Source organism: Vibrio sp. 03_296, from assembly GCF_002265885.1.
Window position 1 is genome coordinate 1 of the sequence record NZ_NPKW01000131.1, and the last position, 54,604, is coordinate 54,604.

At 46.8% G+C, this 54,604-nt stretch carries 36 protein-coding genes and 1 pseudogene; 24 read left to right on the forward strand and 13 right to left on the reverse strand.

The window, feature by feature from the left end:
* Positions 1 to 239: pseudogene (locus tag CIK04_RS35595) on the forward strand (hypothetical protein); the annotation flags it as partial.
* A 303-nt stretch (positions 240 to 542) separates the two neighbouring features.
* Here CIK04_RS35595 and CIK04_RS16545 read toward each other — a convergent pair.
* Together CIK04_RS16545 and CIK04_RS16550 are read right to left on the reverse strand one after the other, a co-directional pair.
* Positions 543 to 1,100: a NapC/NirT family cytochrome c gene (locus tag CIK04_RS16545; RefSeq protein WP_097352601.1), complete on the reverse strand. Its 558-nt coding sequence runs from the start codon at positions 1,098 to 1,100 to the stop codon at positions 543 to 545.
* Positions 1,101 to 1,126: 26 nt separating this feature from the next.
* Positions 1,127 to 1,750 (reverse strand): c-type cytochrome, encoded by a 624-nt coding sequence (locus CIK04_RS16550; protein WP_045590266.1) that lies wholly within the window; start codon positions 1,748 to 1,750, stop codon positions 1,127 to 1,129.
* 696 nt (positions 1,751 to 2,446) lie between these two features.
* Between CIK04_RS16550 and CIK04_RS16555 the strand changes: the two genes are divergently transcribed.
* From CIK04_RS16555 to CIK04_RS16565, 3 genes are read left to right on the forward strand one after another with little or no spacing between them, the layout of a single operon-like run.
* Positions 2,447 to 4,651 (forward strand): OmcA/MtrC family decaheme c-type cytochrome, encoded by a 2,205-nt coding sequence (locus tag CIK04_RS16555; RefSeq protein ID WP_176463356.1) that lies wholly within the window; start codon positions 2,447 to 2,449, stop codon positions 4,649 to 4,651.
* Between the two features lie 53 nt (positions 4,652 to 4,704).
* Positions 4,705 to 5,676, forward strand: coding sequence for a DmsE family decaheme c-type cytochrome (locus CIK04_RS16560; protein WP_039545281.1), 972 nt, complete (start codon positions 4,705 to 4,707; stop codon positions 5,674 to 5,676).
* 10 nt (positions 5,677 to 5,686) lie between these two features.
* Positions 5,687 to 7,669 carry an MtrB/PioB family decaheme-associated outer membrane protein gene (locus tag CIK04_RS16565; protein ID WP_097352603.1) on the forward strand — a complete coding sequence of 661 codons (1,983 nt, stop codon included), beginning with the start codon at positions 5,687 to 5,689 and terminating at the stop codon, positions 7,667 to 7,669.
* A 121-nt stretch (positions 7,670 to 7,790) separates the two neighbouring features.
* Here CIK04_RS16565 and dbpA read toward each other — a convergent pair whose 3' ends face one another.
* On the reverse strand, positions 7,791 to 9,170 hold the full coding sequence (gene dbpA, locus CIK04_RS16570) for an ATP-dependent RNA helicase DbpA (RefSeq protein ID WP_097352604.1): 1,380 nt from the start codon (positions 9,168 to 9,170) through the stop codon (positions 7,791 to 7,793).
* A gap of 273 nt (positions 9,171 to 9,443) precedes the next feature.
* Between dbpA and CIK04_RS16575 the strand changes: the two genes are divergently transcribed.
* The 4 genes from CIK04_RS16575 to CIK04_RS16590 all read left to right on the forward strand — a co-directional run bounded on the left by CIK04_RS16575 (position 9,444) and on the right by CIK04_RS16590 (position 16,875).
* Positions 9,444 to 13,046, forward strand: a complete 3,603-nt coding sequence (locus tag CIK04_RS16575; RefSeq protein ID WP_232708651.1) for a transporter substrate-binding domain-containing protein — start codon at positions 9,444 to 9,446, stop codon at positions 13,044 to 13,046.
* A gap of 3 nt (positions 13,047 to 13,049) precedes the next feature.
* Entirely contained in the window at positions 13,050 to 14,816 is a 1,767-nt protein-coding gene (locus CIK04_RS16580) for an EAL domain-containing protein (RefSeq protein WP_086468021.1), read from the forward strand.
* A gap of 22 nt (positions 14,817 to 14,838) precedes the next feature.
* Entirely contained in the window at positions 14,839 to 16,485 is a 1,647-nt protein-coding gene (locus CIK04_RS16585) for a response regulator (RefSeq protein ID WP_176463358.1), read from the forward strand.
* Between the two features lie 156 nt (positions 16,486 to 16,641).
* Positions 16,642 to 16,875: a hypothetical protein gene (locus tag CIK04_RS16590; protein WP_017422602.1), complete on the forward strand. Its 234-nt coding sequence runs from the start codon at positions 16,642 to 16,644 to the stop codon at positions 16,873 to 16,875.
* Between the two features lie 106 nt (positions 16,876 to 16,981).
* Here the strand turns inward: CIK04_RS16590 and CIK04_RS16595 are convergent, their stop codons facing one another.
* On the reverse strand, positions 16,982 to 18,874 hold the full coding sequence (locus CIK04_RS16595) for a bifunctional diguanylate cyclase/phosphodiesterase (RefSeq protein WP_176463357.1): 1,893 nt from the start codon (positions 18,872 to 18,874) through the stop codon (positions 16,982 to 16,984).
* Positions 18,875 to 19,711: 837 nt separating this feature from the next.
* Here CIK04_RS16595 and CIK04_RS16600 point away from each other — a divergent pair.
* A complete protein-coding gene (locus CIK04_RS16600) occupies positions 19,712 to 23,200 on the forward strand; it encodes an Ig-like domain-containing protein (RefSeq protein WP_097352608.1) in 3,489 nt (1,162 codons plus the stop codon).
* Positions 23,201 to 23,288: 88 nt separating this feature from the next.
* Here CIK04_RS16600 and CIK04_RS16605 read toward each other — a convergent pair whose 3' ends face one another.
* Positions 23,289 to 24,116, reverse strand: a complete 828-nt coding sequence (locus CIK04_RS16605) for a phosphate ABC transporter substrate-binding protein (protein ID WP_039538181.1) — start codon at positions 24,114 to 24,116, stop codon at positions 23,289 to 23,291.
* A 217-nt stretch (positions 24,117 to 24,333) separates the two neighbouring features.
* Between CIK04_RS16605 and CIK04_RS16610 the strand changes: the two genes are divergently transcribed.
* Complete coding sequence (locus CIK04_RS16610; RefSeq protein ID WP_017790823.1) at positions 24,334 to 24,690, forward strand: DUF3024 domain-containing protein; 357 nt, start codon at positions 24,334 to 24,336, stop codon at positions 24,688 to 24,690.
* Positions 24,691 to 24,745: 55 nt separating this feature from the next.
* On the opposite strand, the gene CIK04_RS16615 is transcribed toward CIK04_RS16610, so the two are convergent.
* Complete coding sequence (locus CIK04_RS16615) at positions 24,746 to 25,558, reverse strand: AraC family transcriptional regulator (RefSeq protein ID WP_026050868.1); 813 nt, start codon at positions 25,556 to 25,558, stop codon at positions 24,746 to 24,748.
* 129 nt (positions 25,559 to 25,687) lie between these two features.
* Complete coding sequence (gene rnb, locus CIK04_RS16620) at positions 25,688 to 27,682, reverse strand: exoribonuclease II (RefSeq protein ID WP_097352609.1); 1,995 nt, start codon at positions 27,680 to 27,682, stop codon at positions 25,688 to 25,690.
* 377 nt (positions 27,683 to 28,059) lie between these two features.
* On the opposite strand from rnb, the gene CIK04_RS16625 reads away from it, so the two are divergent.
* A complete protein-coding gene (locus CIK04_RS16625; protein WP_097352610.1) occupies positions 28,060 to 29,997 on the forward strand; it encodes a DEAD/DEAH box helicase in 1,938 nt (645 codons plus the stop codon).
* 341 nt (positions 29,998 to 30,338) lie between these two features.
* Positions 30,339 to 31,532 (forward strand): acetate/propionate family kinase, encoded by a 1,194-nt coding sequence (locus CIK04_RS16630; protein ID WP_017790825.1) that lies wholly within the window; start codon positions 30,339 to 30,341, stop codon positions 31,530 to 31,532.
* Positions 31,533 to 31,679: 147 nt separating this feature from the next.
* Here CIK04_RS16630 and CIK04_RS16635 read toward each other — a convergent pair whose 3' ends face one another.
* Positions 31,680 to 33,245, reverse strand: a complete 1,566-nt coding sequence (locus CIK04_RS16635; RefSeq protein ID WP_086468026.1) for an arylsulfatase — start codon at positions 33,243 to 33,245, stop codon at positions 31,680 to 31,682.
* A 271-nt stretch (positions 33,246 to 33,516) separates the two neighbouring features.
* The gene (locus tag CIK04_RS16640; RefSeq protein ID WP_039545265.1) at positions 33,517 to 34,386 is read right to left on the reverse strand and encodes a LysR family transcriptional regulator; all 870 of its coding nucleotides are present in this window, start codon (positions 34,384 to 34,386) and stop codon (positions 33,517 to 33,519) included.
* A gap of 123 nt (positions 34,387 to 34,509) precedes the next feature.
* Here CIK04_RS16640 and CIK04_RS16645 point away from each other — a divergent pair, with 123 nt between their 5' ends.
* From CIK04_RS16645 to CIK04_RS16685, 9 genes are all read left to right on the forward strand, one after another.
* Complete coding sequence (locus CIK04_RS16645) at positions 34,510 to 36,027, forward strand: arylsulfatase (protein WP_039538172.1); 1,518 nt, start codon at positions 34,510 to 34,512, stop codon at positions 36,025 to 36,027.
* Positions 36,028 to 36,123: 96 nt separating this feature from the next.
* On the forward strand, positions 36,124 to 37,428 hold the full coding sequence (locus CIK04_RS16650; RefSeq protein WP_097352611.1) for an anaerobic sulfatase maturase: 1,305 nt from the start codon (positions 36,124 to 36,126) through the stop codon (positions 37,426 to 37,428).
* A 105-nt stretch (positions 37,429 to 37,533) separates the two neighbouring features.
* Complete coding sequence (locus CIK04_RS16655; RefSeq protein WP_097352612.1) at positions 37,534 to 38,523, forward strand: MoxR family ATPase; 990 nt, start codon at positions 37,534 to 37,536, stop codon at positions 38,521 to 38,523.
* A gap of 12 nt (positions 38,524 to 38,535) precedes the next feature.
* Positions 38,536 to 39,498, forward strand: a complete 963-nt coding sequence (locus CIK04_RS16660; RefSeq protein ID WP_017422940.1) for a DUF58 domain-containing protein — start codon at positions 38,536 to 38,538, stop codon at positions 39,496 to 39,498.
* Positions 39,499 to 40,050, forward strand: a complete 552-nt coding sequence (locus CIK04_RS16665; RefSeq protein WP_097352613.1) for a DUF4381 domain-containing protein — start codon at positions 39,499 to 39,501, stop codon at positions 40,048 to 40,050.
* On the forward strand, positions 40,043 to 41,131 hold the full coding sequence (locus CIK04_RS16670) for a VWA domain-containing protein (RefSeq protein WP_097352614.1): 1,089 nt from the start codon (positions 40,043 to 40,045) through the stop codon (positions 41,129 to 41,131). The genes CIK04_RS16665 and CIK04_RS16670 overlap by 8 nt, the downstream gene beginning before the upstream one ends.
* Entirely contained in the window at positions 41,124 to 42,863 is a 1,740-nt protein-coding gene (locus CIK04_RS16675; RefSeq protein ID WP_232708652.1) for a VWA domain-containing protein, read from the forward strand. Before CIK04_RS16670 ends, CIK04_RS16675 begins: the two co-directional genes overlap by 8 nt.
* Positions 42,860 to 44,191, forward strand: a complete 1,332-nt coding sequence (locus CIK04_RS16680; RefSeq protein ID WP_097352616.1) for a BatD family protein — start codon at positions 42,860 to 42,862, stop codon at positions 44,189 to 44,191. Before CIK04_RS16675 ends, CIK04_RS16680 begins: the two co-directional genes overlap by 4 nt.
* A gap of 272 nt (positions 44,192 to 44,463) precedes the next feature.
* The gene (locus CIK04_RS16685; protein ID WP_128824633.1) at positions 44,464 to 45,369 is read left to right on the forward strand and encodes a LysR family transcriptional regulator; all 906 of its coding nucleotides are present in this window, start codon (positions 44,464 to 44,466) and stop codon (positions 45,367 to 45,369) included.
* Positions 45,370 to 45,448: 79 nt separating this feature from the next.
* On the opposite strand, the gene CIK04_RS16690 is transcribed toward CIK04_RS16685, so the two are convergent.
* Together CIK04_RS16690 and CIK04_RS16695 are read right to left on the reverse strand one after the other, a co-directional pair.
* Positions 45,449 to 47,149, reverse strand: a complete 1,701-nt coding sequence (locus CIK04_RS16690) for an alkaline phosphatase family protein (RefSeq protein WP_097352617.1) — start codon at positions 47,147 to 47,149, stop codon at positions 45,449 to 45,451.
* Between the two features lie 24 nt (positions 47,150 to 47,173).
* A complete protein-coding gene (locus tag CIK04_RS16695) occupies positions 47,174 to 47,959 on the reverse strand; it encodes an SUMF1/EgtB/PvdO family nonheme iron enzyme (protein WP_097352618.1) in 786 nt (261 codons plus the stop codon).
* A gap of 165 nt (positions 47,960 to 48,124) precedes the next feature.
* Between CIK04_RS16695 and CIK04_RS16700 the strand changes: the two genes are divergently transcribed.
* Positions 48,125 to 49,447, forward strand: coding sequence for an anaerobic sulfatase maturase (locus CIK04_RS16700; protein WP_097352619.1), 1,323 nt, complete (start codon positions 48,125 to 48,127; stop codon positions 49,445 to 49,447).
* 20 nt (positions 49,448 to 49,467) lie between these two features.
* On the forward strand, positions 49,468 to 50,538 hold the full coding sequence (locus CIK04_RS16705; protein ID WP_097352620.1) for a tetratricopeptide repeat protein: 1,071 nt from the start codon (positions 49,468 to 49,470) through the stop codon (positions 50,536 to 50,538).
* Here CIK04_RS16705 and CIK04_RS16710 read toward each other — a convergent pair.
* Positions 50,535 to 52,163, reverse strand: coding sequence for a VRR-NUC domain-containing protein (locus CIK04_RS16710; RefSeq protein ID WP_097352621.1), 1,629 nt, complete (start codon positions 52,161 to 52,163; stop codon positions 50,535 to 50,537). The genes CIK04_RS16705 and CIK04_RS16710 overlap by 4 nt on opposite strands.
* A 67-nt stretch (positions 52,164 to 52,230) precedes the next feature.
* Entirely contained in the window at positions 52,231 to 53,463 is a 1,233-nt protein-coding gene (locus CIK04_RS16715) for an OFA family MFS transporter (RefSeq protein ID WP_038940198.1), read from the reverse strand.
* Between the two features lie 575 nt (positions 53,464 to 54,038).
* On the opposite strand from CIK04_RS16715, the gene CIK04_RS16720 reads away from it, so the two are divergent.
* Positions 54,039 to 54,395 (forward strand): hypothetical protein, encoded by a 357-nt coding sequence (locus CIK04_RS16720; protein ID WP_011081148.1) that lies wholly within the window; start codon positions 54,039 to 54,041, stop codon positions 54,393 to 54,395.
* Positions 54,396 to 54,604 lie beyond the last annotated feature (209 nt).

Below are 54,604 nucleotides of genomic sequence, written 5' to 3' on the forward strand. Positions count from 1 at the left end.
AACGCAGATACAGCATAGCGACATGGTTACAACGACAAGGTGTAACAGAGCGAAATGCGTGGAAGCTGGCGATGTCAGATAAAGGGTGGTGGCACTTAGCCCTCTCGCCCCAGGTGAATCACGCAATGCCAATCAAATGGTTCGAGGAGAGGGGACTGTACTCATTGAGAGATGGGTATGAGTCACTAAAGATATATTCGGAACCGCCGTATGCGACCCACGCTTGTACGGTGGTGTGAGAGGATGGAGGCCGTGAGGCCTCCTCCTACTCGATTATCAATATGGTTATTTTTAAATACAGTTATTTTTCAAAATAGGGGACTTAGCATAGGCAAATGAGCGTGACCTTATGCTATTTACTTGGTAAGCATAGCCACTTATCCCCTTCCTACTAGAAGCTGCAACGGTGTTGGCTGCATTCGTTTACTGATCGCCAGCCCGGCCCAATCACATAGCGTATCTATGCGCATGGGGACTCACTCATTTGCCGCCCACCTTCAACGCCAAGTTGTTTGGGTATAGCGATTGCACTATCGGCGTGTTTATTCAGATTGTTGTGGCAGTTTGTGCGCGATTCCCGCATGACAGTCGATACACGATTTCTCTCTTTCCTCCATGGTTTGATGCCGACGAGCGACCGTTCGATCTTGCGCAGTGAAATCCATCAACTCAACACGATGGCAATAGCGGCACTGCTGTGATTTGTTTGCCACAAATTCGTTGGTGACTTTTTCAAACAGTCTAGGTCGATGCTCAGTCTCAAAGTTGTCCAGAGTGATGTCGCCCGACAACTTGTGAAAGATATCCGCAGTCGCCATGATTTTTAACTTGAGCTTAGGCAGCAATTCGCGAGGGACATGGCAATCACTGCACGTTGCCGCAATCAGCCCTTTGGCATTCTTGAAATGAACGGACTCTTGGTATTCTTCAACAATTGTATCCATCTCAATATGGCAGCCAAAACAGAACGCATTGCTGTTGGTGAACGTCATACCCCAATGAAAGCCGGTCATGGCTATGGCACCAATAACAACAGCCAAAACGCCTCCAAGTGGAACGCCTAACCACCATTTGCTGCGAGGTTTATCCCATAAGCTCATAAGACGACTCCCTGATATAAACGTATTTATTGGAAGCTTGCATAATATTCAACAAGTGCTTGTCGCTCTTCTTGAGATAAGGCTTTAATCGCTTTATCCATTTTCTTGTCTGCTGAGCGTTTGCCTTGATGAAATTGCGTTAAGGTGGTTAACAAATAGCCTTTTTGTTGGCCTGCTAAAATGGAAGCTTCATCAAGAGGATCGCTTCCTCCATCGGCATGACAACTTTCGCAACTTTTTAGATGAATGGCTTTACCTTGGTTTACCAGTGTTTGATCAAAAGGTTGTTTTGCGCGAACAAACTCCATGTCAGCGTAGTAGGCTGCCAGTTGTTCAATTTCGTCTTCTGTTAAAGAACGAACGATGGTTGCCATGTCTCCGGATTGACTGATATCTCCCGACACGTGTTGGACGGTTTTGGCGGGGCGTCCTTCTAAGTAGCGTAGCATTTGGTCGCTGAGATTGAACTCAGGAATGCCCGCAATGGTGGGTATATCAGTGTGCCCACTCACACCATTTGCTCCATGGCATGCATCGCATTGTTTCTCGCTAACGAGGGCTTGCGTGCTAGCGAAAGCCGAACCAAATGAAGCGATAAACAGAGCAATGGTACAGAAGATGTTGTTTAAAGTAGATTTTTTATCAAGCATAGCGTGACGTTCCTATAATTAAATAGTGCAGTGATACTTTCTAAAGTTAGTTGGCTTTCTAATTTGATAGTAATACATTATTTAAAATTTGCTCGATCTCTTTGATATTTTTATTTGTTGTGCTACGGAATTTAACTCGTTATTCATTTGGGTTAGTGATTGAGCCATTTATGCATGGGTGAGGTATTTGGTGTTTAGCTTGGTTTAACCTCGTTAATATTTAATTTATGACGATGGAATAGATGATCTAAATCAATTAGATGTCGCTTTTTCTTAATTCTATTTCTATGGGAATAGAAAAGATGTATGGGTTAAATGAGTCTTTATATCATTTACCAACCGCCTGTTTTTTCTTATATCATTGATTTTGCTGTCTTTTAAATTTGTAGTTTAATTCCCTAATATTTCAAATTCAAATGCATGCTCTATGTCTCAAAGTGAAAAGATATTATTCAGGACATGTTAAACGTCTTGTTTGATAGTGGAAAAGTAATTGATAAATATAACAATGCCAATTAGTTTGTTCTAGATAATATAATTAATGGTAAGTTTATTTTCACTGTTTATTTTCTTTTAATGAGCTTATCACGACAGGTTGTCTTGGCGAGAAATCTGGTAAAAATCCACTACAATTACGTAAAGTATAAAGCGATAACTCCAACATACAGAAGATTAATAGGAATAAGGGATAATCCTATGATTATATTAAGAGCGATGTTGGCCTCTGTACTCAGTATTCTACTGATTGCTTGTGGACCAGAAAGTGGTAACGATCAAAATACGCCGCCACCCCAGCTTGGAAAAGACTTTACGGTCAGAGTGGAAACCCCTCAACTCGTGGTACCTGATGGGGCCAGTGAAACCAAGCTTGTGGTTGATTTTGAAGTCTTTGATGCATCAGGTCGCGCCTATGAGTTCGATGCAACGAAAGATTTTCGTATCGCGGTGCTTAAAGCAATGCCTCAAAGAAGCGGCGGTGGGCGAGATGGCAACACGTTTTGGAAGAGCTTCCACCATTCTAGTAATGACGCAACCAATCGAGCGAGCATGGAAAATGTTTGGACAGCGGGTGGTGAGTTGCTCAAAACAGAGAGCGGCTACACTTATACCTTTGCAATTGCAGATATTCTTAATGTTGCCGATCCTTACCCAACTGACTCGGTAAATAACGGAGGCATGATCGCGTGGGATGAAGACAAGTTGCATCGTATTGTGATGGCGTATGGTGACCAAGAGCTAGGATTTACCTATGTGTACCAGTGGATTCCTGGAACACCATCCGATCAAACGGTTTCTCGCAACGTCATTGAAGAAGAGACTTGTTCTAACTGCCACATGGGTGAACCACTGCATCATGGTCCTGGGTATCGCTCCATTGATAACAACATCGCGGTTTGTTCGTCCTGCCACAATGACAGTAATCCCGGTGCCGCCCCACGTCGTCGCCCACTGGCCGCCATCGTGCATCAGTATCACGGAAATGTGTATGCCCTTGGCTCAAGTTCAAGCGATCCGACAACCTACAAACAGCCAGTCGATAGCAATGGCGCGTTGGTTACGGAGATCAATGGATTGGTGATGGAAGGCAGTTCATTTCCACAAGACGCGCGTAACTGTACGACTTGCCACTCGCAGGATGTGACAAAAGCGTCAGATGCGAACAACTGGTTTGAACATCCTAGCCAAGTGGCTTGTGAGTCTTGTCATTTGTACAGAGACAGAGGTGCACACGACAATGAAGTCGGTTTTACCTGGGATAGAGAAACCTGCACAGGTTGCCATCGCCCTTATGAGCGAGATGAGAACGGTGACCCAATTATTGATATGGATGCCAGCCGAAGTGCTCGCACAGTGCATCTAGGCCGTTTGGATAAGTTAGCGGCAGCACGGGATACGTTGCTTGTCAGTATTAAGCAGGCTCGTTTTGTGGATTCCATGTTTGAAGTTGATGTCATTATTCAGAAAGATGGCGTTGGTATTAGCGCGCTTAGTGAAATCACGCCATTTATCAATGAACATGGTCATGTCAACTTGTTGCTCAATTGGGATAACGGTGAAGGCCCAATGCTGGCAAATAACGGTTTGGATCTCTCTACCTGTTCCGCACAAGGCAATGGCTTGTTCACTTGCCAGAAAGATTTCACTGGCGCGACGCTTTTGCCAACTGCAACGTCCACGTTGACCGTGAATGTGGCTGATATGCCGTTGTGTGCCAACCGAACAACAGGTGAGTTGGCGGATTGTTCGACATTCACTGGCATTGATAATTTGAAATACCCTTATGTGATTGCTGCTAAGAACGCAAAAGGAACGTTTGATGTGGGCGGTATCACAACGCCGCATACCTTGCCTGTTGGTGCAGAGGTAACGTCTTGCAACAATTGTCACAAAGAGCTCACCATTCACAAATTGGGCGCTCATCCACACGCAGCAACGGATTTTCAGCAGTGTAAAAATTGCCACAATTCAGAGCGCTCCGCGTACTACGCAGGCATGGCCGCGGATCTCAAATATCATGTTCACTCATTCCATGCCTTCGGCTCTGCGCATGTAGGTGAATCCGTCTTCCCTGGCGCAATTAACAACTGCGAAGCGTGTCATAGTGCTGGGCAATACAACTTACCAAGCCAGAAAAATACACGACCTTCGTTGGCCAGTGGAAAATACTTCAGCCCCGCATTAGTGGCGTGTGGTGCCTGTCATATTGAATCGCCTTTGGCTAATGCCGATCCCGATACGATTCCTGGTGATGCCGTGCTCGATCATATGATCAAAAACGGGGCCGTGTTTGCTGCGGATACCGCTGTGGAAGCAACGGGCAAAGAACAGTGCGCAACGTGTCACGCCATCGGTCAGGAGCAAGGCGTAGATAAAGTCCATAAAGTGTACGAATACCGTTAACTGAGTGCTTCGGGAGAGACTTCCGGAGCACGGTTGAGCAATAGGAAAATCTTATGAAAACAACGATTCAGTGGTGGTTCGTGACGATAGTGATGGCGCTTGGTCTCTCTTCAAATTTGAGTGCAGAAGAGCGCTCTACGCAGCCAGTGGTCGATTCTCGTGAAGCGATTGAAGCAATATTGGATCAGAAGTTTAGTGACGGAAAGTATTCACGACGTGGCCCTGATGGCTGTTTACGCTGCCATGATGACGATTCTGAGTTACCCGCAACGGGAATTTTCGACAATATCCATGGTAAGTCGGCCAATATTCATGGGCCAATGAGCGACAAACAGTGTGAAGCGTGCCATGGCCCAGCCAACAATCATGAACGTAACCCTCGTAAAGGTGAAATGCGTGAACCCATGATTACCTTTGGCCCCATGTCTCCAGTGCCGTCAGAAAAGCAAAACAGTGTGTGCTTGTCTTGTCATACTGACTCGAGTCGCTCTGCGTGGCACAGCAGCGAACATGCTTTTGAGGATCTCTCTTGTTCGAGTTGCCATAAGTTGCATGAGAAAGACGATCCTATGATGGTGGCCGAAAAACAAGTGGAAACCTGCACTAACTGCCATGCAAAAACAAAGTCTGATCTGCATAAACGCAGTAGCCATCCGATTCTCAACGGTTCTCTGGCGTGTTCGAGTTGTCATGATCCCCATCAAACCGTTAATGAATACAGCTTGAAGCAAACCACCACCAATGAAACCTGTTTGGATTGTCACTCAGAAAAACGTGGCCCATTCTTATGGGAACATGAGCCCGTTACAGAAGACTGTTCTAACTGCCACAATCCACACGGGTCGGTCAATCAGGCGTTATTGATTAAACGGCTTCCGCAACTTTGTCAGGATTGCCATAGCGTGCCGCACGCGAATGTTGAGATACCGGAAAATGATCTCAAGGTGAGGGGAGGCAGTTGCTTGAACTGCCACAATCAAGTGCACGGAACCAATCATCCGCGCGGCATGTCATTAAGAAACTAGGGAGGGTGTCATGAACGTATCGCCTTTGTGGGCCGCCATTGTTGCCGCTCTCGCAATTCCCGCTCTTGCTGATGACTACGCTTTACAACAGGCGAGTGAAGCAGACACCAGTCGCTGGAGTTGTAAACCCTGTGAAAGTGACGGCAAGTGGATTGGGGAAATCAGTTTTGGGTTGGGATACCAAAACAACGACGGCGCATCTCGGTTTAATAACTGGGTTCCACCAATTTGGAGTTCCAATGATCCCGGAAACGGCGTGGGTAGCAGCTTCAACACCGATCTATCGAGATACGACGATGATGGTTTTTACAGCAAGCTGAAAATTGAAGATCTAGGGCTAAAACGGTTTTTAATGCAACTCGATGTGGGCCAGTATGATGGCCTACGTTTCCAAGGGCGGTATCGAGAATCACCATACTATTGGAATAAGGCATTACTCAGCGCCTACAGTGGAGAAAATAACGTGCAGACGGCGGGTGAGTTAGCCACTTTTGAGAAAGGTGTGAAAAGAGAAACACTGAATCTCTCGCTTGCGCTCACGCCGCATTCCCCGTGGAAACCGCATGTCTCCGTTCAACATGAAAGAAAAAAAGGCACAGTGACGGCTTATACCTCCTCAATACTTGCCTATGGCAATGTACCGGGATATCTGCCGAAGGTGGTGGATTATGAAACACTGAATACTGCTGCGGGGATTAGTTACATTGAAGAGGCGTGGAATGCGGACATTTCTTATCAAGGCGCTTTCTTTCGTCAGAAATACAGTGCTCTTTACTACGGTGAGCAAACGAATCCGTATGCCAATCAACTGGCGTACGAGCCGGAAAACGATTTCCATCAATTGTCACTTTCTGGCAATTACCAGCTAGAAGCGCAAAGTCTTAACGGACGCCTGCTTTTGTCACGTGCTACCTCAGAGGGGGGCATGAACCCATTTCCTCAGTCGCCGGTCACAACGGATAGTTTCCACGGGCGAGTGGATACGATCCAGATCGATGCGAATTATCACAATCGTTTGAGTCGTTCTACCTCGCTGAAGTTAGGGGTAGATTATCGTGATCGCGATGATCGCTCCGATCGCCAAGTGGTGATTGGTCAGACACGTAAAGAATACGATAGGAATGCAATCAAGTTTGATGCGAAGCTGGGTCATCGTTATTCCCGCTCGTTACGCTTGAATGCGGGTTATGAGTATAGGGCAGACAAGCGCCAATACGCAGTGCGTGAAGAAACCAATGAGCATACCTTCTATCTAGGTAGCGTGTATCGCCCTGAAGCCGATTGGCGAATGGGCGGAAAACTCTCGTATCAAACTCGTGATGGTTCCAAATGGACACAAACCTCTTCTGATGCGCCTCATCTACGTCAATTTTACCTCGCAGATCGTGAGCGTTTGGAGTTGCGTGGCGATGCCAGTCACGATCTTGCCGATAACGCACAACTTACCGTTATTGCTTGGTTGGCTGATGAGCGCTATCCGCAACCGGATATCGGTCGCAGCGAAGGGCAGGATTACGGTTATGATCTCGGCGTCAGCTTTTATCTTGAAGACGACACCACGGGACATCTCTTTTTCAATCAACAATTTATTCGCTTTGAACAGCAGCATGCCAACAGCGCTGCGCCGGGTTGGAATCGTTACGAAACAGAGACAAAAGACAGTGTGACCACAGTGGGATTTGGTTTTAAACGGCAGAACTTGTTAGAAAGAAACCTCAGCTTGTCGCTGGACTATAGCTACAACCATGCTCGTGGACAAACCAACACCACAGGAGCAGGGTATCATTACCCAGATGTAGACTCGGTGGTGCATCGCCTCGAACTTATAGGCGATTATCGCGTGGCGGAAAACCAAAGTGTGATATTGAACTTGCGTTTTGAAGACTTCAATGAGGCGGATTATCTGTTCGATGCGGAAACGGCCAATATGGGGCGCGTTGAAGAAGATTATAATGGCTTCTTCGCGATGCTTTCATGGGAATTTCGTCACTAAATCGTAGTGAGTGACCTGTGGATTTTGCGCGTTGTCGAAGGAGGAAAGGTGGTTGAACTTAGGGGAGTTGAGTGTCGGTGAGTCAAGATCACCGACACTTGCTATGAACGGAAACGCGTTTTTAACCTTTCATAATTCGGGCTTTAAAGTTACGCCCTTTCATTTTGCCGTTTTGCAGCTGCTGTTCGGCGATTTTGGCCACAGAGTTATCGATAGCAACATAGGAGACCATAGGTAAGATATTGATTTTACCTATCAACTTACCGTCAATTCCGGCCTCTTTGGTTAGGCTGCCTAAAATATCACCAGCACGGACTTTTTGCTTTTTGCCACCCAAAATTTGAATCGTACGCATCGAAGGGTAGTAAGGTTTAGGGTTTTCCGGTTGAGGCAGTTTGGCCGGATGCACATCAATACCCATGTATTCTTCAATACGCTCTACTCGATACAACTCTTTCTCACTGAAAAAGCTGATCGCAATTCCTTTCGCGCCCGCGCGGCCAGTACGACCAATGCGGTGAACATGCACTTCAGGATCACGAGAAAGCTCAAAGTTAATCACGGCATCTAGGTTGTCCACGTCCAAGCCGCGAGCGGCAACGTCGGTAGCGACTAAAATGGAAATGCTTTTGTTGGCAAACATGGTTAACGCGCGTTCGCGTTCACGCTGTTCCATATCACCGTGCAGTTCGATGACGCTGAAGCGGCGATGGTTCAGCTCGTCGGTGACGTTTTGTACTTCTTTCTTGGTATTGCAAAAGACCACGGTAGATTCGGGTCTGTGCGTCAGCAGCAGAGCTTCCAAAGCGTTGTCGCGTTCTTCGGTGCTCTCGAGCTGATAGAAGCGTTGTTCGATGGTGCTCTTTTGGTGCGTAGACTCTACTTTCACCATTTCCGGATTCTGCATCACTTTGCTTGCGATGGATTCAATCTGCTCTGGGAAGGTCGCACTGAAAAGTAGCGTTTGGCGTTGAGTTGGTGCGGCATTAATGATGGCATCAATCGCATCTTGGAAGCCCATTTCCAACATTCTGTCGGCTTCATCGAGCACTAACGTATTTAGCTCTGTAAGATCAATACGGTCTTTGCTTAGGTGATCGAGGATGCGCCCCGGAGTGCCAACTAAGATGTGTGCACCATGTTCCAAAGAAAGAATTTGTGGCCCCATAGGCATACCACCACACAACGTGAGCACTTTAATGTTGTGAATGCCACGCGCCAAAGTACGAATTTCCGTTGCGACTTGATCTGCCAATTCTCGCGTAGGGCAAAGAACAAGCGATTGAACGCGAAAGCGCGAGACATTAAGGTTGTTCAGCAGACCCAAAGCGAAGGTGGCGGTTTTCCCTGACCCTGTTTTTCCTTGACCAATCACATCCTTTCCTGCGAGCACTAGTGGTAAGCTCTGAGCTTGAATTGGCGTCATCTCTGTGTAGCCCAATGTATCAAGAGTCGATAGCAGTTCAGGCTTGAGAGAAAGGGTGTTAAATGGTGCAGTCACAGGCGCAATCCTTAAGTGGAAAAGAGGTTGGGGCGGGTACTATACCGAGTTTAAAAAAAATGAACATAGAAAAGTCATTTTCGCCATCAAACTCTCACTCATCAGTGAATGTGTGATTGCGCATTAATGGTTGTGAGAATATTCCTACAAAAAGATATCTTGTTGATATCGTTATATAAATTAAAATTTATCATCACTGTTTAAATGTTGTGCGCTTGTCAATCAATCGCTACACTTCCCCACCTTATTGTCATTATCAGAGAGAGTTGTTGCTTGTTGTTACGAATCGCCGCGATCGCTTTGCTTAGTTTGCTCACATCATTGACCTCTGCGGCTAATTATCTGTCAGATGCAGACCGCGATTACCTTTCGGCCCATCCGGTGCTGAATGTCGGCATTCTAAACAATAGTTGGTTACCCTATTGGGGAGGGCTAGAGCTCGCGCCTCAAGGCATTCACCACGACTACGCAATGAGCTTTGCCAGAGAGCTAGGCATACAGATCCGCTATCAAGGCTACGACAGTATTCACGAGATGCTGCTCGGGTTAAAAAACAAAGAAGTGGATATGGTGATCGGCTTTGGCAAAACGCCGTCTCGCACGAATGATTTCCTGTTTTCATTGCCGCTGTACAAAAATGTGCGCGTGATTTGGTTGCGCGACAAAGCTCTTGAGCTTGAACCGCTCGAATCCCTCAAGTGGGTATGCGTAGAAAAAACCTCCTATTGTGAAGTGCTGGCCGAGCGTGGGTATCGCAACATTATCACCGCACGCAATTATCAGGCTGCCGCGCAAATGATCATGCAAGGGTTGGCCGATGCCACCATCAGTAACTATGTCTCGCTGAGTCACTTCTTGAGCGAAAAAGAGGTCAGCCAGGGCAAGGTGTTATTTGACAAGTCACTAGGTACCCAAATTAATCGTGTGTTGTTTAACAAAGAGCAGCGCAAACTGAAGTCCATCATCGACAAAGTGATTCTGGCAGAACAAAGAGGCTTAACGCGCAGTCGAATTCATTCAAAAGACATCTATTTTTTGAATGATCAAGCCAGCCTTCGCTTGCTTTTTGAGGAAGGGCGAGAGCAAGTGATTCGTTATACGATTGAAGAAGAAACCTTTCCACTTTCCTATCGCGATCGAGATGGAAAAGTGAAAGGCTATGTCCACGATATTCTGGATCGTATCAGCATGCGCAGCGTACTCGAATTTGAGTATGTGCCCGCGGAAGGGCGCGATGTGTTGCAAATGTTGGAAGATGGTGTTGTCGATCTTCTGCCTGCGCGTAACAACCAAGGCGTGGATCAACGCGACTTTCTGGTCACGGAACCCTATGCCAATATCACGTTTGATATGGTGGAAAGTACCGCTGACTATCAAGAGCGTAATCTGGCGATTCTCGATCGCACGGGCAACTACTACTCCTATCTGGATGTGAATCGAAACTATCGAAATGTGCGTGTGTTCCGTGAGTTAAAAGAACTCTTGCCGCAGTTGGAATCGGGAAAAGTGAGTCACGCGTTGATGAATCGGGATCTAATTCATCAACTGTTGATTGACGATCATAGCGATCATTTTAAGCCATTGGCGGACTCCCTAGAGACCGAATTCGTCGTTAAATTAGCGATGGTGGTTCGTAAAGACGATCCCATGTTTCATGACATGCTCAACAGTGCGCTGAAGACATTCTCCGCCAAGGAAATCGATTCTATCCAGTCTGCCTACCGCAAAGTGATGCTTCATTTTGGCTATGACAAGCAGCAGGTCATTATTTACTCGTTGATCGCTTTATGCCTAGCGTTGTTGATCGTTCTGCTGTTTTCTCTTTGGTCGACACGCTTGAAAGACTCATTGCGTCAGAGTGAAAAAGTGGTTGAGTTGTCCCAACATCAAATCAGTTGGTTAACCAAGTTGCTCGATACCATCCCTAGCATGATTTCCATTTCAGATTCAAAAGGGCGTTTGGTGCTTTCAAACCAAGCTTATCAAGCGAGTTTTCGTCAATGTCGAGAGAATGGCTGTATCGAGCTGGAGAGTGTCTGCTCGTTTCTTAATTTGTCTGAGCGAGAGCAAGCTGAATTTGAAGAGATCATTCAAGTGCCGGCCAGCGAATGTGGTATGGGGGAGCGTTTTTACCATGTGACGCGCAAAGCCATTATTCATGACCAAATGGAAATGACCCACTATCTCACGTTGTTTAGCGATATTTCAGATTTGAAGCAAACCGAGCTGGCGTTGCGAGAGTCCAACCGTGCGGCGTTGCAAGCCGTTGAAGCTCGCAACCAGTTTTTAGCGGTGGTGAGTCATGAATTAAGAACCCCGATTGCGGCCATGCTGGGGCTGATGGAGATTCTGTCTCATCGCCTTTCAAACAGTGAAAGTCAGCAACTGCTTGATAACGCCATCCGTTCGGCTGAGCGTCTGAGTTTGCATGTGAACGACATTCTCGATTTCTCAAAAATTGAGGCCAGCCAACTGCAGCTAGACATTCAAGAGTATCGAATTATCGAAGAGCTGGGCCCTGTCTTACGAAGTTTTGAAGCAAGCGCGCAGCTAAAGGGATTACAGTTTAACGTTGATTGGCAACCAACGGCGTACATTGACGCGCAGTACGATGCGTTGAGAGTGAATCAAATTGTCAGTAACTTGCTTTCTAATGCCGTGAAATTCACCGAAGTCGGGCAGATAAAGGTGGCGATTTCTTGCGATGAAAAAGCGCTATCTATTGAGATTGTAGACACTGGCTGCGGCATGACTGAGGCTCAACTCGAGTGTATATTCCAGCCGTTTGTTCAGGCGGATACCAGCATTACTCGCCGCTTTGGTGGCACTGGCCTTGGGATGTCTATCGTCAAAAGTTTGCTGGATTTGATGGGGGGGACCATTGCATTCCATAGCGAGTTTGAACAAGGAACCAAGGTGTCGGTCTGGATCCCGGTTAAAGGCTGCGCTTACACAAGTGACATTGAAGTGACGCACTACCTCGGCGCAAGTGACCTGGTTATGGCTTGGTTCGAAAAATGGAGTACGCGAAGAAATGTTGCGCATGGTGTGCCAAAGTTTGTCGATTGGTCATTATCGCCTATGGATAACCTCTATCCGGATTTATTACTCAAACAATGGCTTGCCCATGAGTCTAACAACGTTCGCCTTCCTAATGAGCAGGTAACTTGCCAGCTGCAGGGTAGGGTACTGATCGTTGATGATGAACCGATCAATCGCTTATTGATGCAGAAACAGCTAAAAGAAATCGGCATTACTAGCGTTGCGCTGGCCGATGGCGAACAGGCTTATCGTTATCTCCAACAGCACGCCGAGGGCATCGATTTGCTGATCACCGACTGCCATATGCCCATCATGGATGGTTTTGAATTAACGGCAAAAACACGTAGCGATATTCTCTCATTTGCGACTAAACCAATCGTCGGGTGCACCGCGGAGGATTCACGCATCGCAGCAGAAAAAGCCACGTCAGCCGGGATGGATAAGGTGATCTACAAGCCGTATTCGCTGGCACAACTGCAACGCGTACTCGCGCACTATCTGCCCGAGCAAGTTCAACAAGCGGACACCAACGCAAATTGGTTGAATGAATATCAAGAAGAAGAAAGAGAAGAGATGGCGAATGTCGTTATCGAGTCATTTAGTTTTGATATTGAACAGCTAGAACAAGAAGGTGCCGATGTCGCGGCCATTGCCCACCGTGTAAAAGGGGCGGCAGGAGCGTTACTATTGCATGAGTTGGCCGCGTTGGCGAAACGCGTTGAACAGCAAAAAGAACTCGAGCATGTTGAACGTAACAAACAGCAATTGATCTTATCCATGCAGACGGTTGTCGAGCAGGCGAACGCATGGTTAGCCAGTTCAAAGGGAGAGTAATCAATGAGAATACTGATTGTTGAGGATGAACGGATACAATCCACCAGTCTCAAATTAAAACTGGCGTCACTCAATTACTGTGACGTTCACGTGGCAGACAATGGTGAAGAAGCCTTAACGCTTTGTGCGAAGCAGCAATTTTCACTGATTTTCTGTGATATTCATATGCCAGAGATGGATGGTATTAGCCTGCTCACTCAACTCAGTGAACAACCCCATCGCCCGGCTATTGTCATTCTCAGCGCGGTCGAAGATGCGGTACTTGAGTTGACCAAAAACATGTGCAGTCTGGCGGGCTTTCCTTACGTGGATGTGCTGAAAAAGCCTTTTAGCATTGAGTCGCTTTATAACGTCATTAATCACTATGCGAGCTCAAAACAGCGCACGGTTGAGCCGAGTATTCAACACTTGCTTCGTTGTGAAGAGGTTGAGGTTGCGTTTGAGACCGATCAAATCTTCAACTATTACCAGCCGCAATACGATTTTGCCACGGGTGCCATGGTTGGAGTGGAAGCTCTGGTCAGACTGAAACATCCGGAACATGGGGTGTTAGCACCGGCCTCCTTTCTGTCTGTGATTGAGCAGTGCCAATGGATGGATAGGTTATTCTGGCGCGTGTTGGAAAAAGCGATTAGTGCGATTTCCAGCATGAGCGATGGTTTAAAGCTATCGGTCAACATCAGTCAAAGCAATCTGCAACAGCCTATATGTGACCGCGTGATGGCGTTATGCCAGCAGTACGACTTCGATCCCCATCGCTTGACGTTAGAGCTCACTGAAGATCAGGTTTACAACGGTAACACCGTTTCTCTGGCCAATCTTGCTCGGCTGCGTATGCATGGGGTCGGTTTATCCATTGATGATTTTGGCACTGGGTACGCATCGCTCAGCCAGCTTGGTAAGTTGCCATTTAACGAGCTCAAAATAGACAAAGGCTTTGTCTTTGATCTCGTGACGAACTACAAGCATCAGCAGTTGACCAAAATGTGTTTGATGTTAGCCCAATCGTTAGGGCTGCATTGTGTGGTGGAAGGTGTCGAGGACGAAGAATCTTGGCAATATCTGCGTACGCTTGGGGTCGATACGTGTCAAGGCTATTACTCTTCGCCACCACTGACGATTGCAGAGCTTTCTGAGCAATATGCCAAAAACCAGAGCCGTAGCCTGAGCCAAGAGAGCATCGAAGGCGGGATTTGCGCGTTGGTGATCGACGAGTGCTCGGTCAGCTCTTCCGCGCTCACGAAACAATTACAACGTGCCAGCAGTGTGGCGCAAGTATTGATCGCTCGTAATCTCGACCAGGCGGTGAAAACGTTAAGGGATTACCCTGTCAATTTGGTGGTGGTTGATATCAAGTTTATGTCTGATGCGACAAATTACACATTGTTGACCGATATTGATCAGCGCTTTAGTGGGCGGATGATTTTACTGACAGAACAATCGAATCCTGACATTGTTCTGTTACCCGAGCTCACCGCACGTAGTACCATTTTGTCCAAAGGCAGTGCTCTGTTCGATACCGTTCAAGAGATCTTAGCGCACAGTAAGCTTGAAAAAACGGATTTCTCAGCACAGCAAAATAAACTCGACCAACTGTCAGAAAGAGAGCTGGCGGTTGCGCAGATGCTGTTTAAAGGGCTTGGTAACAAGCAGATCGCAAATCACTTGGACATCAATCAAAAAACAGTCAGCACGTACAAAACACGAGTACAAACAAAATTAGGGATTAAGTCTGCCATGGAACTGGTGAGATTCTTTACTCTAGATTGATATGGTACTGATTAATAACACTATGGCAAAAAGACGTTTTTCACAGCTTAAAGTTTTGATCATCGATGATGCGCCTGTCGTCATCACTAGTTTACGAGGTATGTTGCTCAAATTGGGTTTTTCCGATAGCAATATTCAGTTCAGTAAAAGCCCAAAATCGGCAGTATTCAAAGCGAACCGAGAAAAGTTCGACATCTTTATTTGCGACTATAATTTCGGCAAAGGGATGAATGGTAAGCAAATTTTTGAAGAGTTGAAACATTACAAGTTGCTGGCAAATGATGCCGTTTTCATTCTCGTGACAGGAGAAAGCTCGGCCTTCATTGTTCATTCCATTTTAGAACTCAAACCAGATGAATACATTCTAAAACCGTTCAATATCGGTATATTGCAAACTCGGCTCGAAAACGCCGTGTTGCGCAAGCAAGCGCTGGTGGATCTTTACCAAGCCGAGGCGGAAGGCAATGCGGAAAAAGGCTTGGCGGTGTGTACAGAGTTGGAGCCCTTTCATCCCGAATACTATTTCATTATTCAGAAATTTCGTGGCGGTTTCCTCACTCGGCTGAAGCTGTACGAAGAAGCCAAAAAGGTTTATGAGCAGACGCTGGAAAAGAAAGAGCTCGATTGGGCGAAAGTAGGGCTTGCCAATGCGTTAAGGCACACAGGTAAAAAGTCGGAAGCCACAAAACTGGTGCATGAGTTGATTGCAGCAATGCCGAGTAACACCACAGTAAGGGTTGAAGCGGCCAGCTTAAGCTTGATGAACAGCGATGTACCTGACGCCATTGCACACCTTAAGATTGCCAGCTCAATTGTACCTGGTAACTCAGAACGAGAATTGGTGATCGCTAACTTGTGTTTGTCGGAAGGGGACACTCGCTCGGCTTTGCAACGATTTCGTCTCTATTCGGAAGTGAACAAAGAGACCTTTCGTAACAACCATTTCATGCGTATGAATCATATTCGAGCTTTACTCTATGCGCTGCATGATGCCGAGCCGCAAGAAAGGCTTCGTTGGCTGAAAGAGGCGAAAACCTTATTTAAACATGCTTACGAGTTTAGTTTTGATGAGGAGTTGGAAAGCCAGTTTCAACTGATTGCAGCACACATTGCCATGGCGGAAAAACAGTATCGAATTTCATTTGAGATACTCAACCAACTTTATCGTGTCAAACCGTTTAAGCATTTTTATGATCGATACCATTTCGCATGGCTGTTGAATGCGATGGGTTTTGACAGCGAGTTTTCACAATGCATTACCTGGTGTAAAGAGAGTTTACTCGACGATGAGCTAGAAACCATTTTAGCCAGTAAAACTGCGATGGCGAGAGCATTAGAAGCGCAAGGTCAACAGAAAGTCGAGTGGTTAGAAGGCAAGTACAAATCGCTGATTGAGCATAAACAAGACATCGAAAAACTGTTTCTCATATACGCGGAGATATTTGAGCGCAGCCCAACGTTAAGGACCGTTTGCATCAAAATTATCACTATGTTGTCTCGCTATTGGCCAAAAGAGAGGGAAATCAAACGTACTGCAGAGATTATGAAAGAATGTGATGTCACAATTCGTCAGCTCATGACAGAAGAAGAGCGTGAAAAGCTTGGTTACGAGTCGATTTACGCCAGAGCGCATGAGCTACATGAGCAGCAATATCAGGTCGTTTCTTAAGCGAATATCGCGTTGATGATTAGATATGAGAGCTTACTCATATCTTTATGGGATGAATTGAAGGTTAGTCATATCCATGAGTCATTGCTTATGGTATTTATGAGCTTCTGTTGAGCCCTGATGACAATTAGGGCTTTGCTGTTACAGGAGTTTTCTATGTCACACAAAATCGAATCACATGCTTGCCCACAATGCGGCACCGATACACCTCATGTCGTTATCTTGGTGCGAAAAACCAGTCCTTATAAAGATGACAAAAAGCGCGATTGGAAAGAGTTTTTCTCTGGCTTTGTAAAAGGCGCAGCTTTAGGCGCATTCGTCGCTTCGATGGACGAATTTGAACGTCATCTCGTCTGTGAACGATGCGGACATAAAATCATAGAAGAATAACGACTTACTTTTGCAAGCAACGCAAAAGCATTGCGACACTCAACTCAGTTTGAGCGGCTCAAGTACGAGTCGCTCAGCTTTTTCATGAGTGAGTTAAAAATAACGTTTAAAGTTGCAGAGGACTTGCTAATTGTTGAGAGAAGTCGTCAGCCGGAACCGCCTTGCCATACAAAAAGCCTTGAGCGTAATTGCATTCCTCGGTTCGAATGAAGTCTTCTTGGTATCGATCTTCTACTCCTTCCGCTATCACCATCATATTAAGTTTGTGCGCCATTGCGATGATGGCCCTTGTCAGTTCTCGATTGTGCTGGTTGTGTTCCAACTGGTTGATAAAACTGCGATCAATTTTTAGCGTATCGAAAGCGTATTTTTGCAGATAACTGAGTGAAGAGTAACCAGTACCAAAGTCGTCAAGAGAAATGCTGACGCCGAACTGACGCAACTGAGCGAGTACGCTTTGCGCATACTCTTCATCGTGCAGCAGAATACCTTCAGTCAGTTCCAGTTCAATGCATTTTGCTGGCAATTGGTAAAGGTCAATGATGTCTTGTAAGTGTTGCACAAAGTGTCGTTCACGGAACTGGATAGGTGAGATGTTAATCGCCACTTTAAACGAGTGAGGTGATGCGCGATGCCATTCTGCTGCCTGTTTCAATGCTTGATGTAAAACGAAGTAGCCGATTTCAATAATTTGGCCGTTACTTTCCGCTAAAGGAATAAATCTATCTGGAGAGACTTGCCCAAGCGTTGGATTATTCCATCTCAGTAGTGCTTCGGCACCGATGATTTTCCCTCCTTGTTTCAAGCAAATGATCGGCTGAAAATGCACTTCAAGTTCGTTGTTCTTCAGTGCTTCAGAGAGATGTGACTCCAGTTGTAGGCGCTCTTCTGCGGCTCTTTGTGCGGCAAAATTAAAATAAGAGATCTGCAAACCTTCGTTTTTACCTTCGCTCATTGCAGAGCACGCTCGCTGAATAAGGCTGAATGAGTCTGTTGCATCTATCGGGGCTAACGCGACCCCTAAATGGCATTGCAAATTAACTGTCATATCGTTGACGTTAAACGGTTGGGTGCACGCTTTGGTAATGCGCGCGATGACTTGTTCTTGTATCTCGGGTTTGCGCAGATGCTGCGCTGCTAAGACGAAATCCGAACCAACAATTCTTGCCAGTTTCCACTTTTTAGGCAGTTTGTGACAAATGCGTTGGCTCAGAGAGGATAAAATTTGATCACCGAACATGTAGCCATAGCTTGCGTTAACAAACTTAAAGTTTTTCAAACTGAAATAGATCAGAGTAATTTGTTCATCATCGTCTAAAGAGGCCATTTGCTCGGCGAGATCGTCCGCCAAGGTAATTCGATTGGGGAGTTTTGTGAGCGGGTCGTAATGAAGGTGAAAGTCCAAATGGCTTTCAGCTGCGGTTCGTTGCTCGATCTCTGTTAGCAATCGGCTACTCAGATCGGCGAGTGTTTTGGTTCTTTCTGCGACCTTTTGTTCCAGCTCTTGGTTGAGTTGCGCAAGCTCTTCTTTACGGTAAAGGGTTTCTAATTGTCCTTCAATGGCCGTTTGAAAGCGACCAAGTAATGACATCGCGTCTTCATCAAAGTATCGCTCTTGGCTATCAAGCATACAGATGGTGCCGAAAGGGGTGTTATCTGGCCAAAACACAGGCAGCCCGCAGTAACATATCATGCCCAGTTTGATGTCTGGATTATGATCCCATTCCGGATCGCTAAGCGCATTGGGAACATTCAACATGCGCCGCTCGCTAATCACGGTTTCACAATACAGGCCATGCCCAAGTGAATCTTTTGCATTTTGCGCGTAGGGGTTATTTTCGCTACGACTGCTGGAAAATACTTCGATATCGTTTTCGTGAATACGCATGATCAGAGTGGCAGGACATTGCGTCATTTTGGCAACCAAATCGACGATTTCTTGCCAGCTCTTGAGTACAGAATCCGGAACGATTAATTGAGAGGTATCTATGTCTGCCATGATGCTTATCCAATGTGTAAGAGTGTTGATATCCATTCAGCGGTGAGGCGCTTGGTTCGCATTATTGAGTATAGGTGATGCAAAAGCCATTGCTATCATGAATGTTAGCAGGGGTGATGGTCTCTTTTGGTTATAGAGAGTTAACCGTTCACAAGCACGGTTTGAATATCTATGGCACTCATTGCGTTAAATAGTGATTTTATTTTTGTCGTGAGCGGTGAGTGGACATCACGATTAAATAATATAAATTTCGTCACAACGGTATGTTCTATTAAAAATAGAATGGGATGAAATCTATACTATATTTATAAATTCCAAGCGTTATCTTGATTATTTACTTTTAGTTTTATTAATTATTGAATGCAAAGTTGATCGCAAAAATAATGTAATTGATAATTAAATCGTGTTTTTGTTCGAGATATATGGGTTCAATAATACTTTTTCACTGCTTATACATTTTGTTTCAATAAGGCTGATATTGAGTTGTTATATCCGATGCATTTAACAGAAACGTGTAATTAATCAATGTGTTTATTTCGTTTACTTACAATTCTGATATTTGTTAATGTTCAAATTGCCATTGTAACTTTTTGTTATTTGGTTTGTTTTTGGCTTTTCTTTAAATTTATAAGATAAGTGTTAGCTTGTTTTTTTAAACTATTTTGGTTTGGGGTGGTTTAATTTGATATTTGTTTTTATGAAAATTAAAATCCGCGGGCGTCAGTTTTTGATAGCAACTTTTATATTAATTCATCTGTAACTGATGTTTTTTTATATCTGTTTTTGGTTTTTAAACTGCTATCGATATTTAAATCTAATACATGTTAAGGAGAGTTCATGTATAAAAATGGCCTGATGGGTATTCCACTCATTTTGATGTTAACGGCTTGTGGTAGTGACAGTGGTGGCTCAGATGCCTCGACAGATTCACGAGAGTATAAAGGCTTAAAGTTTACGGGTATTGTCTATGATGGCCCGCTGTACGATGCGGAAGTTTCCATCTATGCAGGTGAGAAGCTTTTGGCACAAGCAAAGACCGATCAAGATGGTCGATACTTTGTTGAAGCAAAAGTGTATCTAGACGAGTACGAAAGCCTCAAATCTTTGCCAATCACTTATAAGGCGCAACGCAATGAAGTGATTCTTTATGAATATGCCGGACAAACACTAGAGCAGACTATCGACAGCGAAGGTGTTGACGCTCTGATCAGTAATTTCTCAACGGTTGAGTATGTATTGGCCGATGTCAACAAAGACAACTTTGTTTCTGCCAATGAATGGGCGGCGTACCAAACACTTGATCGCCGTTACGCCGAGCAAATGATTGTTCGCTACGGTGTCGGCTTAAAGTCGATTGTTGATTTTGATGGATCTCTCACAGGGTTCGACAATACCGTGACTTGGCTACGAAATGTGAGAAGTGACATTTCATGGGAGCAGTGGCATCGCCTTAACGACATTCCGTACAACAATGCGTGGAACGCTCTGTTTGCCGATACTTGGTTCGTCGAGCAAGAAGCGCACCGTTTCACTAATCTTCCTGGTTGGTCTTCAGAATATGATGCGGTTATTTCACCGGACCCTGCTCCTGCAAGTATCAAGTATGTGCTAGTGACTGGCCTGCCACAAATCGCGCATGTTGGGGATTTGATTAGTCCTTCAACATTTGCACTTTGGTCGGATGCATCGTCAACTGACATCAGCAAAGACGCGACTTTCACCGTTACGCCTGCTTCTGCGTTAGAAAAAGTCGGTGCTCGTTGGAAGGTCAAAGAGCCGGGTGTGATTACTTTTAAAGCCGAATACAAAGGCGTATCCACATCGAGCACATTTACCGCTGAAGGTGTAGGGCTGAGCAACATTGTGTTGAGCGGCGTCGATAAAAAAGTGAGCGTAGGCGATAAGCTTCTGCCGTTGGTTTCTGCAATCTGGACAGACAGTACAACAACTGAGGTGACTGGATTCGTCACTTGGTCAGCGTCGCCAGCAAACGCTATTACGTTTGTTGATGGCCATCTTCAAGTTGTGGGTACGGGTGATATCTCTCTCACTGCGACTTATCAAGGTGCGACGTCAACCATTGCTTTCAATGCTGAACCAGCTACATTATCTGGCTTGAGATTGGGCTTTGACAAACGCGAACAATATCTCCAAGAGCAGTTTAAAGTGGTCGCTGAAGGCGTGCATGAGAACGGTTACGTGGTGAACTTTAGCGAGAACGCTGAATGGGTATCGAGTAATCCTGCGATCCTTGAACCTGTGGGTTCGGGTGTCTTTGTCGCGAAAGGGGTTGGAAGTGCCACGGTAACGGCAACTTACGAAGGTTACAGCGCGTCTCAAGAGTTTAGTGTGGTTGCTAAACTTACAGGGATCAGCCTAAACCTACCGAATAGTAGTGTCTCTAAGAACCAATCTGTACAGCTAACGTTGAACGGTGAGTATAACGATGGTTCTGTATCTCAAATCGTTGAAGGTGTCGCATGGACGACAAGCGCACCAGATGTGCTCACTATTGATGAGCAAGGTCTCGCAACGGGTATTGTCGAAGGCACGTCTGTTGTTACGGCCACATACAAAGGCTTTACGTTAGAACAAACCGTAACGGTAACCCAAGCCATGATCGTGTTTTCTGTACCAGAGTTCGTCGACGGTAAGATGATTTTGAATGAGGGTAGTAAACTGCCTTATACCTTCAAATTTACGCGTTCAAATGGCGTTGTTCATGAGTTCTCTGCCACTTCAGGTGGGCTAGACTTTGAAAGTTATGGTTTTAGAGAGGAAGTCGATGCATCGGGTATTCAAGTTGCAAACTTAGATAAAGATGCAGACTTTATGCGTGGTGTACGAGCGGGTGAAACTAAGCTGGGTCTTGATTCTGTACCGGTTGAACTGCAAAATATTTTCGCTGAAATTGGCGCAATTACAGACGCGTACGACTACCCAACACGCATCGATCTCCCTGTCGCTGTGTTGGATAATCAAGATGTCTATCAGTGGCACAAAGTCGCGGGTAATCAAGCAAGTTTGCAGGGGCTAACGCTGGTTCAAGCTGTACAAAGTGGTGACACGCTATACCGCTTCTGGCAGGTGTCAGGATCTCAAAATGGTGCGTTGTTTGTTACTCAAGTAACGGCAAATGGTGAGAGTGATGCGGTTGAAGTGCTCTTGCCGACAACGGATTTCAAACTGCTCTCCAATCAAGTGATCTCAGCGTCGAATGGTTATGTGATGTTGGTTACCTCTAACCAACACGTAAGCGGTGTGATTCCTGAGCACAAAGCGTATCGTATGACGCTGGCGGATGGCACGCTTGCCGAAGTTGATACCAGCACCTTGTACAAAAAGCAATTTAATCTCAATGCAGATAGTTTCTACTTTGCGTCGAATGGTAACTTATTCCTAGTCAAAGAAGACGATACAACGCTCGTGTCTGAATTTGATTTCGCGAGCAATACGTGGAATGACAAGATTGCTTCACTCAATGGTGTGCCAGTGCAACTGCCGTCTCAGCAAGGGATGATCGCTGCACTAGATACGAATCAGATGGACTACGGCGCGTTTGCTCCACCAACATTGAACCTCTATGACATGGAAACGAAAACTGCGACATCACAGCAGTTTATGTACCCAGGTGATGCAGGTTACTTCTGTGCTGAGCCTAAATCGGTCAGTGTTGCACTAAGAGCAGAGCTTGCAGAATCTGGTGCGGGTTGTTTGATTGCTGCTCGCGGCAGTTATGACCTGATCGGCTACTGGGTTTGGAACTCAATTGCAGATCTTCCGTACCTGTTCCTGTTCGAAGAAGGCATGTCCCGTCGTGGTGGTGATAACTATGGCGTCGCCAGTGTTAAGTCAGATGCCAATGTCGTTTACAGTGCAGGGCGTCAGTCAGTCAATAGCACAGACATGTTCCATGTGGCAGAGATTGTTGATGTGGAAGTGGAAGGCGTGATCGAGAAACAGATTCGTCATGATCTCTTCAACAAAAAGGACAAACTGCTGGAAGGCTCTTATGCCAAGTTCCCGGTGATTGATGGCAATCAATACACAGTGTCTAATGCGGATGTACCAAACGAGCAGTTTGTTTTGTTCGGTCACGGCGCAGCAGTCAAAGGGGAGAAAGGCGACTGGTCTAGCGATAGTTTCATGTATCAATTGCCAGCGAAAGTTTCAACTACTGAAGCGAAAACGTATAACCTTGGTGACACGGTGATACTTGCTACTGAGGGCCAAGAGTCCGCTGAGTACTGGTTCTTGCAATTACGTAAGCCGATTGTAGACGAGACGCAACCTGAAACACCAGTAGAGCCAGATGTGACGCCTTAACATCTCTCTCAATAACCGCCATATTTGAGCGGAGAAATCAAAAGCCAGTCCTTTAACGGACTGGCTTTTTTATCGAATGCGAAATCACTTATTCTTTATGGCTGCTCACTGAGGTATAGCCATAATCGGTAATGATTTTCTGTCCTTGAGTTGACTTAATGAAAGCGATGAATGCTTTACTGTCTTTATCGACGGCGTCGACTTTATACAAAATCAAGAATGGACGTGACAGTAAGTATGAGTGGTTTTTGATGTTATCTGAGTTTGGTGCGACACCTTCAACGCTAATCGCTTTTACGGAGTTGTCAACCGAACCCATCGAGATAAAACCAATCGCATGTTGGTTATGATTTACGATGGTTTTCACCATGCTATTGCTGTTGACAACTAAGTTGCTTGGATTGATGTCCGAAACAAGACGATCATTAATAATGCGAGTCAGGCCCAGTAAGCTTTCAAAGCTATAGCGAGTGCCGGAGGAAGTCTCGCGAGTGACAACAGCGATGGGTTTGTCTTCACCACCCACTTGTTTCCAGTTGGTGATTTTGCCTTTGTAGATATTGTAGAGTTGCTCTTGAGTCAGATTAGAAAGGGTATTGGAACGGTTGATGACCACCGCTAGCCCGTCGTAAGCAATTAAATCCACATTCAAATCTTCACCTTTCTCGCTTTCTGTGAGGTAGCGGGAGCTCATCCCCAGCTCAACTACGCCTTTGTTAACCATCGTGATTCCTGCGGTCGAGCCAATACCTTGGACGGCGATAAAAGAATCTGTGTGAGACTTGTTAAACTCTTCGGCAAGCACGTCCATTACACGTGCAACAGAGGTCGAACCGGAAATATTCACTTCTTTAGCGTGGCTTAATGGGACGATAGAAAAGAGAGATAAAAGGACGGGTACCACAAAGCGAAACATAACTTACTCCAAAATAGGGTTATTTGAGAGTGGAATGATATTTCGTTCAGGTTACATTTTTGTGAAGGTCTAAACATTAAGTCACTCGCATGGCGATTACACTTTGTGTACTAAAATAAGTCTATAAAGCGGCAAACGGTGGCGTTGAGTAAGCCTGTGGCTTTTTGATAGGGCTTCGAAAGCAAACGTCAGCAAATCTAGCCGAATAGATGAAGGAATGACTATGTCAGTGACGCAAATTGCTATCAGTCGGCTTAATAAAGGTGCCCAAGCGCTGTGCACAAAAAGAAACGTTAACCTTCCCGTTGAGCTCGGAAAATGTCTCTATCAACCGATCGAGACTGGAGTGATTTTTTACAAAGCGGCGTATTTGTTGGATTCTCGTCACAGTGAATACACCTCACCGGTGGCCAAAATTCTCTTTGATGTATTTCACGGCGAATGGTTGTTCTTTCAAGCGAAGTTTGACGGTGACACCTTCTATTGGGAACCCTATTACCCGCTAATGAAATCCGATGATCTTGATTCGATTTTAGAGGAGATAGAACACGACCCATTGGCGTGTTTTTGGTAATGCGCAGTGAGTGAATCACTACGCATTACGCTTGCCTGATTTGGAAAGCTCGTCGCTAGGCTTTACCGTGTTGTTGTACTTTCGCGCGGAACTCTTTGGGTGTCATTTGCTGTACCGCTTTAAACGCGGTACTAAAATGGGCAGCACTTTTAAATCCAGACTCGTAAGCAATGGTGGTAATCGATTTATCCGTTACGCGAAGCTGAGTCGCTGCATGAGAGATTCGCTTAATCTTCAACAACTGTGAAAATGACATCTCTTCTGCCGCTAAGCGTCGTTTCAGGGTTGCGGTGGACATACCCATGTGCTTGGCGAGCGTCTCCAATGAGATCTCTTCTTCGATATTGCTTTCAATAAACTGAATGATTTTTTGCGTTTCACTAAATTGTGTTGCGCGAATAATCATATTGAGTAGCTCTGGCTGTTTTTCAACCATGAGCGCCATTAACGCCAAGGCTAAATGTTCTTGAGCTTGCGAGTTTTGTTTCCTCTCAACTTCTTCAATAAGCATATCTTTCAGCTGGTCGATTCGCTTATGTTGACCACTGAATTTGAAAAAGGTGTCAGTTTGTTGAGCTGGAATTTTAGATAAAGGGTAAACGTTACGGAACTTTTGAAGCAGCGTGATGCTAAACACCAAGGCTAACGCTGAAAATCCATTTTCTCCCGGTTGAGCTTGAGCTTCTTTTAATTGGCCGGAATTGTACAATGCAAATTCTCCTGCCGTCAGCTCACTCGTTGCTCCGGAATCTTGTGTTACGGTTAGGCTGCCTTGCTCCACGAAAAATAGGCCATTCTTTGTCACTGGATAACGTTCCTGTTTCCTCGGAGCAAAGTGGTTAAATCTGATAATTTCTATTGTTGGCATAAAGTAGCTTACCACTGAATGAATATAGTTATATTTAATAGAACTGTTCTTGCAGTGTTACCAATGAAAATCACGTTATTGTGAATTGGTGGTATAAAAAAAGCGTTCATTTGAACGCTTTTTAAGATGTTAATTCTGAGTTTCTTCTACCACGGGTAATTCAGCGAATACTTGGGTAGGTTTCGCAACCAGGCTTCTGTTCTCCTGGTTAACGTCAGCTAACACGACTTCAAGAACGTCTCCCAGTTTGTATACCACTTCTTTATCGATAGAAACAGTACCTAGGTCACCATTGCACTCAATTCTTTCTTTATTATCAATAATAAGAGAACCAGGGATGAATGCCGCAGCGCCATTTTCAAGTAAACGGATGCGCATACCAGCACGGTTAATATCGAAGATTTCACCGGTAAACAGCGTTTGATTTGCTGGAGCGTCTGCTAGAGTGCGTGCATACAACCAGTCTGCAACATTACGTTCTGCAATCTTGTGATGTTTGCGGTGTAAAGCAAGCTCTTCGCCGACACTATCATCCGGTTTTTGCACAGGCTCTTTGTTTAGAATTAGTGCCTTAAGCATACGATGGTTGATCATATCGCCATATTTACGAATTGGAGATGTCCAAGTTGCGTAGATATCAAGGCCCATCGCATAGTGCGGTAAAGGCTGGTTGCTCACTTCACTGTAGGTTTGGAATTTGCGAATTCGGTTATCAAGATAAGTCGTTTCTTGTTTGCTTAACCAGCGGCGTAGCGCAGCAAAACCTTCACGAGTGGCAATCGACTCAGCTGTGAACTCCAACGTACCGTCTGGGTTAACCAGTTCCACTACATCGGCAATCTTCTCTGACTTGAAGCCTGCATGGCAGTTAAATACGCCAGTACCGAAATGGGCTTGCAGTGTTTTACCCGCACAAATGTTGGCTGTGATCATCGACTCTTCGACCAAGCGGTTTGCACTGCGACGCATGTCTGCGTGAATCGCAACGACATCGTTATCTTCACTCAGTTCAAAACGGTAATCTGGGCGATCTGGGAACACGACAGCATTCTTCTCTCGCCATTCAGCACGAGCTTGCGAGAACTGGTATAGGTCACGCACGATGGCAGCAATTTCTTCGCTTGGTTGCCATTTTTCACAGCTGCCTGTTTCGAGCCAGTCGGAGACATTGTCATACGCCAAACGGGCGTGCGACTTGATGTTTGCCGCAAAGAACTGGATATCATCGCCAATCACGCCGTCTTTACTGACGGTGACTGTGCAGCAAAGGGCAGGGCGGATTTCACCTTCGATTAGCGAACACAGTTCATCAGCAAGGTCACGAGGCAGCATTGGGATGTTGCGTCCAGGAAGATAAATGGTAAAGCCACGCTCACGTGCAACCTTGTCCATTTTATCATCTGGTGTGATATAAGCAGTTGGATCGGCAATGGCAATCGTCAACTCAAAATCGCCAGCGTCGTTTTTCTTCGCGTAGAGTGCATCGTCCATGTCTTTTGTTGACTCACCATCGATGGTCACAAAAGGGATATGCGTCATGTCGATACGCTCAAGATCCGCATCATCTTTAATTTGCCAATCGTCGATACCGGCAGGCTCAGAGTTAGGCAGATCGTTTTCTGCCAGTGTTACCCACCATGGTGCGATCTTGTCATTGGCATCGGTAATTTTCTCGCTGATTTCAACAAAGAAACCGTTGTCATCTTTTAGTGGGTGACGGATCAAATGGCCAACAACCCAGTCGCCTTCAGCAAATTCTTGAGGGTTAAGACCTTTCTTCGTTTTGGCTTTGAGAGACATCTTCTTCAGTTGAGGATGATCAGGAACAACATTCAATTTTCCTTTGAACATTTTCACACGACCGATGAAGCGATTGAGCATCTGCTCGACAAGCTCTTGTGGCTCAGCCACTTCGCGTTCGTTTTCGGTGCGGATAATGGCGATCACCTTATCACCGTGCATACATTTCTTCATGTAGGCGGGTGGAATAAAGAAACTTGTCTTGCTATCGACTTCGAGAAAGCCAAAACCTTTTTCGGTTGCTTTAATCGTGCCTTCTTTCTTTGGCAGATTTTCCTGAATTTGTTGCTTAAGCTGGGCTAAAAGTGGGTTATCTTGAAACATCTTTACTAAACTTATGTTTGAAATTGGGCACACTATAATCATTGCGCCGCGTTATTGCTACCAAAACCCGGTTTAACCCCCCAGTCTCGATAAAAATTGTGCAAATAATATTCGTCTTGAAGCCTTGTTTTTCGGGGGCTGAGCGAGTAGCAAGCGTATGTGAAGAGAATTCAAAGAAATAATTGTGATGAAATTCAATTTTTTCTGGCTTTTTTTATGCTTTTAAGGAATAATCCGCCTCCCTTAAGTCGTCCCCAATGGCTTGTAGCGTTTTAGTACTGTGTTGCTTTGAATTAAAAAGCAGCATCTGAATGGACCAGTATCGAATGAGAAGAGCTTGTGGGACCCATTTTTACAATTAATACAGTAGGATCCCAATGCAAGATTCTGTAATTCAATTCAGCGATTTAGAGCTGAATGATGCTATCCTTTCCGCTCTTGATGGTATGGGCTTTGTTTCGCCAACACCGATTCAGGCAGCTGCGATTCCTCATCTTTTACAAGGTGTGGATGCGCTAGGTAAAGCACAAACGGGTACGGGCAAAACGGCAGCATTTTCTCTGCCTCTTCTCAACAAACTTGATCTCGCACAGCGTAAACCTCAAGCAATCGTACTGGCTCCAACTCGTGAGCTAGCGATCCAGGTTGCGGCTGAGATGAAAAACCTTGGTCAAAACATCCGTGGTTTGAAAGTACTAGAGATCTACGGTGGTGCATCTATCGTTGATCAAATGCGTGCTCTTAAGAATGGCACTCACGTTATCGTGGGTACTCCGGGCCGTGTTCAAGACCTTATCAACCGCGAGCGCCTAGACTTAGGTGAAGTGCATACTTTCGTTCTTGATGAAGCAGACGAAATGCTAAACATGGGTTTCGTTGACGATGTAACGGAAATCATGGAGCACGCTCCATCATCTGCACAACGCGTACTGTTCTCTGCAACTATGCCTCCAATGCTGAAAAACATTGTTGAGCGCTTCTTGCGTGATCCAGTCACTGTCGACGTTGCAGGTAAAAACCACACTGTAGATAAAGTTGCACAGCAGTTCTGGGTTGTTAAAGGCGTAGAAAAAGATGAAGCAATGTCTCGTCTTCTAGAAACAGAAGAGACAGATGCATCAATCGTGTTCGTACGTACTCGTCAAGACACTGAGCGTCTAGCGGATTGGCTATGTGCACGCGGCTTCAAAGCAGCAGCACTACACGGTGATATTCCTCAGTCTCTACGTGAGCGCACGGTTGATCACATCAAACAAGGTGTTATCGATATCCTTGTTGCAACAGACGTTGTTGCTCGTGGTCTAGACGTGCCACGTATCACTCACGTGTTTAACTACGACATCCCATTCGATGTTGAGTCATACATCCACCGTATCGGTCGTACTGGCCGTGCAGGACGTCAAGGTAAAGCGATCCTTCTTGTTCGCACAAACCAAATTCGCATGCTTCGCACTATCGAGCGTGTTACTAAGTCTTCTATGGAAGAGATCCAACTGCCACTTCGTGACAAAGTTGCAGCAGCGCGTCTAGATAAACTTGCCGCTGAGCTTCAAGCTGACATCGAGCATAAAGCGCTTGATAAGTTCGCAGAGCTGATCGAGAAACTAGAAGAGCGTCTAGAGATCGACTCAAGCGTTCTAGCGGCGATTCTATTGAAGCGTCAGCAAGGCAAACGTCCGCTATTCTACATTGGCGAAGACCCAATGATCGAAGCGATTGAGCGCGATAAGCAAAACCGTCGTGAGCGTCGTGAAAGTCGTGACAATGGCGGTCGTCGTGAAAGCTTTAACAGCAACCAAGATTGGGATACTTACCAACTTCAAGTTGGCCGTGAGCAAGGTGTTCAAGTGAAAGACATCGTAGGCGCACTGGCAAACGAACTTGGCTTAGGTAAAGGTTCAATTGGTGCAATCAAACTGGCTCAAGAGCACACGTTTGTTCAGCTACCAAAAGCGATGAGCACACAAGCTGCAAGCAAACTTCGTAAACTGCGTATTCGTCAGAAAGAAGTAGGTGCCGTTGTTTGTGATTTCAACGATTTCAACGAAAACCGTGGTCGTCGTGATGGTGCTCGCCGTGAAGGTGGTTTCCGCGAAGGCGGTCGTCGTGAAGGCGGCTACCGTGGCAATCGCGAAGGCAATCGCGAAGGCAATCGCGAAGGCGGTCGTGAAGGTGGCTACCGTGGTAACCGTGAAGGTGGTTTCCGTGGTAACCGTGACGGTGAGCGTCGTTTTGATCGCAACCGTGGTGGTGATCACCGTGGTAACCATCGTGGTGAGCGTGGCCACGGTCGTCCACGTCGCAACGAAGATTAATCCAATATGATTTAAAGAAAGCCGGGTGATAACCCGGTTTTTTTTCGCTCAAATTTTCAAAGATCTGCACCATTATGGGCTTAAGTGAATAACATTGTTGTAAGTTGAGGGCAACGAATGCTTATAACATATGATGTCACTTGCACTATGGTTATATAATTTTTCGCTTCAAATAAAATCAAAAATTGCGGTAGATCAACAAAAAAGTCGTGACCTAAACAATTGAACTAAAAGATAGTTGAAAGATTCAAAAATTATTGAATAATGGTTTCAACAATGAATGAACATCGCGCCTTGGCGTCGGTCCCTTATATTCCGCTCCACAACAGGAAATAAACTTAATGTCTAATTCGTTCGTATTGGTTATCAACTCGGGTAGCTCTTCTCTCAAGTTTGCAGTCATAAACTCTGTCACTGGTGAAGCCGTGTTGAGTGGCTTGGGTGAGTGTTTCGGTCTTGAAGATGCGCGCATGAGCTGGAAATACTCTGGCGAAAAAACTGAGATTGCCATTGAAGGTGAAGATAACCACCACAAAATCGCTATCGGCAAACTGGTTGGTTTGACTGAAGAATTAGGTTTGACGAAAGATATCGTTGCTGTAGGGCACCGAATTGTACACGGTGGTGAGAAATTCACGTCGACAGTACGTATTAATGAGGAAGTGACGGCAGAGATCGAGAAGCTTGCCGATCTTGCTCCTCTGCATAACCCTGCGGGTGCTATCGGTATTCGTGCGGCGATGGAAGCCTTTCCAGCACTTCCTCAGTTTGCTGTGTTTGATACCGCTTTCCACCAAACTATGCCAAAGCGTGCGTTTACAGGCGCTATCGCGAACGAGTTATACACGGATTTCGGCATTCGTCGCTACGGTTTCCATGGTACCAGCCACTACTTCGTAAGTCGCGAAGCAGCGAAAATGCTGAACAAGCCAATTGAAGAGTCTAGCTTCATCTCTGTACACCTTGGCAATGGTGCTTCAGTGTGTGCAATTAACAATGGTGAATCTGTCGATACCTCTATGGGCTTCACGCCGCTTTCTGGCCTTATGATGGGTACTCGTTGTGGTGACCTAGACCCTGGCATTATTGAATACCTGCTTAAGAAAGGTTGGTCTCAAGAGAAAGTGTTCAACTCGCTAAATAAAGCTTCTGGCTTCTTAGGTGTATCTGGCCTAACTAGCGACGCTCGTGGCATTTTAGAAGCGATGGAACAGGGCCACGAAGGCGCGACGCTAGCATTCCAAGTGTTCACCTACCGTGTCGCGAAATACATTGCGTCATACCTAGCTGCGTTAGATTCTTTTGACGGCATCATCTTCACTGGCGGCATTGGCGAAAACTCACTACCAATTCGTCGTGAGATCCTTAAGAATCTGAAACTTCTTGGTTTTGTTGAAGATGAAAAAGGCAACGAAGATGCTCGTTTCGGTAATGCAGGGGTGATTGCAACATCGGCATTGCTAAACGCAGTGGCGATGGTTATTCCAACCAACGAAGAATTCGTGATTGCTCAACAGTCAGTTGAATTGCTGTAATGACAGCTCTTTACTGCTGATTGATAGGCCCAGTTACTTGAGTGACTGGGCCTTTTTATTTAACACATTTTTTGTTCATACAACTGCCCATACAACAAAAAAAGCCGCTCACATTTGGAGCGGCTGATAGAAAGAGGGGAGATAAGGTTACTTGATTTTCTGCACTTCTTTTTGCAGTTGCTCAAGTTGCTTCATCTTTCCTTGCAAACCCAGTGATTGATAGCTGATGGACGCTGGGTTCATCATCTCACCTTGTTGCATTGGGTAATCAGGCAATGTTTTGAAGAAATCCCCAATAACGTCTTGAACGGGTACAAACAACCACATGTTGTCTGCCATCCAACGTAGATACATGCCCGATTCGTGTGGCGCTTTCTCAAATGGATCTGCACGCAAGTGGATGATTTGTGGCCAGTTTGGAGAGAAGCGAATCGCGTTTGAAATATCGCCTTCCATTACCGCAAAGTTTAGCTTCCAATCGTTCCAACGAATGGCGTTCAGTTCACCATTAGCCGTGAAGTAAAGAAGCGATTCGCGTGGGGCTTTCTTCTCTTTGCCTTCGAAATAAGGCTTAAAGTTATAGCCATCGATATGAACACGCCACTCTTTACCATTCGCTTTATAGCCTTTGGCGAGTTTCTCTTTCACATTCGGTACACCTGCGGCTGCCATTAAGGTTGGCAACCAGTCTTGGTGGGCCATCATGTCGTTGAATTTGCTTCCTGGTTTGATGACACCTGGCCAACGAACAAGTTGTGGAACACGCATGCCGCCTTCCCAAGTCGTCCCTTTTTCACCATAAAATGGTGTTGCGCCGCCATCAGGCCATGTCACGGTTTCTGCACCGTTGTCGGTTGAATAGATAACAATCGTGTTGTCAGCAACGCCCAGTTCGTCGAGTTTGTCGAGTAGGATACCCACTTGGTCATCGTGCTCCAACATGCCATCTGCGTAAATGCTCACGCCCGATTTACCTTGGTACTTTTCTTGAAGGCGCGTCCACACATGCATGCGCGTGGTATTGTGCCAAATGAAGAACGGTTTATCGGCTTTTACCGCTTTTTCCATAAAGGCGAGCGAGGACTCCAAGAACTCTTCGTCTGCGTGCTCCATACGTTTACGCGTCATTGGACCAGTGTCTTCAATTTTGCCGTCAGCATAAGATTTGATCACGCCACGAGGGCCGTAGTTTTTGCGGAACTCAGGATCTTTTGGATAGTAGTAAGTCTCTGGTTCTTCTTCTGCATTGAGGTGGTATAGATTGCCAAAGAACTCGTCAAACCCGTGATTGGTTGGCAGATGTTGGTCTTGATCGCCTAAATGGTTTTTGCCGAACTGCGCGGTCATGTAACCTTGCTCTTTCAACAAATCCGCAATAGTGGGTGCCCAATCAGGAATGCCGTGTTTTGAGCCAGGCATGCCGATGGTTAACAACCCTGTTCTAAACGGCTCTTGGCCAGTAATGAAAGAGGCACGGCCTGCGGTACAAGATTGTTGACCATAGTGATCGGTGAACAGTGCGCCTTCGTTGGCAATACGGTCAATGTTCGGTGTTTGATAGCCCATCATGCCTTGGTTATAGGCGCTGATGTTCCAGTAACCAACATCGTCGCCAAAAATGGCCAGAATATTTGGCTTGTCAGCCGCCGTTGCGGCACCAGAGGTTGCAAGAACACCAATACCGATCGCCAGTTTGCTTATTTGGTTTGCCATAGAAACTCCAATAAGGGGTAGAGGAAGCAGAAAAACCAGGTTTTCCTGCATTAAGATGGCTAATAAGCTAATGATGTGGCTGGAAATTGTCGCTTTATAGTCAATATAACCAATGGTTATGCGAAGCGCTTGACGCCTTCATCGATAAGGAGAGCGGTGGAATGCCGTGCCGCTCGCTATGATGAAAAATGAACGCTCAATCACGTTTTAACAACCGGGTTTTGTCCGTCGAAGTGAGCGTCGAAAGCGGCTGTGATTTCGACGCTCGTGTTTACAGTTCGATGGGATGGGCGTGTGCTTGTTCGAGTTGCGCTTTTATCTTCTCTCTCAACCTCTGGTGAGCTGGGTTGTTTAGCTCGCGCTTATGATAAATGAACTTATAGGGAATCAGGCTAATAGCAATTGGGCAATCGAGAATTTGCAGTTTCAGCGCCTGACTCCATTTTAAGGCAAACGAACGAGAGACCACGCCGAGGCAATCTCGTTGGGCGACATAGAGCGCCATACTCGACAGCGACGTCGTCACAATCTCGACAATCCGCTCTTCAATAGGTTCATTGGCTAGCTGCTCAAACCCTGTGGTGTTGTTCCATTTGCCGGAAAACAGACAATGGCTCTCTTGATAAAACTGGGCTTTGCTAAGCTGTCCTTGAATACGAGGGTGGCCCTGACGGCAAATGACGACAGCGGGTTCTTGGTAGGCGTTCTCGATCACAAAAGAGGAATCTTTGGTGATGACGGTATCGATGATGAGATCCATTTTCTGCTGGCGGATTTGTTCAAACAGCAGATATTTTTCCGGTGGAGATTCGTGGAACACGGTATTGGCTATGGGCGTTAGGCTATGCAAAAGAGTTTCAGAGCAACAGACTTGGAAAGCAGAACGCTCAGAAATGGCGTTGTCTACGATACTGATGGCTTGATGGAATTTAGGGATCAGTTGATAAGCCGAAGCGGTCGGCTCGATGCCGCGTCCTTTCTTAACGAACAACTGTTTATTGACCACCTTTTCTAAGCGCTTAATGGATGCGCTTACTGCCGGTTGAGTTAAGCCCAAATGATCGGCAGCTTTGGTGTAGGACTGATATTCCGCAACCACCAAAAAGGTCTGAATTAAGTTGAGGTCCATAGGATTACTCATAAATCAAATTTATGTTAAAGCGAATTTTAACTCTATTTATCCGCAAAATGACAATATTTATATTAATTAAATCTTTGTTTTGTCCTAGAACGTGTCAACAACCAGCGGAGTAATGGAGTTTTTATGCCCAACAGTAAGAAAAATCTCAGCAAGACATTCGTGTTGAATGCTTGTGCTCTCGCGGTCGGTACAGCCTCTGCCGCCGCCTATTCAGCCGAACAACCCAATATTTTGGTTATCTTTGGTGACGATGTGGGATATTGGAACCTAAGCGCATACAACGGTGGCATGCTTGCGTACAGCACGCCAAACATCGACAGCATTGCCAAAGAAGGCGCCAAATTCACCAACTTTTATGCACAGCAAAGTTCGACAGCAGGTCGTTCTGCGTTTATCACCGGTCAAATGCCTAAGCGAACTGGGCTATCTAAAGTGGGTTTACCAGGCGCGCCTCAAGGTATCTCAGAAAAAGATCCAACCATCGCCACTATGCTCAAACAACTTGGTTATGCGACAGGCCAGTTTGGTAAAAACCACTTAGGTGACCGCGATGAACATCTGCCAACCAATCACGGGTTTGATGAGTTCTTTGGCAACTTGTACCACTTGAATGCAGAAGAAGAACCTGAAAATGTCGACTACCCGAAAAATCCTGAGTTCAAGAAAAAATTTGGCCCGCGTGGTGTGATTCACTCCTATGCAGATGGAAAGATCGAAGACACAGGGCCACTGACGCGTAAGCGCATGGAAACGGTGGATGACGAATTCCTCGAAGCGACAGAACAGTTTATCGAGAAACAAGTGAAAGCGGATAAACCATTCTTTACTTGGTTTAATACCACACGTATGCACAACTTCACCCATGTACCAGAAGCGTATCAAGGCAAAACGGGGGCGGGGTTTTACGCAGATGGGGTGAAGCAGCATGATGATCAAATTGGCCACCTGCTGAATAAGATCAAAGAGCTGGGTGTCGATGACAACACCATCATCGTATACACCACAGATAACGGGCCGATGATCAACTTGTGGCCGGATGCGGGCATGACGCCATTTCGCAGTGAAAAAAATACCGGTTGGGAAGGTGGCTTCCGCGTTCCTGCGCTTATCAAATGGCCGGGCCAAATCAAAGCTGGAGAAACCTTCAATGGCATGATGTCGCTTGAAGACTTTTTCCCAACACTGCTGGCAGCCGCAGGCAACAGCAAGGTCAAGGACGAGCTGCTTAAAGGCAAAAAAGTCGACAATATCAGCTACAAGGTGCATTTGGATGGTTACAACCAATTGCCTTACCTCACGGGTAAAACAGACCAATCTGCACGCAATGAGTTCGTTTATTGGAGTGATGACGGGGATCTGCTGGCACTGCGCTATGGCAAATACAAATACCACTTCATGATCCAAGAGAATGAAACTGGTCTCGCAATTTGGCAGAAGCCTTTCACCAAACTGCGTGTACCTAAGATATTCGACTTGAGTATCGACCCGTTCGAACGTGGAGACACTGGTATGGGTTATGACACTTGGATGTATGAACGCTCATTCCTCATGATGCCAGCAATTGAGAAAGTTCAAGAAGTCATGGGAACATTCAAAGCGTACCCACCTCGCATGGCGCCGGGTTCGTTTGTACCGAAATAACCCTGTCTAAGCGATAGCCTCTTTGGAAAAGGAGAGGCTATCTCTTCTTAATTCATCGTCTTGCCCATACTGAGACAGCAGAAAAGAGAAATACTGATGCAAAAAGTCACTCCTCGTCATTCAACTGCGATGCCTATTGTGCCCATGAAAACTGCGGCAAAGCCCGAAGCAAATCAAAGTTATCAACGTCGTTTTCATGTGATGGCGAAACCCGGCGGTGCCAAATGCAATATTGATTGCCAGTATTGTTTCTATCTGCATAAAGAAGCGTTGCTGCATCAAAAGAAACAGCCTCAGATGAGTGAGGAGTTGCTTGAAACGTTTATCAAAAGTTACATAGCGAGCCAGGATGGCAATGAAATCGTGTTCTCGTGGCAAGGTGGAGAGCCGACACTGCTCGGCCTCGACTACTTTCGCAAAGTGGTTGAACTGCAGAAAAAATATCAGCCAGTTGGCGTTCGCATAGAAAATGACCTGCAAACGAATGGCATTTTGCTCAATGATGAGTGGTGTCAGTTTCTAGCCGAACACCAATTTCTTGTGGGCCTGTCGATCGATGGCCCGCGCGAAATTCATGACAAATATCGCCGAACACGAAGCGGAAAACCCACCTTTGATTTGGTAATGAAATCGGTTGAAACGCTCAAAAAATATGGGGTGAAATTTAACGCTTTGGTTGCAGTGAATCGCCATAATGCTCAGTATCCTCGTGAGGTATATCGTTTTCTTACCCAAGAGTTGGGCGCCACTTATCTCCAGTTTACACCCGTTGTCGAATCCAATGGTTTTCAAACCACAGCGCCGCAGTTTTGGAATGAACAGATGATCCCTGTCGTGGGTAGTGAACTGGCCAAGCCGGGGCATCCTATGTCTGTGGTCACGGATTGGTCCGTGGACCCGCAGCAGTGGGGAGCGTTTCTTATTGTAACCTTTGAAGAGTGGGTGAATAACGATTTAGGGCGTGTACTTGTTAATCTATTTGAAACCGCCGTTGCGCAGGTGATGGGATTGCCTTCGCAACTTTGCGTGACGTCAGAGTTCTGCGGCAAGGGCTTGGCGATAGAACACAATGGTGACGTGTTCAGTTGCGATCACTATGTGTATCCCGAATATCAACTGGCTAATATTCAGCAGCATGATTTGAGTGAGCTGGCCATGTCAACGCGTCAGTACACCTTTGGTATGGCGAAAAGAGAGTCGCTGCCGAGCTATTGCCTGCAATGCCCCTATCTTCAATATTGTTGGGGTGAATGTCCTAAGAATCGCTTGATCAAATCTCCAGACGGTGAAGTTGGACTGAACTATCTGTGTCCGGGCATCAAAGCGTTTTTTGATTATGCATTGCCAATGTTGGTTGGCATTACTCAAATCCTCAAAGCTCCTCATGACCGCCGTGAATAGCGGTTAGCAGCAAGGGGCATATAGACGTTATAACCTTTAGTTATTCAAATTGTTTTTATACTGATTTCAATCTCTTCCTTTCGTTTACAAAACTGGAAAACGCCGATGAATCACGCACAGAAAGCCATCAATCTACTCATTCAACAAACGGAAAAAAGCGTCATTGGCCAAAGGCATGTGGTTGAGGCGTTGGTGATTGGATTACTGACTAATGGCCATGTGTTGCTTGAAGGATTGCCTGGCACCGCCAAAACGCGATCGGTGAAATCGCTGGCGAAGCGGCTTAACACCAGCTTTGGCCGCATTCAATTTACGCCAGATTTACTGCCGTCCGATGTGACGGGCACAGAAGTGTACCAAGAGCGTGAGGGTAAGCCGCAGCTCCATTTTCAAGCGGGGCCGATTTTCAACAGCATTGTACTGGCCGATGAAGTGAATCGAGCACCAGCGAAAGTCCAAGCGGCGCTGCTGGAGGCGATGGCGGAAGGCACGATAACGGTCGGTGACAAAACGCACCAGCTGCCTGAGCTCTTTATGGTGCTTGCCACGCAAAACCCCGTTGAGCAAGAAGGGACGTATCCTCTCCCAGAAGCGCAAATGGATCGTTTCATGATGAAAGTCACGGTGGACTACCCAGAAGATGAGGCTGAACGAGAGATTATTCGTTTAGTGCGCAGCGAAGAGATGGGGGAGAGAAAAGTCAGTGGTGATGGTGATCAAGCGCTTCAGCCTATTGACCCCGACACAGTGTTAGAAGCCCGTCGACAATTGCCAACTATCGCGGTGTCTGACTTGGTCGAAAACTACATCGTGGCACTTGTGATGGCGACGCGTAAACCAGATCGCTATGCCGAAACTGCCTTATCAAAATGGATTGAAGTGGGGGCGAGCCCTCGAGCGTCAATCGCGCTGGATAAGTGCGCGCGTGCTTACGCTTGGCTGCAAGGACGTGACCACGTCACACCTGATGATGTGCGTGCAATGGTGCCATGTGTGCTAGGGCATCGTTTTTCACTTTCCTATGATGCGATTGCCGATGGTGTTGACCATCAAGCTGTAGTGCAAGCGCTGCTTGATTGTGTCGAAATCGGATAGGGGGGAACCAGTATGGTCAAGCCAACGATCGCCCCTCAGCCGCAAGGACTCGACCCTAGAGTCTACTGTGATTACGCAAGGCTTGTCCGTTTGCAAGCACAAGCCGACGGCTTTAGCTTACTGCCGCATCTTAGGGCTGGCAGCGTGCTCTCTGGGCGACACCGTTCCTTGTTTCGGGGACGAGGTTTAAACTTTGAAGAGTTGCGCCATTATCAGCTTGGTGACGACATCCGTAACCTCGACTGGAAAGTCACATTGCGTACCGGAAAGCCCCACGTGCGTCGTTATACGGAAGAAAAAGATCGCAATGTGTTGGTGTGCGTTGATCAGCGTAGCGGAATGTTCTTTGCCTCGACCGAGATAATGAAATCGGTGGTGGCAGCGGAAATTGCCGCGATGTGCGCTTGGCGAGCATTGAAAGATGGTGATCGTGTTGGCTTCGTCATCGCGTCGCATCAAGAGTTGTACTACAGCAAAGTGAAGCGCTCACAAAATGATTTGTTGGCGCAGCTAAAGCGTTTAGCGCAAACAAATCAGAGCCTAAACGTTGCATCCAAGGATTCCACCTCAGTCTCATTTGGTCATTGGCTTGAATTGATCAAACGCGTCAAACCAAGGCATTCGACTCTCATTTTTATCAGTGACTGGCGTGACTGTGAAACGCATCATCTTGACCATTTAAAGCAACTCCAGCAGCACAACGACATTCTTGTTGTGATGGTGGGGGATCCACTTGAACAATCTCTTCCACCAGAGCTTGCTCGCATTAACTGGGTGATTGGTGATGGACGCTATCAACTGAGTATGGATAGCAAAGCGAAAATCAACACGGCCAGTATCAGCTTGGCGGAAAAGTCACAACAGCAGCGCCAGTCGCTCGCACAACTCATGGCGATGAAAAACTTGCCCCACATCGAATTGGACACCAAAGGCGAGCACATTGCGCACTTCCAAAAATGGGTAGGAGGGCGATAGATGACGATTCAACATACACCGCCAAGTACCTATATTCTGCGTGAACTGCACGATGTGGCAGTGCCCGAAAGTGTCAGTTGGTTGCCACAAACGGTGGGTTGGAAAGTGTTGGCCATCATTGGGGGGCTGGTGCTGCTCTACATTGGTTATCGATACCTCCGTTTTTGTTGGGATAATCGATATCGCGCCGAAGCTTTGCAGGCAATCGCACAGTTAGATCCAAAAGATCCTGCCATGGCGAGCGAACTGTTTTCGATAGTAAAACAGGTATTGATCTACCACGACAGCGGCTACGCACGTCTGTTTGGCTATGCATTTTTGGCTGTGTTGAATCAGCTTATACCAACACAACCCCTCTTTGACGATGAGTTGGCAATACAGTGGGTGCAAAGCACCGTGAACCCCAACGTACCTTTGAGTGAATCAGCACGAGCAACACTGAAAGCGCGTGCGGCACTTTGGGTCAAATCGCATCAAGAGAAGGCGTCCAGTGTTGAAAAACGGAGTGTATTGTCTCCATGGCAATGGTTAAAAGGGCTGCGTCATGGTTGATTATCTATCGTCAATGTTGAGTCTTATTCATCTCGAGTTTGACTCTCCGTTGTGGTTTCTGGCGCTACCGCTGCCATTGGTGGTTTATTACTTTGTGCCGGCATACCGCACCAAACAAACCGCCATTAAGGTGCCATTCTTTCATCAACTGGTGGAAGCCATGGGGGAAACGCCCTCAGAAGGAGCCAGTCAGTTAACACCCAGCAGTTGGCAACGTGCTACGTTAGTGTTGTCTTGGTTACTGGTGGTCAGTGCGCTTGCCAAACCAACCATTTTGGGCGCACCGCAAATACGCGAAAGTTCGGGTCGCGATGTCATGGTGGTGGTCGATCTTTCTGGCTCAATGGCTGAGCAGGATTTTACCAGTGCGTCGGGTGCAAAAATTTCTCGTCTTGATGCCACCAAAGAGGTACTGGCGGATTTTGCTAAAACCAGACAGGGGGATCGCCTTGGTCTGATTTTGTTTGGGGACGCGGCTTTTGTACAAACGCCGTTCACCGCGGATCAAAAAGTATGGTTAGCGCTGCTCAATCAAACCGATGTTGCAATGGCGGGGCAGAGTACGCATTTGGGCGATGCCATTGGTTTGGCCATCAAGGTCTTTGAGCAAAGTGAACAAAGCCAAGCCGCGTCTTCAAAACCACGACAAAAAGTGGCGATCGTGCTCACTGATGGCAATGACACTGGAAGCTTTGTTGAACCCATAGACGCGGCCAAGGTGGCCAAAGCAAAAGGGGTTAGAATTCATGTGATTGCGATGGGCGATCCCAGCACGGTTGGGGAAACTGCACTCGACATGCAAACGATCGAACGCATTGCCAGTGAATCTGGCGGCAAAGCATTTCAAGCTTTGAACCGCGATGAGTTGGCCAGCGCATACGATGATATCGGTAAGCTCGAGCCTCAGTTGTACCAAAGCGTGACCTACCGCCCTAAGCAGAGTTTGCATCATGGATTAATGGGTACCGTGGTGAGCCTCTATCTTGTTGCGTTTAGTGTGGTGACGTTGAAGCGACGGATACGCAACACAAAGGTCAAAGCAACAACAGTGGAAAATGAACAGAGGAAACACCATGCTTGATACGTCTTCATTCGGCATGACAGTGACGCCGTTTTTCTCTCAGTTTCACTTCCTGCGACCGGAATGGTTATTGGCGTTTGTGCCGATGTTACTACTGTTATGGATGAGGTGGCGGGAGGAGAGTGCCGCGAGTTGGAAAGCCATTTTGCCAACGCATTTACGCCAAGTGTTAACGATAGGTGAGTACGGCTGGCGCAAGCAGCTGCCGCTCAAGTTATTGGTGGTCAATGTCACTTTAGCAATTATTATTTGCGCAGGCCCGACTTGGCAGCGGCAAGCCTCACCATTTGGTGAAGACAAAGCGACTATGTTGGTGATATTGGATAACAGCAACTCGATGCTACAAAATGATCTTCCTCCCAGTCGCTTAGCTCGCTCAAAACAGAAAATTCGTGATTTGTTAGTTGCAAGAAAAGGAGGCAGCACGGGGTTAGTGGTCTTTGCTGGCTCTGCACACGTCGCGATGCCTGTAACGCAAGACAGTAAAGTCTTTGACCCGTTTCTAGCGGCAATCACACCCGGGATTATGCCCATAGAAGGTAAGCTTGCGGAAAAAGCATTGCCTCTGATTGATCAACAACTGCAAGGGCAGGCTGGCTCAAGCGTATTGTTAGTGAGTGATGGGGTGAATCCGGCCACCATCGACGCGTACGAAGCGTATTTTGCAGAAAAACCGTATCAATTACTGATCTTGGCGGCGGGCAATTCAAATGTTGTTTCCGACACTCCAGTGGATTTAGGTTCATTGAACAAATTGGCCAACGCAACGGGGGGGCGTTTAGTGCAAACCAGTGTCGATAATCGTGATATCGAAACCCTCAACCGATACGTTGAACGGAATATGCAGCTAAATGGTGACTCGTCGATGCCGTGGCAAGATATGGGCTATCCGCTGTTGTTACCCATCGCCATCATTATGATGCTCTGGTTTCGCAAAGGCTGGTTAGTGCAATGGTGCTTGGTGGTCACGGTCTCTACGTCGCTGATCGCAACGCCCAATGCCATGGCAGAAACCGTTTCGCTGAGTGCGGAAAGAACTGCTCAGCCAAAAATGATGACGGTATGGGAGAAGACGGAGCAGTGGTGGTGGGATCTCTGGCTGACTCCTGACCAGCAAGGTCAACGATGGTGGAACCAAGGGCAATACTTGCAAGCCGCCAAACATTTCAACGACCCATTACGCAAAGGCACGGCCTATTACTACGCCGGAGAATACGCCTTAGCACACAGCGCATTTTTAACCATGCAAAACGATCCGTCAGATGAAGCCAAAGACCTCGGGCTTTACAACGCAGCAACCGCTCTGGCTCGCCAACGAGAATATTTGGCCGCGCGTAATTTGTTACGATCCCTTGCCGATAAAGAAACCTTGAGCAGCAAGTTAAGAGCCGACGTGGAACACAATCTTCGGGTCATTGGTGGTATTGTTGAAGAAATCAATCGCACCAGTGCAAGCCAAGCTGGCTCAACGGATGGCCCAGAAGAGTCAATCGAGTTGGGGGATAATCCTCAAACTGCTGAAGGTGTAGACGAACAAACCGTTGCCAAAATGATGCTTAAAGAAACGTTAAATGCAAACGAGATCTTGGGAAGTGACGCGTTAGCAGATAAATGGTTAAAACGTGTGGAGGCTGATCCCAAGTACTTTCTAGCGGCTAAGTTCCAAATTCAATTGCATCAAAGGGCGAAAACAAGTGACACAACGCTCGGGCAACAGGAGCACAAGCAATGATGATGTACGCCAAATTTGCGACTCCGTTTCCACATAAGTGGCTAATGGCGATGTTTCTCACCCTCTCTAACCTAGTGTTGAGTACGACAGCGTACGCGCAGGATATCGAGGATTTGCAACGCAGCAACAATGTTGAGCTGTTGGCTTGGGTTGGCCCGCCGCCAAAGGCGCAAGAGACGAAAACGCTTCCCGTGTTCAGCGTGAATGAGCAGGTGATTTTGACTATTGAAGTCGCGACACCACGCTGGTTCACCGCGGGCACTCGCATTGGGAACGTTGAAATCCCCAACGTCATCGCCAAGCAACGTAATCCGTTGGCAACCAACTATACCGAGCGTAAGGACGGCCATACGTGGTCGCGTCAGCGCTGGGAAATTACCCTTTATCCGCAGTTGTCGGGGCGCTTTGTCGTTCCCCCCATTGCGGTGAGCGTGCAAGTCTCTGCGTCCAATGGTGAAAACGTCTCGGGTACGCTCTACACTACGCCGATTTCGTTTGACGCTTCCATACCTTCGGGATTGATACAGCAACACTCTGTTTGGTTTAGTGCCAGTGACGTTGAGGTAGAGCAGCAATGGCAAACCTCCTCGGAGCCGTTGAAAGTCGGGGATGCCATAACCAGAACCATCACCATTCGCGCCAAAGATAGCCTTTCTGTGTTGCTCCCCAAACTTCTCAGCGACGAATCCACGTCTCGCTATCAAGCGTATCCTCAACCTAATCGTCTGGAGGATACCCAAATAAGGGGTGACTATCGTTCGAGTCGCACAGAAGAAACCGTGTATGTGATTCAACAAGGTGGGGATTTGAGCTTACCTGAGCGCCAATTTCAGTGGTGGAACAGTGATAGCCGGACGCTGGAGACGGTGGTGATTGAAGGCAACACTTTTCATGCGAAACATACGTTTCAGTCGTTTATCCGTGCCTACTCGAAGTGGCTTGTCGCGGGAGGGCTATTCCTGCTCACGTTGATGGCGGTGATCGTTATGGTGAAACGCCATTATCGTTCGCGACCATTACCGACGTGGTTGGTGTTTCGCCGTCTGCTTAAAGCCAAGCGTTGGCCAGCGGTTCGGGTGCTCTTGTACAAGCAGTTACGAGTCAATGATGGCGAATTGCAGATCGCTAAAGCTCATGATTCAAAACCTTGGCAACAGAGCACGGCGCTGTTTCATCAAGGTGTAGAAGACGTTTCTCTGATGAAGCAGCTTTGGCAAGGCGTACAAGCAAAGTCACGACGTTACTGGCGCATTTCTTTACCCAAGGCATTGCCTAAGTTGCACCGTGACCAGCAGGCGAAAAATAACCAGGCGAAAAAGGAAGGGTAGAAATCATAGTAACAGAATTGGAATCGTCGCTCTGCGTTAGCGCTTTTAACCACCGCTTTCCACTATGACTTTTAACCAGTGCTTTCATCCAACTTTTCAACAGCACAACCGCCGTATTGAGTGGACCCCAGCGGAGATGGGCTCAGTTTGGGTCAATGACGGGTTAAATCTCGCTAAAATGCGTTCTGTCACTAACTTTTACAGCACGCTCATCGTGCCATGGCGTTGGGTTGGGTAAAATTGGGCCATTCGTTTGTGTTCCCGGTTTTGCCATGAAAAATACCGATTTGAATCTCATCCCCATTTTTGTTGCGATTTTTGAAGAGCAGAATCTCTCGAAAGCCGCGGCTCGTTTGGATATTAGCCAGCCTGCCGTGAGCAAAGCGCTGGCACGTTTACGTGATATTTACGATGAGCCGTTGTTTCACCGCAGCCCGTCAGGCGTAGAGCCCACCAGTTTCGCTGTGGACATTTATCCCGCAATGCTGACAGCATTTAAAAACTTCACCTCGACCTTATCCGCATCCAGTGAATTTGAAGCCAAAGTGTCAAATCGGATTTTCTCGATTGCTTGTGTGTCGGTCACCAGTTATGAGTTGATGCCACAGCTTTTGAAGCAAATTCGTCAGCACGCGCCAAATATCTCCTTGGAAGTGCACCCCCTGTTTACGGAAGATTACGAAAGTGACTTGCGGTTGCAGCGTTATGATTTGATCATCGACATGGCGCCAAGAGGGTGGACGACCTTAAAAGTGGAACCTATTTTTTCCGAACGATTAATGGTGGTCTGCTGCGCGGATCATCCACGTATTGCTGACGCGTGTTCCGTTGCGCAGTTTTTGGCAGAAGAGCATGTGGTGGTTTCACGCTGGCACGCGCGCAAAAGCTTAATGAGTGAAGAAGATATTGCCGATTTAGCGCAACGGAAAATTGTCTATCGTGCGTCCGGGGCATTGGAAATGTTACCGGTTATCCATGGCAGTGAGTACATTGGCATGCTGCCAGAGTCGACCATCAATGCCTTTGCAGGAACCTACAACATCAAAGCGGTGTCTTTGCCTTTTGAGCACGATATTTACGATTTATGCGCGATTTGGCATCCAAGCCGCAGCAGCGAAAGTGCGCATCAATGGTTGCGAAATCAACTCAAAGCAGCTGTTAAGGTGTTGAAACGATAACAAATAAAAAAACGGCAGTGATGACACCATCCCTGCCGTTTTTGTGCCTGTTGGCATGGCGTGCTTAAGGCGTTGCCACCTATCTCACCACCTCTTTCACTACCTCACTAAGCACCTGACCAGTCGCCCCACTGGGCTGGGTAATACCAAGCTTATTGGATAAGGTTGGTGCAACGTCATACGGAGTGATCGCTCGAGAAACGCGCTGCGCTTTCACATCATAGCCAGCAAAAATTACCGGCACATGCGTGTCATAACGCCATGGAGAACCGTGCGTCGAAGCGATGGTTAAACCATCCATATCATTGATGTAGCTGCGAGCGCCAAACACCAAATAGATATCGCCCGAGCGTTGTGGGTGATAGTTGTTTTTGATCAACTGTGTAATGCGGCTATCCACGACTCGGTTGTTTTCGATGTCGCTGCTGGTGATGGCGTACGCAACGCCTTCCACCTTTGAAACCTCTTCGGCGATCATTGCTTGCACATCGGCTAAACTCGCCTTGCTCTTGGCAATCACGTCATGGTTAAGGTAGATGTAAGGCTGTGCGTAGAGGCGAATGGCGCCTTTATTTAAGCCAAATTCTTGCTTTAAACGCTGTTCTATTTGGGTTGAGAACAGCGTCTTTTGGTCGAAATACTGCGCTTGGCGTAAGCCAATTTGACGAGCATTTGGTGATGCTTCGGGCACGCCATGGTCAGCGGAGAGTACAATCAGCGTATTGTTTAATCCTACCTGCTTATCCACGGCGTCAAACAGCTTCGCCAAGGTGCGGTCAAGCCGGAGCAAGTTATCTTCGGTTTCCAAACTGTTTGGACCGTACATGTGAATCACATAATCGTTTGACGAAAAACTCACCGCAAGATAGTCGGTGGCGTCGCCCTTACCTAATTGCTCTTTCTCCAACACTCGTTGCGCGAAGTTGGCCGTGATCTCGTCACCCGCTGGGCTCAAAGTCAGCATGGTGGAAAAATACTTAAAGCTGGCAGGGCCATAAGGGTGGGGGAAAGTACGGGCAAAACCAGCGAGGTCCACCTTATGTTCTTGGCTGATTTCTTGGAGAGTGTAGCGATCTTGCGGCAGAGTGAGTGACCATTTTTGACCTGAGTATTGTGCGGGAATTTTCTCGGCGTTCCACTGCGTCACCCATTGTGGCGTCTGGTCATAATAATAGCTGCTGGTGACAAACTCTGAGGTCGCTTTGGAAAACCAAAACGCTTTGCCAGAATGACCGGCCAATGAAATTGCGCCTCGGTCTTTGACGGAGACCGAAAACACCTTGGCTTTGCCGTTGGAAGAGAGCGCCAGTTCATCACTGAACGTTGTCGTCAAAATGGGTTGTGGTGAGCGGCCATCTTTCAGCGCGGTTTTTTGAGTCGGGTCGATTTCGGTCGCTTTGTTGACACCAGCATGGCTATTGAGCATGGTGTAGTTTTCGTCTTCGACATTGTAAACAAGGCGCTCTTTCTGCCTGTCGTACCACACATTGCCGACCATACCGTGAACTGACGGCGGCGCGCCAGTTGCCAGCGACACATGGCCGACGATGGTTTCTGTATTGCCGTGCTGATAGTGTGCATTGGTGTAATAAACCCCCTCATCCATCAAATAGCGAAAGCCTTTTTCTGCGAAGTTGTGCTTGTATCGGTCGAGTAAATCACCACGCAGTCCATCAACGGTAATTTGCAATACTAAGGCTGGCTTTTCGCTTGCTGCCGCGATTGCATTGGGGGTGAAAGCGCAAAGTAGCGATGCGCCAGTGAGCCAAACTGCTTTCATTGTCGTCCTCTTTGATGTTGTCGATCAATCAATGTCTTTTGCCAGTCGCAAGCCCATGTCGGCCATGCGTATCGATTGACTGGCGAAATCACGTCGGAAGTTTTCCGATTCGTCTGCAGCGTAAGAAAAGCTGCCGCCGCGAACGGATTTATGCGCCAATCCCGCCGTTTCATCTTTGGCATTACTTGGGTTTTGGCTTGGGGCGTATTTGTAGTAACCCGCGTCAAAGGCATCGATGACAAATTCACCCACGTTGCCAGTCATGTCATAGAGTCCGAGCTCATTGGGTTGCTTTAATCCCACCGGATGCGCTTGGTTATTGGCATTGCTTACATACCAAGCAACCTCATCAATGTTGTTTGAGCCTGCGTACGTAAACCCTTGGTTATGCACGCCACCGCGAGCGGCAAACTCCCATTCTGCTTCTGTCGGTAAGCGGTAGTGCTCGCCTGTCAGGGTGTTCAAGCGTTCAATGAAGTAGTTCGCTTGCTGCCAACTTAAGTTGTTGACGGGAACGTTTGGATTCGGGAAATAGCTGAGCGAGGAGCCCATCACCGACTCAAACAGCGCTTGAGTGACTTCGAATTTGGCAAGGTAAAAACTATCCACAGTCACTTGGTGTGCAGGGGTTTCAGAGTTCTTTGCTCTGGGATGATCAGAACCCATCTCAAAAGTGCCGCCTTCGACCAATACCATCTCTTGGTTAATGGCCATGGCGATGGGATGGGGCGTTGAGCTACAGCCGTTCGCAAGCAAAGCAACCGTAAGAGGAAAGAGGGGAAAAAGCCAGTGACGAGGCGATAAAGTCATCCGAAATGCTCCTTAAGTCAGCGAGCTTTCAGCTTACGCATTGTTGCCATGAAAAAAGGTTATAACGGGTATAACAAGCCCTTGTTCGGAAAGCCTTTTAAGATGCATTTATCGAGATTTTCTTCAAACAAGACTTGGCGCTCGGCGCGAAGAAATAGGTGAATTATGCAGATTACTCAGGGCCCACAGTTTAATGGTAAAGCATCAAAGCGTTTACACGTGATGGCAAAACCGATTGGTGCTGTTTGCAACATCGACTGTACGTACTGCTATTACCTCAGTAAACAGGACTTACTTGAGTATAAGAAGGGCTGTACGCCCGTGATGGATGAGGTAACGCTCGAAACCTATATTCGTCAGTACATTGAAGGGCAAAATACGCCTGAAATCATCTTCTCATGGCAAGGGGGAGAGCCGACGATGCTTGGCTTGGATTACTTCCGAAAAATCGTTGAATTCCAAGCCAAATACCAGCCAGAAGGGGTAACCATCGCCAACGATCTGCAAACCAATGGCACCTTACTGAATGACGACTGGTGTGCATTTCTTAAAGCGCACAATTTCTTGGTGGGGCTGAGTATTGACGGCCCTGAAATGATGCATAACGCCTACCGCACCAACCGTGCGGGACGAGGCACATTTAAGCAAGTGATGAACGCGGTGGCGCTGCTGCACAAACATCAAGTGCCGTTCGCCACATTAACTTGTGTGAACAATTTGACCAGCCGTAACCCGTTAGAAGTGTATCGTTTTTTGCGAGATGAGGTACGCTCGCCGCAAATGCAATTTATCCCAATTGTCGAGCAGAAAAGCTTTCGTACAACCGCCCCGCAAACATGGCAACCGCAAGCTCAGCTCAAGCAAGGAGATAAGCGCCTCATTCCCGGCCACAAAGATTCGGTAATGGAGCCATGGTGTGTCGCAGACGAGGCTTGGGGCAATTTCCTCATTGCCATCTTCGATGAGTGGCTTCAACACGATATCGGGAAGGTTTTTGTGCAGTATTTTGAAGCCAGTGTCGAAACGTGGATGGGGCGAAAGAACCCATTGTGCACGCTAGGGGAAATTTGCGGCAAAGGCTTGGCCATGGAGCCGAATGGCGATGTGTTTGCGTGCGACCATTATGTTTATCCCGAATATAAAATGGGCAACATTCATCAGCAGTCACTAGAGCACTTGGCCTATGGCGATGAGCAACAAAAATTTGGTTACGGCAAGGTGCGTTCGTTAACCAGCCAATGCCAACAATGTGAGTATCAATTTGCTTGCTTTGGTGAGTGTCCGAAAAACCGTTTTATCCGCACAAAACAGGGTGAACCAGGGCTTAACTATCTTTGTGCGGGTTGGAAAAAGTTTTTCGCTCACGCAGACAAAGCTCTGGCGTATGTTTTACGCGCAACGGGCCATCCGGTGGTTCATGGTCAATACAGTGATCAAGCGATACGCCAGTTGGCAAGCCGAACACCGCGTTTTGAGACGAAGTTTTAAGATCCAGCGTTGAGGTAAAAATGATGACACGTTCCCACACTCTTTTACTTGCGGCCTTGGGCCTCTCTGCGCAAGTCAGCGCGCATGATGTCTCTTTTATTCAGTCGCCTAGTGCAGGTGAAAGTGCAGGCAAAAGTGCAACTCATGAGCTCACTCACGCTACTTCTCCTCAGGAAGTGGTGTCGAAACTCTCCTACCAAGCGCAAGACAAAAGCTTGCCGACCGAGCTACGAGTCGGCGCGCTAAGAAATTTGGCCAATTACCCAAGCCAAAACGCGCTGGTAGCGGTCAGTCGCAACCTGCAAGACAGTGACCCTGCATTGCGTGAAGCGGCCATTGTTGGTGCTGGCCCATACAATATTGCCCACCGTTGGCGAATGGTTTCTCCATTGCTCACCGACGACACCGCAATGGTGAGATTGGCAGCCACGGCGAATTTGCTGCGTGACTATGGCAATCTCAGTGAGAGCCAACAGCAAACGTTAAATGCGCCGACAACGGAGCTTATTCGCTATTTAGAGCAGAAAAAAGACACCGATTCTCAATTGCTGCTGGCAGACGTTTATCGCTGGTATAAGCAGTGGGACAAAGCGCAGCCGCTCTACCAGCAACTGACGGAGCAAACGCCAGATAATCCGCAAGTTTGGCTCAGCTTGGTAGATAACTATCGCGTGCAGAAAAACGAAGATGAGGCGATAGGAACGCTGGATGAAGCTATTCAGCGACATCCAAGCAATGCGGCGTTGCATTATTCCAAAGCGCTGACGTTGGTTCGTTTGGATGACAAAAATGCGGCAGCACAAGAGATGGAATTGGCTGCCAACATGGCTGAAAACAACAGCTATTACTGGTATCTCAATGGTGTGTTGCAAGAGCCGTTTGATGTGCAGAAATCGGTAGGTGCTTTTGAACAAGCCTACTTAATTTCAGGAGCACCAGAGCAACTCTACGCGGTATGCGACATCTACGCACGGTACGACAATCCCAAGACAGAGCTCTGTTTGACAGAGCTGCAAAAAGTCGCACCAGAGTATGTCATCGATCAGATCAAACAGAAAAAAGACGAACGAAAATTATCGGCGCGCGGTTAGTCTGCCTCGCCAGCTTGATGCTCTACGTAACACACAGCGAAAGGAATCGCTAATTGCTTGAAATGGTGTATCCAACGCCACTGATTATCTTGCAGTTTGTCACCGGGCCCTTTGACTTCAATCCATTGATACTCACCATCTTTGAAAGCGATCAAATCGGGCATGCCATTGCGGTAGAGTTTTAAATCACTGAGCTGGATTTTAAATAACGCCACCAAGCTTTCACGCGGTATGCTCTCTAAGGCATGCAAAAGTAGACTTTCTGACAGTGCTGACCACTGCACCAATGGGTTCGCAATTCCCTGTTTTTCGCGAAAACGCTGCAAAATAAATTCATTATCACCGGTTAGAAATTGAGTAAACGCCTGATCGATTTCGGCGGCGCGCTTGTGCGTAAAATCGTCATGATACAAATCAAGAGGGCGATGCTGGTAGGCATTGATGAATGCGCCTTCGACGGGGGCAAAAAAGGCAGGCCAGAAAGTGAGCCCGAGCAAACCGTTGAGCAGGGCATTTTCGCTGTAGAATACGTGCCAACCTAAACGCTCAAAATGCGCCAACGCTGCGATTTCGACGCGTTGTTGTGACAGATCGAGCGAGATGCGGTATTCGCTGCATTGAGGTTTACTGACTCGCGGCAGCTTTTCGCCCAACTTGCGTTTTAGCCTCTGTTCTAGCTTCTGGGCTACTTCAAATTCAGAGACGTCAATTGGCTGGGCGAGCATTTCGGTGACAATGTCACTAAATGGCTGGTTTTGTTCAAGTTTATCGTAGATACGAGCACGGCGTTCTCGGCTGGGCGCCAGCGTAGTTTGTTCAAACAGTGTGAGTGCCGTGGTGAACTCGCCAAGGCGTTCAAAGTCTCGGGCAATGTCATTGAGCAGATGCTCGCGTTTACGGTCGACATAGGGATGTGCCACTGGGCCAGGCAGTGCTGCCAGCAACTGCTCCAGATTCTCCTTCTGTTTTCGATCACAAAGCCAGTAACGGTTGGAAAGCTCACTAAGGTCGATTAAGCGATCAATCTGCTCTCGGCTATCGAAGAATCGCCGCTCTTTACTTAACTGGTAAGCTTCGAATTGATGCAGACCGAGATCATCCAAAACGAACTGGCTAAGATCTTGATGAGTGTTTGCAAAAAACAGCGTCAGTAGTAGGTCGATCATGTGAGCGGAGTTGAGCTTGATGACGGTGAAGGTTAGTTCATCAAACTGAGTGAAGGCATCGTCGCTTAGACAACTGACTAGTGCCTCTTTCTTTTGCGTTTTGGTGAGATGAGGGTAGAGCGAAAGCAGCTCTGGTTTTGTGAGTAAGTAGAGAGCGAGCTCTTGGTGAGAGATGACAGGAGAGAGTTCGACAAACTTGCCTTGGCTGAGAATGTCTAGTGCGTGATCAATTTGTGGAATTTCAGCGTAATGCAGTTTATCACTACGAAACCAACAGCCTTTGCGACTGTACAAACGTACCAGAAGGCATTGCGCACGCTTATCAAGCGCAGTAAACGCCAAAAGCCATTGCTGTTCGTCTGTTGTTAGCAAGTCCTGATACCACTGCAGCGCGTGGCGCGTAAGCTTAAAAAAGTTCTCGAGATAGTAATCCGGGGCGAGTTCTACGCTGTTTTCCATAAACGACCGACATTAAAAAAGGCTTAACCCGTAGGTTAAGCCTTTTCATGTTCAAATCAACGCGTAATTACGCCTTTTTCAGCTCTGCGACTTTCGCTTCTGAAAGTGGTTTCGTCACAAGAGCAAGCACAATACAAACGCCCATCATCACGGCTGAGATGGTGTAAGCCAAGGTGTAGCCTGTGCCGTTCGTCATAGAGAAACCAACCACTGCTGCGCCAATTGCGCCACCAATACCCCATGCTGTGTAAAGTACGCCATAGTTAGTACCGTAGTTTTTCAGACCGTAGAATTCTGCGGTTAGAGTAGGGAAGACCGCAAGAAGCGTACCGTAACCAACTGCTGCGATAGCCGTACCAATGATCAGAGTGAACTCAGATTGGAACGTTGCGAACAGAACCATGTTGATGCCCTGTAGAACGAACGCGAGAAGAAGCGTACGTACGCCGCCGATCTTGTCTGCAAGCATACCCGCTGCAACACGGCCGCCTGAGTTAAATACCGCAAGAATAGACGCTAGGTAAACCGCATTAGGCAGGTTTGCTTGAACGCTTGCGATGGTGGTGATGTTACCAATGATCATCAGGCCAACAGAGGCTGCAAATGCGTACATGATCCATAGTGCGTAGAACTGTGGCGTTTTAAGCATCGCTTTCCACGTCAGGTCGTCAGATTTCTTCACCGCTTTAGGTGCTTGGCCTTCTTTTACTTTAGGCTCTGCTGGGGTGTAGTCTGCTGGTGGGTTATTGATGGTTGCCGCTAGAGGTACCGCAATCGCAAGAACACCCACACCAAGAATCATAAAGCTGGTTTGAATACCCATGCTCGTGATCAGAGCTGAAGTCAGTGGCGCTAGGTAGATCGCGGCAAGGCCAAAACCTGCTGCGATGATGCCGTTAACCATACCTTTCTTCGATGCGTGGAACCATTTCATCGCCGATGGAGATAGACAAGCATAACCAAAACCAATACCCGCACCGGTGATCACACCAAACGTGATGTTGAGCATCAGTGGAGAGTCAACAAAACCAGATGCAATCATACCTAGACCGGTAAGAACAGTACCTAGGATAAGGATCATTCGTGGACCCATGCGGTCTTGAAGAATACCAGCAACAAGAAGACAAATAGAGAACGTGATCGTTGCGGTTGCATAAGGGGCAGACGCTTCTGCAGCACTCCAGCCTGACTCAGTCACTAGTGCTTTGTTGAATACACTCCAAGCATACAGGATGCCAAGACAAAGGTTGATACAGAATCCTGCAAGCAGGATGCGCATAGCTTTATCAATCTTGCTCATTTTTGTTCTCAGTGTTGCTTCTGGTAATACCAAAAGGGGGCGAATAAAAGGGTGGTTAAACTCAAAATTAGTTTGCGCTTTTCAACAGATAACGCAATGAGCGCGGATTATAACCAATCCTTTTGTGATTGGAATCTCTTTTTAAGGCCAGATCTGAAAATATTTTGATACGTTAAAAAAGTGTTGTTACAGAGTTTTCCGAGTTAACGATTTTTTGTGAAAATCTTGTGATCTTTGCGTATTGGGCGCTTATCTGACGGGGCTTGGATATGTAGAAAAGAACCGATATGGTACTGAGTTCACATTGCTAAAAAAAAGACAAAATATTTTCTGCTGTTAAATGAATGTAACAATCCTTTTCGAAATTTACACTTTTCTCTCGAAATGCCGTGGACAAAGGATTCTTAAAAATCATCGTGTTAACCATATGTAAAATCAGTCGACTTGATTAATGTTTGTACACATTTTGTACAGGTTTGGCCTCTTGATCTCTGAAACTAGTTTGGCAAAATATAGCGGAAACTGAGATTGCAATATTGAAAGGATGCTTTTTAGGCTTTTATAGCGAGGTGTATATGAAGATTTTCCTTATTCTACTGATATCTGTTACGGCGGGTTATGCCTCTGCTGACCACATCCACTCTTTCTTGTTTGGTCTCTATATTTCATCTCTGGCGGTAGGCAGCTGTTACTGGTTTGCATTCCGCAGTTCGCGTTTCCCTCAACTGGCGGTTTTCCTGTTGCTTTGTGGCATGCTGTCTAAGTTAGCAGTGACGGTTATCGGCGTATTTTGGGGATTATCGCAAGATTTGATTGGCTCGCCATTCATCTTCTCGCTTTCGTACTTGTTCTTCTCAATTGTGGTGACGTACCTTTGGTTCAGTTACCGCCAGAAAAAAACCAAAGCGCCAGGGCAACGTCTTCCAGCCTAATTGAACGAATTTAAAAAAACGCCAGCAATCTTGCTGGCGTTTTTTTAGGTTTCCATTTCAGCGTCATGTCATTTTTTGCCCAAGTTACTTGTCGTTTTAGCTAAGCAGTGGCGAGTTCATAGACTTTTGAACTCTTTAAAAAGGAACAGCAGCAGAATTAATGAGAGAATTCTATCATTTTCGAATGATCGGAGTATAGTGCACATGGT

Bases quoted from the DNA above. Each gene is read 5' to 3' on its own strand.
- CIK04_RS16625 (WP_097352610.1), top strand. From the start codon at position 28,060: ATGCAAGATTCTGTAATTCAATTCAGCGATTTAGAGCTGAATGATGCT.
- CIK04_RS16665 (WP_097352613.1), top strand. From the start codon at position 39,499: ATGACGATTCAACATACACCGCCAAGTACCTATATTCTGCGTGAACTG.
- rnb (WP_097352609.1), bottom strand. From the start codon at position 27,682: ATGTTTCAAGATAACCCACTTTTAGCCCAGCTTAAGCAACAAATTCAG.
- CIK04_RS16600 (WP_097352608.1), top strand. From the start codon at position 19,712: ATGTATAAAAATGGCCTGATGGGTATTCCACTCATTTTGATGTTAACG.
- CIK04_RS16640 (WP_039545265.1), bottom strand. From the start codon at position 34,386: ATGAGTAATCCTATGGACCTCAACTTAATTCAGACCTTTTTGGTGGTT.
- CIK04_RS16565 (WP_097352603.1), top strand. From the start codon at position 5,687: ATGAACGTATCGCCTTTGTGGGCCGCCATTGTTGCCGCTCTCGCAATT.
- CIK04_RS16675 (WP_232708652.1), top strand. From the start codon at position 41,124: ATGCTTGATACGTCTTCATTCGGCATGACAGTGACGCCGTTTTTCTCT.
- CIK04_RS16645 (WP_039538172.1), top strand. From the start codon at position 34,510: ATGCCCAACAGTAAGAAAAATCTCAGCAAGACATTCGTGTTGAATGCT.
- CIK04_RS16715 (WP_038940198.1), bottom strand. From the start codon at position 53,463: ATGAGCAAGATTGATAAAGCTATGCGCATCCTGCTTGCAGGATTCTGT.
- CIK04_RS16580 (WP_086468021.1), top strand. From the start codon at position 13,050: ATGAGAATACTGATTGTTGAGGATGAACGGATACAATCCACCAGTCTC.
- CIK04_RS16720 (WP_011081148.1), top strand. From the start codon at position 54,039: ATGAAGATTTTCCTTATTCTACTGATATCTGTTACGGCGGGTTATGCC.
- CIK04_RS16635 (WP_086468026.1), bottom strand. From the start codon at position 33,245: ATGGCAAACCAAATAAGCAAACTGGCGATCGGTATTGGTGTTCTTGCA.
- CIK04_RS16695 (WP_097352618.1), bottom strand. From the start codon at position 47,959: ATGACTTTATCGCCTCGTCACTGGCTTTTTCCCCTCTTTCCTCTTACG.
- CIK04_RS16560 (WP_039545281.1), top strand. From the start codon at position 4,705: ATGAAAACAACGATTCAGTGGTGGTTCGTGACGATAGTGATGGCGCTT.
- CIK04_RS16700 (WP_097352619.1), top strand. From the start codon at position 48,125: ATGCAGATTACTCAGGGCCCACAGTTTAATGGTAAAGCATCAAAGCGT.
- CIK04_RS16630 (WP_017790825.1), top strand. From the start codon at position 30,339: ATGTCTAATTCGTTCGTATTGGTTATCAACTCGGGTAGCTCTTCTCTC.
- CIK04_RS16710 (WP_097352621.1), bottom strand. From the start codon at position 52,163: ATGGAAAACAGCGTAGAACTCGCCCCGGATTACTATCTCGAGAACTTT.
- CIK04_RS16605 (WP_039538181.1), bottom strand. From the start codon at position 24,116: ATGTTTCGCTTTGTGGTACCCGTCCTTTTATCTCTCTTTTCTATCGTC.
- CIK04_RS16590 (WP_017422602.1), top strand. From the start codon at position 16,642: ATGTCACACAAAATCGAATCACATGCTTGCCCACAATGCGGCACCGAT.
- CIK04_RS16670 (WP_097352614.1), top strand. From the start codon at position 40,043: ATGGTTGATTATCTATCGTCAATGTTGAGTCTTATTCATCTCGAGTTT.
- CIK04_RS16660 (WP_017422940.1), top strand. From the start codon at position 38,536: ATGGTCAAGCCAACGATCGCCCCTCAGCCGCAAGGACTCGACCCTAGA.
- CIK04_RS16615 (WP_026050868.1), bottom strand. From the start codon at position 25,558: ATGCCAACAATAGAAATTATCAGATTTAACCACTTTGCTCCGAGGAAA.
- CIK04_RS16545 (WP_097352601.1), bottom strand. From the start codon at position 1,100: ATGAGCTTATGGGATAAACCTCGCAGCAAATGGTGGTTAGGCGTTCCA.
- CIK04_RS16650 (WP_097352611.1), top strand. From the start codon at position 36,124: ATGCAAAAAGTCACTCCTCGTCATTCAACTGCGATGCCTATTGTGCCC.
- CIK04_RS16680 (WP_097352616.1), top strand. From the start codon at position 42,860: ATGATGATGTACGCCAAATTTGCGACTCCGTTTCCACATAAGTGGCTA.
- CIK04_RS16550 (WP_045590266.1), bottom strand. From the start codon at position 1,750: ATGCTTGATAAAAAATCTACTTTAAACAACATCTTCTGTACCATTGCT.
- CIK04_RS16655 (WP_097352612.1), top strand. From the start codon at position 37,534: ATGAATCACGCACAGAAAGCCATCAATCTACTCATTCAACAAACGGAA.
- CIK04_RS16690 (WP_097352617.1), bottom strand. From the start codon at position 47,149: ATGAAAGCAGTTTGGCTCACTGGCGCATCGCTACTTTGCGCTTTCACC.
- CIK04_RS16685 (WP_128824633.1), top strand. From the start codon at position 44,464: ATGAAAAATACCGATTTGAATCTCATCCCCATTTTTGTTGCGATTTTT.
- CIK04_RS16585 (WP_176463358.1), top strand. From the start codon at position 14,839: ATGGCAAAAAGACGTTTTTCACAGCTTAAAGTTTTGATCATCGATGAT.
- CIK04_RS16595 (WP_176463357.1), bottom strand. From the start codon at position 18,874: ATGGCAGACATAGATACCTCTCAATTAATCGTTCCGGATTCTGTACTC.
- CIK04_RS16555 (WP_176463356.1), top strand. From the start codon at position 2,447: ATGATTATATTAAGAGCGATGTTGGCCTCTGTACTCAGTATTCTACTG.
- CIK04_RS16705 (WP_097352620.1), top strand. From the start codon at position 49,468: ATGATGACACGTTCCCACACTCTTTTACTTGCGGCCTTGGGCCTCTCT.
- CIK04_RS16610 (WP_017790823.1), top strand. From the start codon at position 24,334: ATGACTATGTCAGTGACGCAAATTGCTATCAGTCGGCTTAATAAAGGT.